This is a genomic window from Duganella qianjiadongensis (assembly GCF_009857915.1).
In the GTDB taxonomy this organism is placed as follows: Bacteria; Pseudomonadota; Gammaproteobacteria; order Burkholderiales; family Burkholderiaceae_D; genus Rugamonas; species Rugamonas qianjiadongensis.
The window spans coordinates 115,344-173,014 of sequence record NZ_WWCM01000011.1 but is presented as its reverse complement, the minus strand read 5'-3'; the positions used below and the strand labels follow the sequence as shown (position 1 = coordinate 173,014).

Here is a 57,671-nt window from a genome sequence, read left to right as displayed (position 1 = left end):
GCCATGCAGAAGATAGATCGATTGTAGTCAAATCAGGATACATGGGCGCGAATTTCCGTTATAATCGCGGGTCTGGTCTTCCGATCAGATTTTTTTGAAGCTCACGGTGGGCAGGGTTCAGACTCCGCGCACCGCATGTGAAAGGTAATATCATGACCGTAGAAAACATCAACAAAGCCGCTATCATTGCGGACAACGCCCGTGGTCAAAAAGACACCGGCTCGCCAGAAGTTCAAGTTGCACTGCTGACCGCACGCATCAACGAACTGAACGCCCACTTCAAAGCACACACCAAAGATCACCACTCGCGTCGTGGTCTGATTATGATGGTTAACCGTCGTAAATCGCTGCTGTCCTACCTGAAGGGCAAAGATGCTACCCGTTACCGCGATCTGATCGCTAAACTGGGTCTGCGTAAGTAATATTGCATCATCCGGCTTAACGAAATGCCTGCGCCAGTTTGCTGACGCGGGCATTTTGTCTTTCAAGCGGGGTAAAAAAATTGCTAGGTGGCACACGCTCTTGGCTAGGCAGCATGGAATTCCGATTTTGTAGTTGTAGTAAAAAGTAGTAATGGTGGCCGCGAGGCTGCCTGTGGTGAGGTGAACGACAGCCCCTGAAAATCTGTCGGCAAATAGAAAGGGATTACCCATGTTTAATAAAGTTACGAAAACCTTCCAGTACGGTCAACACACCGTCACGCTGGAAACCGGCGAGATCGCTCGTCAGGCCTCCGGCGCAGTGATGGTATCGGTTGAAGATACCGTGATTCTGGCCACCGTGGTAGCGCGTAAAGACGCCAAGCCAGGCCAGGATTTCTTCCCGCTGACCGTCGACTACGTTGAAAAGACCTATGCAGCCGGTAAGATACCGGGCGGTTTCTTCAAGCGTGAAGGTCGTCCATCGGAAAAGGAAACGCTGACCTCGCGTCTGATCGACCGTCCTATCCGTCCGCTGTTCCCGGAAGGCTACCTGAACGAAGTGCAAGTGATCATTCACGTGCTGTCGGTCAATCCTGAAATCGATCCGGACATCCCTTCGATGATCGGTGCTTCGGCTGCGCTGTGCGTGGCTGGCGTGCCTTTCAACGGCCCGATCGGCGCGGCCCGCGTGGGTTACGCCAACGGCCAGTACATCCTGAACCCGACCGTAGAACAGCTGAAAACCTCGCAGATGGATCTGGTGGTTGCCGGTACCGAAACCGCCGTGCTGATGGTGGAATCGGAAGCGCAGCAACTGTCGGAAGAAATCATGCTGGGCGCCGTGGTGTATGGCCACGAGCAGATGAAAGCGGTGATCGACGCGATCCATGAGCTGGTACGCGACGGCGGCAAGCCGGAAGTCGAGTGGGCCCCACCAGCCAAGAATGAAGCGCTGATCGCCCGCGTGGCGCACTTCGCTGGCGACAAACTGTCGGCTGCCTATCAGGTGAAAGACAAGCAGGAACGTACGGCAAAACTGAAAACCGCATCGGCTGAAATCATGGCTGACCTGTCGGCTGAAGCTGCTGCCGCTGGTACCAGCGTGGACGCTGCCGAAGTTGGCAACATCCTGTTCGAAATGGAAGCCAAGATCGTGCGTTCGCAGATTCTGGACGGCGAGCCACGTATCGACGGTCGCGACACCCGCACCGTACGTCCGATCTCGATCCGTACCTCGGTACTGCCACGTACCCACGGTTCGGCCCTGTTCACCCGTGGTGAAACCCAGGCGCTGGTGGTTGCCACGCTGGGCACCGCACGTGACAGCCAGAAGATCGATGCACTGATGGGCGAGTTCACCGACCCGTTCATGCTGCACTACAACATGCCACCGTTCGCCACCGGCGAAACGGGCCGTGTTGGTACGCCTAAGCGCCGCGAAATCGGCCACGGCCGTCTGGCCAAGCGTGCCCTGATCGCTGCTCTGCCATCGCAGGAAGAGTTCAGCTACGCTGTGCGTCTGGTATCGGAAATCACCGAATCGAACGGTTCCTCGTCGATGGCTTCCGTCTGCGGCGGCTGCCTGGCCCTGATGGACGCTGGCGTGCCGATGAAAGAACACGTGGCCGGTATCGCCATGGGTCTGATCAAGGAAGGCGGCAAGTTCGCTGTGCTGTCCGACATTCTGGGTGACGAAGACCACCTGGGCGACATGGACTTCAAAGTGGCCGGTACCCGCAACGGTATCACGGCACTGCAGATGGACATCAAGATCATGGGCATCACCAAGGAAATCATGCAAGTGGCACTGGCGCAAGCCAAAGAAGGCCGCGAGCACATCCTGGGCGAAATGCAGAAAGCCATGCCTAACGTGAAGACCGAACTGTCGGACTTCGCGCCACGTCTGATCACCATCAAGATCAACCCGGAGAAGATCCGTGACGTGATCGGTAAAGGCGGCGCCGTGATTCGCGCTCTGACCGAAGAAACCGGTACCCAGATCGACATCAGCGACGAAGGCGTGGTCACCATCGCTTCCGTCGATGCTGCTGCCGGTCAGGAAGCCAAGCGCCGTATCGAAGAACTGACTGCTTCGGTCGAAGTAGGCAAGAGCTACGACGGCGTGGTTCTGAAGCTGCTGGACTTCGGCGCCATCGTTCAGGTTATGCCGGGCAAAGACGGTCTGCTGCACATCTCGCAGATCGCCAACGAGCGTGTGAACGCCGTGGCTGACTACCTGAAAGAAGGTCAGGCAGTACGCGTCAAGGTTCTGGAAACCGACGACCGTGGCCGTCTGAAACTGTCGATGAAAGCGGCTGCTGAAGAAGCCGCTGCCGCTGCACAGTAATCCTTCCGGCTCAGGCCGTAAGCAAAACCGCCGGTGCGCAAGCCCGGCGGTTTTTTTATTGCCGTTTGCATGGTGCGGAACTTTGTCGCATCAGCCCACTCCAATCTGCAAGGAGGGACCATGAGGCATAACTATGACGAGGATGTGGTGGCATGGGCGCGGGAACAGGCGCAGCTACTACGCAGCGGCAAGTGGCTACAGCTCGATGCCGAGCATCTGGCAGAGGAGATCGACGATGTGGGCAAGAGCGAACGGCGGGCGCTGGCGCACAGGCTTGCTGTGCTGGTCGAGCATCTGTATAAATGGCAGAAGCAGTCCGAGCGACAGGACAAAAGCTGGCTGACCACCATACGGGTGCAGCGCTTGCAGGTGCTTGCGCTGCTCGATAAAGCACCCAGCCTCAAGTATCTGGCCGGTCAGCCGGATTTCTGGCTGGGCGTCTGGCACGATGCTGTGCTGCTGCTGGCACGGGAGACGGAGTTGGACGATATTCCTGCCCAGTGTCCATGGACACGCGAACAGGTGCTGGCGCCGGACTGGCTGCCCTGATGGAGCAAGGGTTGGGCCACGCGTATCGGTGGCCCAGCGCGACTAGCGGATTACTTGCCGTCGTAGGTGACGCGATAGATGCGGCCACCATAGTCGTCGGAGATCAGCATGGAGCCGTCAGCCAGCGTGGCCACGTCAACCGGACGGCCTACTACTTCCTCGCCGCGCAGGAAACCATCAACGAAGGCGGTGTCGGTGACGACCTTGCTGTTGTAGAGCGTGATCAGGCGTACGCTGTAGCCGCTCTTGGTCGTGCGGTTCCATGAGCCGTGTTCGGCGATATAAGCCTGATTGCGGTAGGCGGCAGGGAACTGGCTGCCCGTGTAGAAAGTCATGCCCAGCGGCGCCACGTGCGGCCCCAGCTTGGCGACAGGCGGTTCGAATTCCTCGCAGCTGCGGCCATGGGAAAAGTCCGGGTCGGGCACCACGCCGCCGTGGCAGTAGGGGAAGCCGAAGTGCAGGCCCGGTTTGGCTGCGATGTTCAGTTCGCACGAAGGGGTGTTGTCGCCCATTTCATCGCGGCCGTTATCGGTGAACCACAGCGCGTGCGTGGTGGGGTGGAAAGCAAAGCCTACCGTGTTGCGCACGCCGCGTGCATATTCTTCCAGGCCGCTGCCGTCGGCATTCATGCGGTAGATCTTGGCGTGCTGGGTGTCTTCCGTTTCGCACACATTGCAAGGTGCGCCCACAGGGATGTAGAGCTTGCCGTCAGGCCCGGCTTTGATGACTTTCTCGCCGTGCCATTTATCGTTGGGCAGCTTCACTTTGAGAACGCTGTAGGCAGGCTTGCTGGCGTAGTGCTGGTCGATCTGGTCGAAGCGGATCACGCGGCTGATTTCACCCACGTACAGCGCGCCATTGAGCAGGGTGACGCCGATCGGGTTTTCCAGTCCTTCCGCTACCGTGACCACGTCGGCCTGCTGCTTGTCGGCGCGCGGCACCAGTGCGTACACTTTGCCTGCCTTGCGCGATCCCACGTAGACGATGCCGCTATCGGACACCACCATGCTGCGCGCTGCCGCCACCTGATCGGCATAGACACTGATATGGAAGCCCTTGGGCAGCTTGAAGCCGTTCAGGTCAGGGATGTTCTGCTGGGCCCTGGCCGCTGCAAGGGCGGCTGCCGTGGCCGGTGTGCTTGCCGCAGCAGCCATTGTGGTCACCGCTGCGCTGGCGGCCTTGCTGGCCGTTGCAGGCTGGTTCGCATTGTTCGCAATGTAGCCCGCCAGCTGGTCGATCTGCGCAGCGCTCAGGGTGTTGCCCCACGACGGCATGTCCTTTTCTGGCACGCCGCGCGTGATGACCTTGACCAGATTGGCTTTGGTCGGCGCACCGTGCAGCCATTTGTGCGCACCCAGCGTGGGGCCGATGGCGCCCTGCATGGCGCTGCCATGGCAGGCGGCGCAATGGGTCTGGTACAGTTGCTCGGCGCTGCTGACGGTATCGGCGGCGTGGGCTGGTGCGAGGGCAGCAAACAGGGCAGGCAGCAAGGCGCTCAGGCTGCCCCATGCTGCGCTACGCAGTGCGGGAGATTTCATGGCGGGATTCCTTCAAGGTGAAGGCGTTATTGTGCCATGGGTGCTCAAAATCCGCCTGTGCGCCGGGGAATACTGGCATTACAATGTTGAAAATTCCTCAACCTGAATGGCCCATGAAAAAAATCCTGATTGCTGCTTTGCTCGCCCTAGGTTCTCACGCTGCCCACGCGGACGATGACTGGAACCAGCCGCGCGAACCGTTCCGCATTTATGGCAATAGCTATTACGTCGGCGTCGCTGGTCTGAGCTCCGTGCTGGTGACTTCGCCGCAAGGCCATATCCTGCTTGATGGTGCTTTGCCGGAATCGCCCAAGCTGATTGCGGCCAGTATCCGCAAGCTGGGCTTCCGTCTGCACGATGTGAAGTTCATACTCAGCTCGCACGACCATGTGGACCATGCTGGCGGCATTGCGCAACTGCAGCGCATGACCGGTGCCACAGTGGTGGCGAGTGCATCCACAGCGGCGTCGCTGCAGCGTGGCCGCATGGATAAGGATGATCCCCAGTTCATCGGCAATACGCCGTATGCACCCGTCAAGCGTGTGCGCACAGTGGCCGATGGCGAAGTGGTGCGCCTTGGCCCGCTGGCGCTGACCGCCATGTCCACGCCCGGCCATACGGCGGGCGGTACGAGCTGGCGCTGGCAGTCCTGCGAGAAGGATAGCTGCCGCAATCTGGTCTACGCCGACAGCATCTATCCGGTGCGCGGCGAAGGCTACCGCTTTAGCGATCATCCTGAAGTGGTGGCGCAGTTCGAGCATAGCTATGCCGCACTGAATAGCGCCCCTTGCGACATACTGGTCACGGCCCATCCGTCGTTCTCGGAGCAGTGGCTGCAACTGTCGTCCGGTCAGCCGGTGGCCGCAGCGGCGGCAGGACAGCCTACCGCATGTCAGAAACTGGTGACGGCCATGCAGCCCGAATTGAAGCAGCGTCTGGCCGAGGAAGCAGCCAGATGATCGTAGATTTCGCCGTGCCTTTTGGCGCAGCGCTGCTGCAGGGCGACCAGTTTGTCGGCGCGGCTAGCAACCGCGTGCTGTATCTGCATGGCGCCGGTAACAGCAGCCGTCATGGTCATCGCCTGTTGCGCGGTGCCTTGCAACAGCGTGGCATAGGCAGCACCTGCTTTGACTGCATAGGCCACGGCGATACGGGCGGTGCGCTAGCCCAGTCTTCGGTGGCTAGCCGCACGCGACAGGCGCAGGCCGTGACTGACGCACGTGCCTTGCCGCAGCCGCTGGCCGTGGTGGGGGCCAGCATGGGCGCCTACAACGCTATCCGCATGATGCAAAGCCATGCGGTCGATGCGCTGGTGCTGATCGTACCGGGTGTGTACACGCCTGCCGCTTACGAGGTGCCGTTTGGTCCGGACTTTTCTGCCGTGATCCGTCAGCCGCGTAGCTGGGCCGATAGCGACGCATGGGACATACTGGGAAAGTTCGAGGGACGCTTGCTGGTGATCGCCGCCGAACACGATGCCACCATTCCGCTGGAGATACCGCAACGGCTGGTGGCTGCCGCAACGCGGGCAAAGTCGGCCCGGTTGCACGTAGTGGAAGGCGCGCAGCATAACTACCTGTGGGCGCTGCTGGCCGAGCAGCCGGCAAAGCTGGAAGCGGCCATCGATATGGTGTGCGAGGTGCTGAGGTAGGAGCGATGGCGGAAGGCAGTAAGAGTCGAACTTACAGGAGAGCGGCTGACGCCCCCCACCGGGTTTGAAGCCCGGCCCCATCACCGGATAAGTATGCCTTCCGTGCTGGCGTTGCTGCTGCGTGTGCGGCGCTTAAGTGCTGTAGGCCCACACCGCGTTCGGGCGCAGCATGTGCACATTGCCTACGCGACGAGTATAGCCGACCCTGTCGAAGAACTCCAAGATCTGGATGGCGCGTTTGCGACCAAGTCCCGTCGCATCGCGGAACGAGGCGGCCTGCACTTCCGGCAGGGTGGCAATTAATCCGGCCAGTTCGGCCAGTGGCTGCGGGTGGTAGAACAGGTCCGGCACCAGCTGGCTGATGTCGCCGCTCTTGGCCAGTTTGCGCAGCAGGCGCCGCACTTCCGCCTCGGCGATGGCATGATCGCGCGCCAGATCGCGCACCCATGGCGGGTCGTAGCGGCCTGTCAGCAGCGCTGTCAGCAAAGGCGCTGCGATGGCCTGTTCCTCGGCACTCAGTTCCACACTATGGTCGGGCAGGTGCAGGCTGCGGCCGCGCTGGCAGATTTGACCTGACGCCAGCAGCGTGTCGATCAGGCGGCTCCACAGACGGTCTTCCATTTCGGGCGAGACGATGCGTTTCAGACGCCACAGTTCGGGGCCGCCATCGTCGGGCGCTTTTTCGTGGAAGGCCGCCAGCGCTGCCAGTATCTGCTGCTGCAGATGGTCTGCTTCCGCGCCCGTGAGCAGCAGTTCATCGCCGCCCTGTAGCGGCAGACGCAGCGTGTCGGCAGGGACGGACAGCTCCGCAGCCGGTAGCTGGGACAACCGTGCCAGCGTCGATACGCGTAATCCGAGAGGGCAGCGGGCCAGTAGCGCGCTGCTGTCGCCGGTATCGATAAATTCCGCCATGGCCTGCAACCACGCCAGTCTTGCGCCGCTGCGGCGCTTGCGCGCAGGGCCGAAAGGATCGAGCACCATGCCGCCGCCTATGGTGGCCGTGGCCTGTGCATTGCGGATCACGAAGCGGTCGCCCGCGACAGCGTGAACAGGGGCGTCGAGCACCAGTTGCACGCGCGCTGTCTGGCCCGGTGCCAGTACTTCGCCATCGAGCAGCACCACATTGGCCGTGTGGTGGGCCGCGCCCAGATGCACGTGTACGGGCGACCATGGCTTGAGTGGCTGGGCGCAGTCCGCTGTCAGGGTGAGGGTTGCGTCGAATCGTTCCGAGCATTCGGATAGCGCAGGTGCTACCACCCAGCTGCCTCGGGCGATATCTTCCTTGCTCACGCCACTGAGGCAGAGCGCCAGCCGTTGTCCGCTATGGCCGGTTTCGGCGCTGCGGCTCTGCGCGTGGATGCTGCGCACGCGTCCCTGCAAACCGCTGGGCGCCAGTTGCAGCACGTCGCCTATCCGCACGCGGCCTGCTAGTGCGGTGCCGGTGACCACGGTGCCCTGTCCCTGCAGCGTGAATACGCGGTCTACGCCAAGGCGGAACAGGCGGCGCTCGTCGCCGGCCGGCAGGGTTCTGGCTATTTGCGCCAGATGCTGGCGCAGCGCCTGCACGCCCGCATCACCGGCAACACTGGCATTGGTGCGGAAAATGGCGGCATCGGCAAAATCGGTACCCACCAGCAGGCCGCGTATCTCCTGCTCGACCTGTCTCAGACGGGCGTCATCGGCGCGGTCGGCTTTGGTCAGCGCCACGGCGCCACGGCGTACGCCGAGCAGGCGCAGGATGGACAGGTGTTCCAGCGTCTGCGGCATGATGCCGTCATCGGCGGCTATCACCAGCAGGGCAGCGTCGATGCCGGTAACGCCGGCAGCCATGGTGCGGATGAATTTTTCGTGGCCTGGCACGTCGATCACGCCGAGGATGCTGCCATCTTCCAGCGGCGTGTAGGCGTAGCCCAGTTCTATCGAAATGCCGCGTGCTTTTTCTTCTTTGAGGCGGTCGGTGTCCACGCCCGTGAGGGCGCGGGTGAGCGTGGTCTTGCCATGGTCGATATGACCCGCAGTGCCTATGATCATGCGCGCAGCAGTGCCAGTTGATCGATGAAGCGCTGGCGCTGGTGCTCGTCGAGGCAGCGCAGGTCTAGCCACAGCGCATCCTGTGCCACGCGGCCTATGACCGGCACAGGCAATGAACGCAGGCGCTGTTCCAGTAAGCCCAGCGGATTGCTGGTGCGCTGGCCGCTAAGCTTGTCTCCGGCCTTGTCTACGCTGGCGCGGATTAGCAGCCCGTAGCTGGGCAACTGGTCCACCGGCAGTGCGCCGCTGCCGATCTGGCTCATCATCGCTTCGCTTTGCACCTGATATTGCGTGCCCAGCGCAGCCTGCATGACAGGGGCGATTTCCTGCGCCAGCGCCTGCATGGCGCTGGCAGGGCGGGTGAGCAGGCGCAGCGTAGTCAGGCGGTGCGCCAGCAGATCCGGCGCGCGATACAGGGCCAGTACAGGTTCCAGCGCGGCCAGCGTCAGTTTGCCCACGCGCAGGGCGCGCTTGAGGGGATTCTTCTTGATCTGCGCAATCAGGTCGGCGCGGCCCACGATGATGCCGCATTGCGGACCACCGAGCAGCTTGTCGCCGCTGAAGGTGACCAGATCAGCACCGCCGGCGATGGTTTCGCGCACCGTGGTTTCATGCGGCAGGCCATACTGTTCCAGATCGACCAGTGTGCCGCTGCCCAGATCGACGGCCAGCGGCACGCCCGATTTCTTCGCCAGCGGCGCCAGTTCCAGCAGTTCCACGCTTTTGGTAAAGCCCGTAATCGCGTAATTACTGCAATGGACCTTCATCATCAGCGCCGTTTGCGGGCCGGCGGCTTCGGCATAATCCTTGAGGTGGGTACGGTTGGTGCTGCCCACTTCGCGCAGCACGGCGCCGGCGCGGGTCATGATGTCGGGGATGCGGAAAGCCCCGCCGATTTCCACCAGCTCGCCGCGCGAGACGATCACTTCTTTGCCCTGCGCGACGGTGTTGAGCATCAGCAGCAATGCAGCGGCATTGTTGTTGACGATGGTGGCTGCTTCGGCGCCCGTTAATTCCAGTAGCAGTTCTTCGATCAGGTTATCGCGGTCGCCCCGTTTGCCTGTGTCGATATCCCATTCCAGATTCATGGGCCAGCGCAGCGCTTCCGTCACCGCCTGCACGGCGGCATCGGGCAGCAGAGCACGCCCCAGATTGGTGTGCAGCACAGTGCCCGTCAGATTGAACACGGGGCGTAGCGGCGAACGGTTGTTGGCACGCAGGCGCTCGCCCAGCTGGGCCAGCACGGCAGGGATATCGGGGGCGGCCGGCATGGTGCCGCCATCGCGGCGGCTGGCCAGCATCAGGCTGCGCAGCTCGGCCAGCAGCAATCGTGCCGTTTCCAGCGTTTGTACGCGGCCATATTCGTTGATCAGCTCTGCGCAGGCGGGATCGGACAGCAGCAGGTGGACGGCAGGCAGGCGGATGGCGCCTGCCGCCAGATTACCGGTTTCGGTGCCGTGGTTTGCAGTGCCGTTATTCATTCGGCGCTAAACCATAACAGCGGGTTGCCGCTGGCGCGAGCGTAACCGGCTTCGCCGACCAGTACATCGATGGCGAGGCTGGCCAGATCGTCGGCCAGCGGGTCGACGTTGTAGTCGTGCTCCTGATTGAAAATCTTGCGGTAGGTGTGGCACTCGTCGCAGGTTTCGGCGCGTGCCACCTTGCTCGGATCGTTGGCCTTACCGGTGGCGACGGGCGCGTCGTCCGGCGTGGGCGCATCGGCCGCTTCCAGACTCTGATAGGCCACCTTGGCCGTGCCTTCGCAGCACGAGCACTTGACGCGCACCATATGCCATTCGCTCGAGCAGCAGCTGCAATGCAGGTAGCGGTAGCCTTGCGACTGGCCGCCGATGCGGATCACGCTGGCCACAGGGTGGGCGCCGCACACGGGGCAAAGAGTATTGGTGACGAGGGGCTGGACGCGGCGCGAATCGAGTTGCGCAGCACGCATGGTCCACATCAATTGCAGGGCGGCGGCCACAAATGGCGCATGCAGCGGGTGCACGCCATCGGTCAGCTCGGCCAGCACGGCGTCGGCGCAGCCTTCCAGCTGGCCGTTATCGAGCGTGCGCAATTCGCCCAGTACGGCGGCCATCTGCGGCTGGCCTGCGGCCAGCGGTTCCAGATGGTCGAGCAGCGCATCGAACACGAGGCGCCACGAGGCCGGGCGTTCGCCGTTGACGGGCAGCGGCGGCATGTGGTGTTCGATCGACAGGTCGATGGCAGCCGCAGGCGGCAGGGCAAACACCTCGGCAGGCAGGGATTCCGCCACGGCGGCCTGTGCATCGACCAGCGCTGCCATCAGCAGCAGATAGCCGCGCAGCGTTTCACCGACGGGAATTCCTTTGATTTCGTTATTGGCCAGTTGGCGCAGACGCGCAGCGCGGGCAGTGAACAGGGCTTTAGTCTGCGGCAGCAGCAGACGTGGAATGGCGGTGTGATCGAGTGCCTCGATCTCGCCGGGGGCAAGCAGGCGTTGTACCAAAAATCTCTCCCAGATTGCCGGCGGCGACTGCGCCGCCGGCTCCGGACTATTCTAATCCCAAACTGCGGGATTAGACAGCCTGACTATTTACGCGATTTACGCGCCTCTTCTTCAAACCAGCGCGGGTGATGCTTGCGCGCCCACCCGTAGGTGACCGTGCCGCGCACCATGGCACGGATGGAACCCCGTACCCAGATACCCGCGTAGATGTGAACAATGATGGCGCAGATGATAATGAAGCCGAAGGTAGCATGCAGCAAAGCGCCCAGCCGGACCAGATCGATAGGGAAGTAGGCCGAGAAGTAGGCGCGCCAGATCAGCAGGCCCGAAATCAATAGCCCCGTCATGCAAATGATCAGCACGAAGAACAGCATCTTCTGCCCGCCGTTGTAGCGGCCGGACTTGGGCAGTTTTTCTTCGTGGTTGTTGATCACGTCGCCGATCTGGGCCAGCCACTCCTTGTCGCCCGGCTCGAACTGGTTGTGATGCCAGAAGCGCTTTACCAGCGTGGCGAAGGAACCGAACATCACCAGCCCGATAAACGGGTGCAGGATGCGGGTCCACTGGCCGCCACCGAACAGCATGGACAGCCAGGCCGTGGCCGGATGGAACAGGGCCAGACCGGACAGGGCCAGCAGGATGAAGCAGCCGGCTGTCAGCCAGTGGTGATTGCGTTCATCCGGCGAATAGCGGTCGATCAGCGGATTGCCGTCTTTGTCGCGGTGCAGATTTTCCATTATTCGCCCTCCCGGATACGGTTGGCTTCATGCAGTGCTTCGGTTTCTTCGTCCTTGCTGATTTCGTTAGGACCCACGCGGGTGAAGTGGAACCAGCCCGCCAGCGCCGTGGCCGCAATACCGGCCAGTGCCAGCGGTTTGGTCAGACCCTTCCACAGGCCCACCATCGGGCTGATGGACGGATTGGCCTTCAGGCCGTGGTACAGGCCCGGCTGGTCCGCATGGTGCAGCACATACATCACGTGGGTGCCGCCTACGCCGGCCGGATCATACAGTCCTGCGTTGGCATAGCCGCGCGACTTCAGGTCCTCGATGCGCTCCGCTGCATGGTCTTTCATGTCCTCCTTGGAGCCGAATACGATGGCGCCAGTAGGGCAGGTCTTGACGCAGGCAGGTTCCTGACCGACTGCCACCCGGTCCGAGCACAGCGTGCACTTGTAGGCGCGGTCGTCCTTCTTCGAAATGCGCGGCACGTCGAACGGGCAGCCCGCCACGCAGTAGCCGCAGCCTATGCAGTTCTCCTGATGGAAATCCACAATGCCATTGGTGTACTGCACGATCGCGCCCGGCGACGGGCAGGCCTTCAGACAGCCCGGGTCCTCGCAGTGCATGCAGCCGTCCTTGCGGATCAGCCATTCGAGGTTGCCGTCGTTTTTCTCGTGTTCGGTGAAACGCATCACCGTCCACGATTGGGGCGACAGGTCGGTCGGGTTGTCGTACACGCCGGTGGTTTCACCGACTTCGTCACGCAGATCGTTCCACTCCATGCAGGCGGTCTGGCAGGCCTTGCAGCCTATGCACTTGCTCACATCGATCAGTTTTGCCACCTGACCGATAACGGGCGTGCGAGCCACCGGTTCCTGCACGGTGGTAGCGGATTTGCGCTTGATATCAAGGGATTGTAAAGGCATGGTTATTCTCCTTGGGTCATCATGCTTTTTCCACTTTCACCAGGAAGGACTTGAATTCCGGTGTCTGCGAATTGCCGTCACCAACGGTTGGTGTCAGCGTGTTGATTAAATACCCAGGTTTGGTAACCCCCTTGAAACCGAAGTGGATAGGCAGACCCACCTGATGGGTCTTTTTCCCGTCTATCATCAGCGCCTTGATCCGCTTGGTCACCACTGCCTTGGCAATGATGTGGCCACGCTTGGAGCTGACCTTGACGCGGTCGCCGTGCTTCACGCCGATCTCGTTGCCCAGTTCCTCGCCGATTTCCACAAACTGCTCCGGCTGGATGATGGCATTGAGCTTGGCATGCTTGGTCCAGTAGTGGAAGTGCTCGGTCAGACGGTAGCTGGTCGCCACATGCGGGAACTCGGCCGCCTTGCCCAGCTTGGCGCGGTCGTTAGCGAACATACGCGCAGCCGGATTGCTGGTGACGCGCGGATTGTTCGGGTGCAGCGGGTTGTGGCCCACCGGCGTTTCGAACGGCTCGTAATGCTCGGGGAACGGCCCCTCGGCCATCGCCTCACGCGAGAAGAAGCGTGCCACACCTTCTGCCAGCATGATGAACGGGCCCATGCCGTTTTCCGGCGGCTCGTCGGCCTTGTAGTCGGGGATGTCCGCACCGGCCCAGTTGGTGCCGTTCCACGCAATCAGCTTGCGGGTCGGGTCCCAGGGCTTGCCCTTGGTGTCGCAGGAAGCACGGTTGTACAGCACGCGGCGATTGGCCGGCCATGCCCAGGCCCAGTTCAGGGTCTGGCCTATGCCGGTCGGGTCGCTGTTGTCGCGCCGTCCCATCTGGTTGCCTGCGGCGGTCCAGCTACCGGCGAAGATCCAGCAACCGCAGGCGGTACTGCCATCGTCACGCAGTTGCGCGAAGCCGGCCAGCTGCTCGTTTTTCTTCAGGATGACTTTGGTCGGGTCCTTGGGATCGGTCAGCTCCTTGAGTGCCTTGCCGTTGTATTCCATCGCCAGTTCTTCCGGCTGCGGGCTATACGGCTGGGCATAAGGCCAGGTCAGGTTGAGGATAGGATCAGGGAATTTGCCGCCATCTTTCTTGTACATCGCTTTGATGCGCAGGAACAGGCCGGACATGATTTCCAGATCGCTGCGGGTCTGGCCCGGACCATCGGCGCCTTGCCAGTGCCATTGCAGCACGCGCGAGGAACTCACCAGCGAACCGCGTTCTTCGGCGAACAGGGTAGTGGGCAGGCGGAACACTTCGGTCATGATCTTGCTTGGGTCGACCTGATGGAACTCGCCGAACGGACGCCAGAATTCGGCCGTTTCCACGGCCAGCGGGTCCATCACCACCAGGTACTTGAGCTTGGACAGCGCTTCGGTGATTTTCTGCTTGTCCGGTGCCGAAGCCAGAATATTGAAGCCCTGGCAGATATAGCCGTTCATCTTCCCCTGATGCATAAGCTCGAACACCTGCATCATGTCGTAAGGCTTATCCAGCTTGGGCAGATAGTCGAAGGCGTAGTTGTTCTCCTCCGTGGCCGCATCGCCCCACCAGCACTTCATGAAGCTGACGAGGAATTTCTTGGCGTTGCTGTAGTAGCTGAGCTGATTCGGACGCAGTGGCTTGAGTGCGCGCTTGGTCACGTACGCATCCCATTCCTGTTCGGCTTCGCCGGGCAGGGTGAGATAACCGGGCAGCATATTGGTCAGCAGACCAAGGTCGGTCAGACCCTGGATATTCGAGTGACCGCGCAGTGCATTCATGCCGCCGCCTGCGATACCCATATTCCCCAGCAGTAGCTGCACCATCGCACCGGTACGCAGGGTTTCCGCGCCCGTCGAGTGCTGGGTCCAGCCCAGTGCGTACAGAATGGTGGCGGCGCGACCGGGAACGGCCGTCGAGGCCAGCATTTCCGCGACCTTGTTGAATTTCTCCGGCGGGACGCCGCAGACCTTCTCCACCATGGCCGGGGTGTAGCGCGAATAGTGCGCCTTCATCAGCTGGTACACGCAGCGCGGGTGTTCGAGCGTAGGATCGATTTTGGCATAGCCGTCTTCGCCCAGTTCGTAGTTCCAGCTGCTCTTGTCGGTGTACTTGCCGAGTTTTTCGTCGTAGCCCGAATACAGCCCATCCTTGAACGAGAAGTCCTCGCGCACGATGAACGGCAGGTCGGTGTAGTTGCGCACGTACTCGTGCTGGATCTTATCGTTGGTCAGCAGGTAGTTGATGATACCGCCGAGGAAAACGATGTCCGCACCGGTACGGGTAGGGACGTAATAGTCCGCCACCGAAGCGGTTCGGGTAAAGCGCGGATCGACCACGATCAGCTTGGCGCCGCGATGCGCTTTGGCTTCCGTGACCCATTTAAAGCCGCAAGGGTGTGCTTCTGCTGCGTTACCGCCCATGACCAGGATGACATCAGCATTTTTGATGTCAACCCAGTGATTCGTCATCGCACCACGTCCAAATGTCGAGGCAAGACCTGCCACCGTTGGACCGTGTCAAACACGTGCTTGATTGTCGAATGCCAGCATGCCGAGACTGCGCATGGTTTTATGGGTTAGATAGCCTACTTCATTGGTTGCAGCGGAGGCGCACAGCATACCGGTGGTGGTCCAGCGGTTGACGGTTTTGCCTTCGGGAGTTTTCTCGATAAAGTTGGCGTCGCGGTCAGCTTTCATCAGCTTGGCGATGCGGGTCAGCGCGTCATCCCAGCTGATCTTGCTCCACTCGGTGGCGCCCGGCGCACGGTATTCCGGTGCCAGCAGACGGTTTTCGGAGTGGATGAAATCGACCAGACTGGCGCCTTTCGGGCACAGCGTGCCGCGATTGACAGGGTGGTCGGCATCGCCTTCGATGTGGATGATGGTGGACTTGGCGTTTTTCGCGCCGTCGCCCAGACCGTACATCAGGATGCCGCAACCGACGGAGCAGTAAGGGCAGGTGTTGCGGGTTTCGGTACTGCGTGCCAGCTTGTATTGCCGGACTTCGGCCATGGCCGTGCCCGGGGTAAAGCCGAGTAACGCGATACTAGAACCCGCGATGGCAGCGCCAGTTACCCGTAGGAACTGGCGACGATTCATCTGGTTCATGGGGATAAGCCTTTCATAGGTCGAAAAGACCTACCAAGTTTATCACTACAGAAACAGAAGTTTTGAAACCGATTGCAATAAATGTTGCTTTTGATGCACTGCAGCACGAGCAATCTTATTAAAAGAATTAGAAATTTAATCCTGTGCCATCAGCCGGGCCGTTGATAGCAGCGGCGCAGGCGCGAAAAGTCGTAGAAGTGGCTTGTGCTCGTAAGTTTCGCGTAAGTACAGGCCGCTTTGAAATCTACCGGCTGTTCGTTGTACAGCATGCGCACGGCCACTTGACCTTGATCGTTTTGATAACTGTCCCACTGAATGTTGGCCGCCATGGGCGCCACCCGTTCGCCGCGCCACGGGCTCGATTTGTAACTATAAGGCGTTGCTGCCGCTAGCTGTTCGGACATGCTGCGCAGGCCAAGCAGGGCGGCCAGCGGGATCACGGTTTCGGCGTGGGCGAAGCGCAGTTTGGCCACATGGCGCAGGTCGCCCGCAGCCACCGCTTCCACTTCGGCGAAGAAATCATCGAGCAGGGGCTGGGCCATGGCGTAGTTGACGGCGCCGTTCTCCAGCAGGCCCGGGCCTTTGCTATAGAAGCTGACGCCATCTTCGTGTTCGGCAAACACCGCTGCCTGCGCCTGCGGCATGAAGCGATGGAAGCTGGCGCCAAGTTCGGCTTGCATATCGGCTGCCGCAGCGTAGAGCTCATATAGCGCCAGTGCGGCATCGACTGGCGTGCGGATGACGGTATCGCCGTCGCCTTCGAGGCGGCTGGTGAACTGGCCGTCCTTGCTGGTGAATTGCTGCGTGCCCGTATTGGCTGCCTGACGCTGGCCAGTGGCGAGGGCACGGATAAAGCCGGGCTTGAACAGGCGCGCCAGTACCTTGCTGGCCGCTTGCGCCAGCCGGGGCCGGGCTTCCAGCGCGGCGAGACGCTGGGATAGCGCATCGCTGCGCAGCCATGCCTGATAGGCGAGGCTGGCCTGATAAGCGGCATGCAGTGGATCGCTGCTATCGGCTACCAGATCCGTTTTGGGACCGAGCTTGTGGAAATAAAGCAGGAAGCGGTCAGTGCCGGCGGCGCTGTCGCTGCCGCGTGGCGCCAGCGGGGCCGGACGCAGCAGCTGCGCCTGCAGCGATGGCTGCATGGCGAACAGCGCCTGCGCAAAGTATTCGGCGCTATCGACAGCGCGGTCCTTGCCCGAACTCAGTAGCAATATCTGGCGTGGCGCCGCAGCCGTGCCGGCTTCTGCTGGCTGGAACAGGGGCGCCATGCGCTGATACAGCCGCTGGGCCAGTTGCTGATGCTCGCGTATGCCCTGCATGGTTTCGTTGCCATAGCCGGGTTTGCGGATGCCTGCCACGCCATAGCCTAGCAGGGCGTTGGCTTCCATCATCCGCAATAGCGCCGGTTCCAGCTGCGCGCCCAGCGGCGTGAGGGCGTGCTCCTGCCGGGCCAGTTGCACCAGATTGTAGAGCGCCAGATCGGCCTTCATGCTGGTCAGTCCGCGCGAACCATGGCGTGCCAGCAGCTGGGTGTGTATCGGCCGGTAGCCTTGCGGTACTGCCTCGCTGCTGGCGCTGGCTGGCGGAGGCTGATACGGCGTCTTGGTCTGGTAATGCTGGCCGTAAGCGGGGAGCAGCAGGAACAGCGCGGCAACTGCCGCAAGGCGTGGCAGCGGCATGTTTAGAAGTCCACCCGCAGGTTGACGCTGACCGTGCGCGGCGAGCCCACGTTCAGGTAGTTCTCCTGATAGTAGGTCCAGTACTTGCGGTTGGCGATGTTGGAGATATTGGCGCGCACGCTCACCATCTTGCCGAAATAGCGTTGACGGTAGTTGAAACCGGCATCGAACAGCGTGGTGCCGGACAGCGTATGGACGTTCGCTGCATCGAGCGGCAGCTCGCCCAGATATTGCGAACCGGCGTGCAGGGCAAGGCCCGGCAGCACGTCGCGCCACGTTGCCTGTATCGACGCCTGACGGCGCGGCGCACCGACAGCGCGCTTGCCGCTATAGCCGGGCGCAGCGTTTTCCAGCGTGGCGTCGAGCAGCATCACGCCACCTTCGATGGACAGGTTCTTACTGGCCTGTATCACGCTGTTTACTTCCAGCCCCTGATACCTAGTTTCGCCATCGGCTACGAAGACATTGGCAGCATTGGTGTACTGGGCGCCACGTTTAATCTGGAACAGCGCCGCGCTGGCGTTCCAGAAGCTGCGCTCGGTCTTGATACCGGCTTCGGCCTGCTTGCTCTTGATCGGGGCGAAGGTCTGGTTGGCGTTGGCAGCGGAGGCCGGAGCGCTGGCCGACATTTCCATGGCTTCCACATAGCTGCCGTAAATGGTGGTGTCGGCGGCTGGTTTGAACATCAGCGCCACAGTAGGCGTGGTACGGATGGCTGGATAATTGGCGATCAGCGCGTTCTTGGCATTGTAGGCATTGTCGAGGAAGCGATTGAAGCGCGCACCCGCCAGCACCGACCAGTGATCATCGAGTTTGACGGTGTCGCTGGCGAAAGCGGCTTCCTGCCGCGTAGCTTCGTCGCGGTAGGTGCCGCCGCTCCAGTTAATCCCGTACACATTGATAATGGTAGGCGCATACAGATTGCCCGTGCCCAGATAGGTTTTCGGGGTGACGGCAGAGGAGGTCGAAACCAGATTCTGCGACGAGAAGCCGGCGACAATGTCGTGCCCTACGCCCCATTTCTGCAGCTTGCCTTCCCAGCTAGCCTGTATCTGGTCGAAGTGGTAGCCGTGCAGCTCGGAGGTGACGCGGTCCTTGTAGTCGCCCTTGTCGCTGGTGATGTAGTACTGGTCTTTCTTGTAGACGCGGGTCGAGTCCGAGGTACGGTAGGACAGGTTCATCATCCAGTCCGGCGCCACGCGCGCATCCATGCCCAGCGTGTACATGACGAATTCCACATCGCTGCCGGCGCCCACGCTATTGAGTTTGCTATTGCCTGCAATCGGCTGCGGCACGGCGTAGGAAGTCGACAGCACCACGTCGGTGCCGCCCACGCTCTTGCGGCGCTGGTAGAGCGATTCGTAGGTGAGTGCCACGTCGTCGCTGATACGCCATTCCAGATTCAGGCCTGCAGCATTGCGGTGGATGGTACCGCTTTCCTCCTGTACGCCGCCGTCTTCATGCAGCAGGTTGAGGCGGTAGCCGAAGCCGCCTTCTTCGCCCATGCGGCCACCGATATCGAAGTGCTCCTTGAGTGCGCCGCCTTCCTGATAGCCGAGTGCCGCGCTGAAGCTCTTGTCGGTAGTGGGGCGCTTGGTGACGTAGTTGACGATGCCGCCCGGCGAACCGAAGCCGTACATAAAGCCGCTCAGGCCTTTCAGCACTTCCACGCTCTCGAACATTTCCAGCGGCATTTCGGTGCCGCGGTTGACGGCAGCCAGACCATTGATCTTGTAGCCGTTCAGGTCATCGAGACGCAGGCCGCGCATCTGTATGGTGGCCGGATGAGTGCTGATGGGCGGGCTGATGGCCGTGACGGACGCATCGTATTTGAGCACTTCCGAGATACTCGTAGCCAGCCGGTCTTCGATCTCGTCGCTGCTGACCGCCTTGGTGGAGAAGGGCGTATCGAGTTCCGATTTGCGGCCCAGCGCACCACCGCTGACGCTATCGCCCAGCTTTTTCTTTTCTACTGTGGCTTTGACAAATACTTTGGACAGCGCGCCTTCGCTGCCATCTTCGCTCGCATTCACAGGAGCATGCAGGGCGCACAGGCCGGCGGCGGCCAGCGCCAGATGCAAACGGGTTTTCGCGTAGGGGGTAGCAGGGAACATAAAAGAACTATCGTGCGTTATTGGAAACGCAGGAGCTTAACGACCGTGTGTTACGGGCGTGTGACGACTAGTGGTGAGCCATGCGGCGAACTGACAACAGACGGCGCAGAGTTTTGTTAAGTTTTGTAAGGTTTTCTTACCTTGCATTGCAGAGTTGCGCGGCTTTTTGCGGTTTCTGGCTTGTCTATGCCAGTGAGCGTTACGAATTGTAAGGCTGGCATTGCGTAGAAATTAAAATATCCAATAAATTCATATACTTATATTTTGTTGCGTGAGGCTGGCGTGATGGTTTTGTCACAGAAATGGCGGTGCTAGTATGGCTTCATCGTTGTAAAGATGGCCATAGATAAGGAAGTTACATGACTGTTAGTCCGTTATTTCGTAAGGCTTTGCTCGTCGCTGGTTTGCTGGCACAGACGGCGCATGCTGGCACGCTGATTATCGAAAGCTGGCGCGTGGATGACAAAGCGCTGTGGGAAAAAGTGCTGCTGCCCGCCTTCGAGAAAAACCATCCGGGCATAGAAGTGAAGTTCGCGCCGACCGCGCCCACCGAATACGATTCCAGCCTCGCTGCGCGGCTGGCTGGTGGCACTGCCGGTGATCTGATCGCCTGCCGTCCCTTCGATGTGTCGCTGGCGCTGTACAAAAAGGGTCAGCTGGATAAGCTCGACGGCAAAGCCGGCATGCAGAATTTTCCTGCTACGGCCATGGTGGCGTGGCAGACCGATGATGGTAAAGACACTTTCTGCATGCCTATCGCCTCCGTGATCCACGGCTTCCTGTACAACAAAAAACTCTTCAAGAAATTCAATCTGCAGGCGCCGCGCACGGTCGATGAGTTTTTCGCCGTACTCGATACCTTGAAAAAAGGTGGAGTGGCCCCGCTGGCGCTGGGCACTGCCGACCAGTGGGAGTCTAGCCAGATGGTTTATACCAATATCGGCCCTAATTTCTGGCGCGGCGAGGAAGGGCGCAAGGCGCTGATCGCCGGTAAAGCCAGGCTGACCGACGCGCCGTTTGTGGAAGCACTGCAGTTCGAACAGCGCATGGGCAGCTATCTGCCGCGCGGCGCCAGCGCGCAGACTTATGGCGATAGCCAGAACCAGTTCTCGCTCGGACGCGCTGCCATCTATCCTGCGGGCTCGTGGGATATCTCGTATTTCGGCCAGATCGCAGGGCTGGAACTGGGGGCTTTTCCGCCACCCGTGCGCAAGCTCGGTGATCCCTGCTTTATTTCCGATCATATGGATATCGGCATAGGCATCAACCGCAAGTCGCGCAACAAGGAGGATGCCTACAAATTCCTCGCCTGGGTAGGCTCACAGGAGTTCGCCGACCTGTACACCAATCGTGTCACCGGCTTCTTCTCGCTGTCCAACCACCTGATCGCGGTGCGCGATCCGGTCGCCAAGCAGGTGGCCGAATGGCGCAACAGCTGCGCATCGACCATACGCTTCAATGCACAGGTGCTGAACCGTGGCCAGCCCAGCATGGAGAGCGAACTGTGGAACGTCAACGCACAGGTTTTGAACGGCAAGCTGGCGCCGAAAGACGCGGCGGCCAAGCTGCAGAGCGGTTTTGCCAAGTGGTACAAACCACAGCAAAAGTAGCATCACATACATCTCCCCCGATGATGGTGTGATTCCTGGACCGGCGCCGGGCGCGGTGCCGGTCGCTTTTTTCACCCGTACAGACACGAATACTGGAGTCTTTCTTGAAACATGCTGTTCACACAGTCAGGCCATGGCAGCTGGTGCTGTTTCTGGCGCCGGCCCTGCTGATCTACACGCTGTTCAGCGCCATGCCGCTGGCGCAGACGCTGGCACAGGGCTTCTTCAGTGCCGACGAGAATGGCAAAGCCGTGTATGCCGGGCTGGAAAATTTTCGCACCATCCTGCTCGACCCCGACTGGTCGGCCGGCTTCTGGAACGCCATGGTGAATAATGCCCGCTTCTTCGCCATCCATATGCTGCTGCAGAATCCCATCGGGCTGGCGCTGGCCACCCTGTTCAGTCTCAAAGGCCTGCGCGGTGCCCGTACCTACCGCACGCTGATCTTTTTGCCCACGCTGCTGTCGGTGGTCATCATCGGCTTTATCTGGCAGCTGATCCTGTCGCCGCTGTGGGGCGTGGGCGAAAAGCTGCTGGGCTATGCCGGTCTGGCCGAGCTGTTTGCACCGTGGCTGGGGCAGGAGGAAACGGCGCTGACCACGCTGTCCATCGTCTCGGTGTGGCAGTACATCGGCATGCCGATGATGCTGATCTACGCGGCGCTGCTGGCCGTGCCCGACGAGATTATCGAGGCGGCCCATGTGGAAGGGGCCAGCGCCATGCGCATCTTCTGGCAGATCAAGCTGCCGCTGATCTATCCCACGCTGGGTCTGGTCACCATTCTGACCTTTGTCGCCAACTTCAACGCTTTTGACCTGATCTACTCCGTCAAAGGTGCGCTGGCCGGGCCTAACTACTCGACCGACATACTGGGCACGCTGTTCTACCGCACCTTCTTCGGCTATCAGGCGCAGGTGGGGAATGCCTATCTGGGCTCGGCGGTGGCCACCCTGATGTTCCTCGTGATACTGGCCGGTGTGGGCGTGTACTTCGTGGCCGTACAGCGCCGCCTGACCCGCTTTGCTCTGTGAAGCTTGCGCCATGACTGTGATTGCTATGAAACCTGAATACCCCGTAACGCCCGCCACGCCGGCGCAGACCGGCAGTACGCGCATCGACATCGGCCGCCTGATGGTGCACGCCGCACTGCTGGCTTATACCGCACTGGCGCTGTTCCCGATAGCCCTGATCCTGATTAACTCGGTGAAAACGCGGGCGGCCATATTCGATGATCCGCTGGCGCTGCCTACGATGGAATCGCTGACCTTCAGCGGCTTCGTCAAGGTGATAGCCAGCACCAACTTCCTGCACTACTTCGGCAACAGCCTGATCGTGACGCTGCTGGCGCTGTTCTGCATCGTGTTGTTCGGCGCCATGGCGTCGTGGGCGCTGTCGGAATACCGCTTCATGGGTAACCGTCTGCTCACGCTGTTCCTGGCGCTGGGCATCATGATTCCTATCCGCCTGGGCACGGTGTCGATACTGGAACTGATGGTGAAGCTCGATCTGGTCAACACGCTGACGGCGCTGGTGCTGGTGTACACGGCGCAGGGTTTGCCGCTGGCCGTGATGATTCTGTCCGAATTCATGCGCCAGGTTCCGGCGGAACTGAAGGATGCGGCGCGCTGCGATGGCGTGGGCGAAGTGAAGATCTTCTTTCAGGTGATCTTGCCGCTGATCCGTCCAGCCATAGCCACGGTGGCCGTGTTCACCATGATCCCCGCATGGAATGACCTGTGGTTCCCGCTGATACTGGCGCCGTCCGAATCTACCCGCACCGTCACGCTGGGGGTGCAGCAGTTCATCGGCCAGTACGTCACGGACTGGAACTCGGTACTGGCGGCACTGTCGCTGGCCGTGATCCCCATGCTGATTCTGTATGCGCTGTTTTCGCGTCAACTGATCCGCGGCCTGACGGCTGGCGCGGTCAAATAATCAAAGAGGAAATAAATGGCTAGTGTCAGCCTCCAAGCTTTGCGCAAGTCCTATGACGGCAAGACCGATATCCTGGCCGGCATCGATCTGGACATCGCCCACGGCGAATTCGTCGTGCTGGTAGGCCCTTCCGGCTGCGGCAAATCGACCTTGTTGCGCATGCTGTGCGGTCTGGAAGATATCAGCGGCGGCAATATGCTGATCGGCGATCAGGTGGTCAACCATCTGCCGCCGGCAGAGCGCGGCATCGCCATGGTGTTTCAGAGCTATGCCCTGTATCCGCACATGACGGTGTACCAGAACATGGCCTTCGGCCTGAAAGTGGCGGGGAAGGATAAGGCGCAGATACGCGAGCGCATCGAGCACGCTGCTGCCACGCTGAAGATAGGCCATCTGCTGGAACGGTTGCCACGCGAACTGTCGGGCGGCCAGCGGCAGCGGGTGGCGATAGGCCGCGCCATCGTGCGCGAACCGCGCCTGTTCCTGTTCGACGAGCCGCTATCGAATCTGGATGCGGCACTGCGTGTGCAGACCCGGCTGGAAATCGCCAAGCTGCACCGCCAGCTCGATGCCACCATCGTCTACGTCACCCACGATCAGGTGGAAGCCATGACGCTGGGCGACAAGATCGTGGTGATGCACGAAGGGCATATCCAGCAGTCTGGTTCGCCACTAGACCTGTACCAGCAGCCGCGCAACCTGTTTGTGGCCGGTTTTATTGGTTCGCCGAAAATGAATTTTATGGCGGGCTCGGTGGTGACTGCCCACGTAGGCGGCGTGCTGGTGCAGCTGGCCAGCGGCGAACTGGTGCGCGCCGCTGTCGATGGCAGTGCACTGGCTGCCGGTGCGGCGGTCACGCTGGGGCTGCGGGCCGAACATATCAGCGAATCGGACAGCGGTTCGGAACAATTCAAAGGCGAGGTCAGTGTGGTCGAACACCTGGGCGAAGCCAATTACATCTACGTCAGTCGTGAAGGTGGAGAAGACGTGGTGATACGTGGGGACGGAGAAAGACACGTCGCGATCGGACAGAGCATCGTCTTTTCAGCAGACAGCACGGCCTTCCACGTGTTTGATGAGCGGGGGCAGGCGCTACGCCGTCTGCGGCCCGGAAATATGGTGTCGGCAGCGCGCAGCATGATGCGCAGTGCCTGATATCGACGCGGTTCACTGTTTTCAACAAGGAGAATTGAATGACTAAGCCGGTACTCAAGAAAAAAATATTACCTCACCTGATCGCACTGGCACTGGGTAGTGCTGTGGCACCGCAGGTGTTTGCTACGGCGGATACCGAAGCAGTGGCCGCAGCCGAGGTAGCACCAAGCAGCGATGCGGCAGCGCAGTCGGAAGAGCAGAAAGTGGAAGTGCGCGGTATCCGCGAGCGCCTCAAGCGCAATCTGGCCGAAAAACGTGATGCCGGCAATGTGGTCGACACCGTGACGGCAGAAGATGTGGGTAAATTCCCCGACAAGAACGTGGCAGACTCGCTGCAGCGCGTGCCCGGCATTTCGGTGGACCGCACCTGGGGCGAAGGGCGCGACATCTTCGTGCGCGGCACCGACAAGAATCTGAACCTTACCCAGCTCAATGGCCAGGCCGTGGCTTCCGGCTACTGGTGGAAGAACGACTCGCAAAGCCGCGGCTTTAACTACGATATTCTGGCCTCGGAACTGGTGGGCAGCATCGATGTCTACAAGAGCCCTTCGGCCGATCTGGACGAAGGCAGCATCGGCGGTCTGGTGGTGGTGAAAACCCGCAAGCCTTTCCAGCTCAAGCCACTGGTGGCGCAGGTATCGGCCGAGGCCACGTACAGCAAGCTGCCGAAGAAAACCGATCCCCAGCTTTCCGGTCTGCTGAGCTGGACCAATGACCAGAAAACCTTTGGTGCGCTGGTAGCACTGAGCAGCCAGCAGCGCACCATGCGCCGCGACGGTCTGGAAAACTTCACCGACACCACCAAGTACAACATCATCGACCAGAATGGCGTGGTGACGCCGGGTGCCTATGCTTCGTGGGGTGGCGGTTCGGCCATCTTCCGTCAGGACCGCAAGCGCACTACCGGCGATATCACCTTGCAGGCGCGGCCCAATGCCAGCACTGATCTGACGCTGAACTACATGAACTCGGATATGAGCATGGACAACAGCAACCAGAACTATCTGTGGGAAGCCGGTGGTCTGGCCGACAAGAAGAACAATCTGATGGTCACCAATCCGAAATTCATCACGACGTCCGACGGCACCAAGGCACTGGTGGGCGGCACCGTTGGGCCGGTGGGCGGCGTGTCATTCGAGCCTATCTTCCGCCAGTCCTACGTGAAGTCGCAGGTGCTCGATCTGGACGGCACCTACGATGGCGACAACTGGAAGCTGCATGGACAGGCCGGCACCACCAAAGGTTCGGGCGGCAGCGACCATGACCGCAACTTCTGGTTCGTGGGGAATACCCGCACCACCTTCAATATCGCGCCTGATACCTACGAGGTCAAATACCTTGACATCAATCCGCTCGATCCGAGCAAGCTGGTGCTGCAGAATTCGCGCGACTGGGTGCGTCGCATGGAAACCAAGGAGAATTATGCGCAGGGCGATCTGACGCTGGAACTCAATGGCGACTTCCTCAAGTCGCTGAAGTTCGGCGCAAAATTCCGCGACACCACGGTGCAGAACCGCCGCATCATCGGTACCGATGGTCCGGGCAATCCGGGCTGGCAGTCGTTCACGCTGGCTGATCTGTCCACCGGCGCTTCGCCGCTGCTGAGCCAGAAGGCGGCCAACCCCGGCTCGCTGACCCAGTATGCGTGGGTGGATGACGGTCTGGCCTATTCCAAAGGCTTCGCCATGTACGATAAGGGCATGGTGTACGCCGAAGCCAAGAACGAGTACTACCGCATCAAGGAAAAGATCTACGCTACCTACGCCCGCGCTGATTTTGCCACCGGCCAGTGGCGCGGCGACTTCGGCGCGCGTATCGTCAAGACCGACCAGACCTCGGCGGCCTATCAGGATCTCAATGGTAACGGCAGCTACACGCTGGGCAGCGTGGGCCGCAGCTATACCGATGTGCTGCCCAACCTGAATGCCGTGTACTCGGTGAACAAGGACCTGCTGGTGCGCGGTGCCGTAGCGCGTGTGATGGCACGTAACACCTACTCGGATCTGAGCGCCAGTACCGAAGTCAGTGGCACCACCAATGCTGCCACGGCCGGCAATCCGCTGCTCAAGCCGTATCACGCCAATCATGCCGAGATCGGCGCCGAGTGGTATTACGCCGATGCGTCGCTGCTGTCGGCCACGCTGTTCGCCAAGAAGCTCGATACCTTCATCTACACCAAGTCGGCGCAGGAAAACGTGGCGGGCGTAACGCGCACGGTTACCCGTCCATACAACGCCAACAACGGTGAAACCGTCAACGGTCTGGAACTGCAATGGCAGCAAGCTTTCAGCAGCGGTTTCGGCGCCATCGTCAACTACACCTACACCGATGCCAAGACCGGTGCCAACGCCGGCGGCCAGAAGCTCAATGTGGTGGGCAACTCGCGCAATCAGGCCAACGTCACGGGCTTCTATGAAAAAGATGGCTACAGCCTGCGCCTGTCGTATAACTACCGTTCCAAAGCCTACGGTGCGCTCGATGAAGGCGGCCAGGATGTCACCAGTGCATACGGCCAGTGGGATGCTTCAGCCAGCTGGGATATCACGCCGAAAGTCAGCCTGTATCTGACGGCAGTAAATATCGGTAACGCGGTGATCCGTACCAACACGACCGATGGCCTGCCGGTGGGCGTGTATGAAAACGGTGCACGCTACAGTCTGGGTATCAAAGCCAAGTTCTAAGGCGCCGCGCGACGCGGACGATACGGCAGTGTTGTATCCATGCGTCTGCCGAAGGATTTGAGGTGTTACGGACGCTGCGCGGAGGTTCCGCCAGCGTCCGGCTCCGTTATAATCCAGACACTGTTTTATTCGGGATAACGAGTGACTGCGTCAAGAAAACATGTAGCCGTGCCGAGGCTTTGCCGGTTACGTTCTGGCGCCATTGCCAGCTTGCTGCTTGCACTCCTTACCTTTGGTAGCGTTACTGCTGCCACCCAGAGTTCCAGCGCCATGACGGCAGCGCCGGCTGGTAATGGAACGGCACCGGCCACCTTGCAGGTGCTGCACTGGTGGACTTCCAGCAGCGAGCGCAAGGCCGCCAATGCGCTGGCGGCGCGCATGGCCGAAGAAGGGCTGGAGTGGAAAGATGCGGCGATACCCGGCGGGGCAGGGCTGGGCGCCGGCAAGGTGCTCAAGAGCCGCGTACTGGCGGGCGATGCGCCGGAGGTGACGCAGATTATCGGTGTCTCCATCGCCGAATGGGCCGAGCTGGGGCTGCTGCTGGAAATCGATAATGCCGCGGCGGCGGCCAACTGGAATGGCGTGCTGTTCCCCACCATACAGAATCTGATCCGCCACCGCAAACACGTGGTGGCGGCGCCGCTCGGCATTCATCGCATCAATACCCTGTTCTACAATCGCGCCCTGCTGGCGCAGCATAAGCTGGCGCCGCCGCAAAGCTGGGCCGAATTCCAGAACGTCGCCTTGCGTCTGAAGGCAGCCGGTGTGGCGCCGCTGGCGCAGAGCAGCGAAGCGTGGCAGGTGGCGGCTCTGTTCGAGACTCTGCTGCTGGCGGAAAGCGGCCCCGAGTTCTATCGCGATCTGTTCGTGCGGCGCGATCCCGCTGCGGCAGCAGACCGGCGCACGGCGGAAGCGCTGGAACGCCTGCGCACCATCAAGGGCTGGATCAGCAACCAGCTCGATGAAAAGCCATGGCCTGATGTGGTGCGCCAGTTCGCCCGCAAGGAAGCGGCCATGATGATCATGGGCGACTGGGCCAAGCCGGAACTGGTGGAGCGCGGCATGGTGCTCGATGAGGATTTTGCCTGCGCGACGGCGCCGGGCACCTCGCGCTACCATCTGTACAGCGTCGACAGCTTCTCCATGTTCGCGGGAGACTATCGTCACATGCCGGCGCAGGAGCGCATGGCGCGCCTGCTGGTGACGCCTGCCGTGCAGAGCGAATATAACCAGCTGAAAGGTGCCGTTTCCGTGCGGCGCGATGCCGACGTTAGCCGCATGGACAGCTGCGCGCGCGCCTCGTGGACCAGCTTTGCCCAGGGCGCTGCTGCGCAGGCCCCCAGTCTGGTCCATCGCATGGCCACCGACGAGGCCAGCCGCGACGCCATCATCGCCGAGATACACCGCTATTTTCTGGACGATAAAGCCACGCCAGCTGACGCCCAGCGCCGGCTCGGTGCGCTGTTCCGCCTGTTTAACCTGAGAAGCCAAGGAGCCTTCGGTGCGCAAAATCCTGATCGTAGACGATGACCAGAAGACCCGGGTTCTGCTCAAGGCCTATCTGGAAAAGAACCAGTATGAAGTGATCCTGTCGCATAACGGCGAGAGCTTTCTGGCCGAACTGCAGCAGCATGTGGACCAGCTCTCGCTGGTGATACTGGATGTGATGCTGCCCGATACCGACGGCTTCGCGCTGTGCAAGCAGGTGCGCCAGCGTTCGAACGTGCCCATCATCATGCTCACCGCCAGCTCGGACGAAACCGACCGCATCGTCGGGCTGGAGCTGGGCGCGGACGACTATATCGCCAAGCCCTACAGCCCGCGCGAACTGCTGGCCCGCATCAAGGCCATCCTGCGGCGCACGGCGCAGGAGCCGCCTGCCGTACGCTACTACCGCTTCGTCGGCTTTACGCTGGACCTGATGGAGCGCAAGGTGACTGCGCAGGACGGCCAGCTGGTGGTGCTGACGGGACTGGACTTCCAGCTGCTCAAATACTTTGTCGAGCATCCGGGCGTGGTGCTGGACCGCAGCGTGCTGTGCGAAGAGACGCGCGGGCGCGATGCCGGCCCGCTGGACCGTTCGCTCGATGTGCAGATCAGCCGTCTGCGCCTGCGGCTGAATGACGATGGCAAGCAGCCGGCCCTGATCAAGACCGTGCGCGGTGCCGGTTATGTCTTCTCGGCCGATGTGGCGGTGGCCCATGCCTAGTGCGTGGCGCAGGCTGTGGCCTGCCTCGCTGCTGGGGCGTCTGAGTCTGGTGATGGTGGCAGGGCTGCTGGTGACGCAGCTGGTGGCCAGCTATATCTGGGCCAGCCAGTTGCGTGCCAAGGCGCAGGTGGAAGTGCAGTCTGCCTCGCAGTACGTCGCGCATGGTGCGTCCGGCGCCATCCGTTTTTTCCGCAGCCTGCCGGCCAACTATCGCCAGTTGCTGATGCAGCAGCTGCGCGAGATGGGCGGCACGCGCTTCTTCGTCAATTTCAACCACGCCTATGTGCCGGTGCACAGCATCGATGCCACTCCGCTGGCCGAGAGTGCCCTGCGCAGCGTGGCGGCCACGCTGAAAAGCGATCTGCCCCATTCGCCGCCTTCGCATCTGGCGTTTGCCTGGCCGGACCAGCTGGTGGTGTCGGAGGACGGGGCGCGCCTGAACGACCTGCCGGATGCATGGGTGCAGCACATCCTGCTGCTCAAGCCCGATCCCGCACCGATACTGGTGATCCAGACGGAGATCGAGCCGGGTAACTGGCTGTACATGGCGGCGCTGATGCCTAACCCGTATTTTTTGAGCAGCAACGATCCGCTGGCCTGGGACAGGCTGGCGCTGCAAGGGCTGTCGCTGGCGGCCGTGCTGCTACTGTGTTTGCTGGTGGTGCGCTCGATTACCCGCCCGCTGGCGGCGCTGTCGGATGCGGCGGCGGCTTTCGGCCAGGGGCAGGAGGACAAACCGCTGCCCCTGCCGGAAACGGGCAGCCGCGAATTCATTAACACCGCGCGGGCTTTCAGCGCCATGCGCGAGCGTATCCAGCGTTATATCGAGGATCGCGAGCGGCTGTTTATTTCGATTTCCCATGATCTGCGCACGCCGATCACTCGCCTGAAGCTGCGTTCCGAACTGCTCGATGACGAAGCCCTGCGCAACGAGTTCGAGGAAGATCTCGACGAGCTGGACATGATGGTCAAAGGGGCGCTGCAATGTGTGAAGGATAGCGACATCCACGAGAACCCTACGGAAGTGAAGCTAGACGCCATGCTGGGCCGGCTGGTGCGTAGCGCAAGGCTGGCCGGCCATGAAGTAGCCTATCAGGATAGCGGCATCAGCGTGCGCGCCAAGCCGCTGGCGCTCAAGCGGGCCATCGGCAACCTGCTTGATAATGCGCTGTATTACGGCAAGCGGGCCGAGATCGGCGTCACCCGCGAGGACGCCATGGTGGCTATCGCCGTGCGCGACCACGGCCCCGGCGTGCCGGAAGATGCGCTGGCCAGCCTGTTCGATCCCTATGTGCGGCTGGCGCACGGGCGCGAGCAGAATGACGGCGGTCTGGGACTGGGGCTGGGCATCGCCCGCAGTGTAATCGAAGCGCATAGCGGCCAGCTGCATCTGTCCAACCATCCGCAGGGCGGCTTGCAGGCGGTGATCCGCCTGCCGGCCTGACCGGCGGGTAGCAAAGCCGGAATATCCGCCCAGGCCCGCTAACCGCCCTCCAGTCGCGCCTAAATGTCGTCCAGCCCCCGTTTTTTGCGTTTCGTCGCAATCCGCGCGACGCTTGCGAGGCCTATGGCTATAGTGCTCACATACCGCAACGTTTTCAAGGAGAGCAAAATGAACATCGCAAAAAACATGGAAGCCATCTTCCTCGCCGCCACCATGGTACTGGGTACCTTCGCCTACACCAGCAGCGCTGCCCAGAAAGCCGCTGCACTGGAGCCGGTCGCACAGGTCAGCCAGGCCAGCATGCAGGTAGTAGTCGTCAAAGGCCACCGCCTGAGCGCCAACGCCTGATTGCCTGAAGCCCGCCTGATCCGGCAGGGCTGCTAGAATTGTGCGACGCCGCCAGGGATACACCAATGAGGATATCGTTATGAATAAGTTTTTCCAGTTCGGCCTGCTGCTGGCCACCTGTAGCCTGCTGTGGAATTCGGCCTTTGCTGCCGACGAGCCGGTTGAGAAGCGCATGGTGGCGATCGATGCGCGCGTGGTGCGCGTCAAGCTCGATGGCGTGATCGACCTCAAGGTGCGGCAGGGTTCTGCGCCGGGGCTGGTGATCATCGGCGAAAAACGCTATCTCGATAAAACCATGTCTTCTACTACCGGCGATACGCTGCATCTGGAAACGGAAGGACGCGGCATCAAGTTAGGGCGCAATATGGTGCGCGCCGAGCTGACCCTGCCGATGCTGCGCGAAGTAGTATCCGAAGGCGTAGGCACCACCGATATCAGCGGCTTTAGCGGCGACGAACTGGAACTGACGCTCGACGGCGCAGGCAGCATGAAGGTCAATTGCGACTATAAGAATCTGAAGGCCGATCTGGGCGGCGTGGGCAGCATGAACCTGTGGGTGAGCGAGAACGAGAATGTTGATCTCGATCTGCGTGGTGCCGGCTACATTACGCTGGGCGGCCGCAGCAAGATGCTCAAGGCATCACTGGGCGGGCTGGGCGGACTGAATGCGCAGCAGCTGCAGGCGGAGAATGTGAATGTCGACCTCAGTGGTCTGGGCAATGCCACCGTGAATGCGCGTAACAACGCCACCCTGAGCCTGAGCGGGCTGGGTTCGGTCACGGTGTACGGCAAGCCGCTGAACCGCAACGTGAGTGTGGATGGTTTGGGCAAAGTCAGCTGGAAGTAATCGACAGGACCACCGGGGATATGAAAAAAATCATACTGGCTCTAGGCTTCGCGCTCAGCCTGCCGCAGCTGGCGCAAGCCGGCTTTGCAGAAGGCGCCACCGCCTATAACGCTAAAAACTATGCCGTGGCGCTGAAAGAAGTTACGCCGCTGGCCAAGGCCGGCAATGCCGATGCGCAGCATCTGCTGGGCCTGATGTATTACATGGGCCGCGGCGTCACACAGGATTACAAGCAGGCGCTCGAATGGCACCGCAAAGCCGCGCTGCAGGGCAAGGCCGATGCGCAATATGTAGTGGGCGCCATGTACTACACGGGGAATGCCGTGATACAGGACCACAAGCAGGCCGTGGCATGGTTCCGCAAGGCGGCCGAGCAGGGCCACGCGGAAGCGCTGCAGGCGCTGGGCCTGATGTACCGCTATCACACGGCCGGACTGCCGCAGGATAATGTGATCGCCTACATGCTGTGGAATCTGGCGGCATCCTATGGTTCGGCCAATGCCGCCGAACAGCGCTCCGCCGTGGTCAGGAACATGACGGCCGAGCAGCTGGAGGAAGGACAGGCGCTGTCGGCTGCATGGAAGCCGAATACGCCGCTGCCGCAGCGCTCCCGCACGGGCGGCAGCTAGTTCGGTAGCTTCAGGCGCTGTGGTCGCCCTCGTCCTTGCGCCCACTCAGCATGGCGGCAAGCAGATTCTCGCGGTGCTGCCAGCTGGTAAACAGCACACCGCCCAGATGCAGAGCGATCAGCCCTAGCAAAGTCCAGCCCAGCGCCTGATGCACGCGCACCGGCCAGGCATAACCCCACAGCAGATCGGTATTCAGTGCCCAGCCGCTAATGCCCAGCAAGGTTACGCACAGCAGCAGGGCCAGCACCATCCAGCCGCCCAGCGGATTGTGGCCGAGGTAGCGTGGTGCAGCGCCGCGCAGCACCAGCCGCAGGTAGTGCAGGGTGTCGCTGGCGTTGCGCACGAACTGGCTGAAGCGCGCGTAGTAGTTGCCCGCGTAGCCCCACAGGAAGCGGCAGGCCACCACAGCGGCGGCGCCATAGCCCCAGTACTGATGCTGCGGCCCTGTGTCGCTGCGGGTCAGCCATGCGGCAGCCACGCACAGCACGAGCGACCAGTGCAGCAGCCGTAGCGGCAGATCCCAGATCGCCAGTGGCTTATTCTTCGACACGGGCAAACGTGACAGGGTCGAAGAAGGCTTCTACCCGATTGCCTTTCGGGTCTTTGGCATACACCTCATAGCAGGAGTTGGTGGCCTCCATACGGCGTATCACCCAGCCTTCGGCCACCAGTTTCTTCTGCAGTTCTTCGTGCGATTTCCATTCCGATTTGGGTGCTTTGGTGCACACCACATTGCCGTGGGCGCTGGCCGCGCCGGCATACACGGCCAGCAGCAGCGGCAGTAGCAAGCGGGAGTAAGAGCGTTGCATGATGATTCCTTTCAAAATTGGGCGCCTCAGGTCTGAGCCCAGCGCCGCAGCAGATTATGATAGATGCCCGTCAGCCTGACCAGTTCATGATGGTCGGCTGGCAGCTCGTGTGCCAGATTCTGCACGGTGCGGTCCAGATCGAACAGCAGGCTGCGTTCGCCCTCATCGGCCACCATGCTTTCGATCCAGAAGAACGAGGCCAGGCGGGCGCCCGCCGTTACCGCCGTCACGCGGTGCAGGCTGGATGACGGGTAGAGCACCATGTCGCCCGCGGCCAGTTTAACCGACTGTACACCGAACTCGCTTTCAACTTCCAGCACGCCGCCCTCGTATTCGTCCGGCTCGGACAGGAATAGCGTGGCCGACAGGTCGCTGCGTACGCTGCCCTGATTGCCGGGCAACTGCATCACGGCGCTATCGACATGGGTGCCGTAGGTGCCGCCGTTCTGGTAGCAGTTGAACTTGGGCGGGAATATCTTGCGTGGTAGGGCCGCCGAGACGAACAGCGGCTGGCTGGCCAGGGCGCGCAGGATATGCTGACCCAGACTGAGGGCCGGTTCGGCATTGTCGGGCAGTTGTAAATTCTGCTTGACGTGGCGCGCCAGCGTGCCGCCGGTGAGGGCGCCATCCTGCCAGCCTGCCTGCGCCAGCCAGCCGCGGAACTGCCGTACTTCGTCTTTGCTGAGGACATTTTCAATCGTGATTAACATGATGGTCTCGCTGATGGAACAGGGCCGTAGCCCGGATATCTTCGATACTGGCGCAGCCTGCGAGGGCCATGCAGATTTCCAGTTCTTCGCGCAGCAGCTTGAGCATGTGCGCCACGCCCAGTGCGCCGGCCACGGCCAGCGCGTAGAGCTGCAGGCGGCCGATGGCGACGGCGTCGGCGCCCAGTGCCAGCGCTTTGAATACGTCGGAGCCGGAACGTATGCCGCCGTCGAACACGATAGGCATATCGGTGCCCAGTGCGGCACGGATGGCGGGCAGCACATCCAGCGTGGCGGGTGCGCCATCGAGGCTGCGGCCGCCGTGATTGGACACGATGATGCCGGCCACGCCGGCAGCGCGCAGCGCCAGCGCATCGTCGGCATGCATCACGCCCTTGGCCCAAACGGGCAAGCGGGTCTGGCCGACCAGCCAGCGCAGCTCGTCCCAGCTGGGGGCGGCGGCCATCAGGCCTTGCAGGATGCGGCTGGCCCCGGCTGCCACGGCGGGTTCCTGTGCCGCTGTGTAGCCGGCCAGATTGACCGGCACACATTGTGGCGGCAACTGGAACTGCGCCGCCAGCGTACGCAGGCTGGCCACCTGTATCGGTGCATCGAGCGTCAGTACGATGGCGCCGTAGCCTGCCGCTTCGGCGCGGCGCAGCAGGTCCAGCGTGTCGGCCCGCTGCGGTTGCAGATACATCTGGAACCAGCGTTGCGGCCCGGCGCTCTGGGCCAGCTGCTCCAGCGTGCAGGACGATTGCGTGCTGGCGATCACAGGGCAGTCCATGGCGGCGGCGGCACGCACGGTTTCGCGCTCGCCGCCCGGGTGCACCAGATTATGGAAGGCCACCGGCCCCAGCATCAGCGGGTGAGCCATGTTCATGCCGGCCAGCGTGACGCCAGTATTACCGGCGCTGACATCGCGCAGCAGGCGCGGCGTGATAGCCCAGCGTGCATAGGCGGCGCGGTTGGCAACGACGCTGCGGTCATGGCCGCTGCCACCTTCGATATAGGCCAGCGTGGGAGCGGCAATAAAGCGCGGCGCCTGCGTTTCGTAGTCGAGCGCGCAGCGGATTTCCGGCGGGATGTGATTCAGTGCAGGCAGTGGCGTGGGGGCGGGCATGGCTGATACGGAGCGCAGTAGGGCGGGCTGGGGAGACATTCATCTTACGTCGGTTTGGACGGAAAAGCTGCTGGCCCCGGCCTGCCAGTCATAAAAAAATGCCGGATGGGGTATCCGGCATGGGCAAAGCAGTGCAGTGACTTGACCTCGATTACAGTTCGTAGTTGACGGTCAGGCGCACGGCGCGGGCGTCACCCTTGTACAGGAAGGCGCCGGAGCGGTACACGGCCGTGTAGTAATCCTTGTTGCCCACATTGAGTACGTTCAGGCGCAGGTCGAAGCGGCGGCTGAAGCGGTAGGCGCCAAAGATGTCGTACACGGTGAAGGCCGGTACCGGCTGGGCGCACACGCCGTTGGTGTAGCCGGCTGCCGTATCAGGCTGGCCGCCGCAGCGGTCGCTCTCGTGGCGGGCCACGGCGCCATAGCTGAAGGCGTCGGTATGCTGGAATTTCAGCTGGGCCGAGAAGGATTTCTTGGCGAAGTTGGACAGCGGCTTGCCGATGTTGCTGGCTGTGGCCGAACCCAGTACTTCCGACTGCATGATGCTGCCGCCGATCTGGCCCGACAGGCGCTCGGTAAAGTTGCCGGCCACGCCCAGTTCCAGACCGCGCACCCGGTTCTTGCCCGTGTTGAAGGTGCCGACGGTATCGTAGTTGGCGCCTTCCATCACATCCTTCTTGGTAGTCTGGAACAGGGCGGCCGTGACCAGCAGCTTGTGATCGAACAGGTCCCACTTGGTACCCAGTTCGTAGTTGATCGAGGTTTCCGGCTTGGCGCCAGCGATCTTACCGTCGTACAGCACTGCGCCGCCGTAGCCGCTGCTGGTGCCCGAATCGGCTTCGCCGCCGTTGATATCCTGCGCACTCGCCACGCTGCCGTAGATGATGGCATCCTTGGCGATCTTGTAGCTCAGGCCGAAGTGGCCGTTGACCAGCGTGTCGCTGTAGGCGTAGTCGCCGGTGATCACACCGGTCGTGTTGTTGCGGCGGACCAGATCGAGGTCGAAGTAGTCGGCGCGGATGCCGGCGAAGGCGCTCAGCTTCTCGGTCAGGTCGACCGTGTCCATCGCCGTCAGCGCCACGGTCTTGACCTTCCAGTCCTGATTCCAGCCCAGACGGGTGGCGCTGCGGCCGGCCAGCGTGCTCAGATTGGCGTAGTTCTGGCCATAGGCGTCGCTCAGGCAGTAGCTGTTGAGCGGACCTACCGCCGGGGCGCCATTGGCGGCGTTGCGGCAGTTGTAGGCGCCAGTGTTGGTGATCTGGTAGGTGCCGGACAGGACTTTGTGGTCGGTGTATTCGGCGCCGAAGATGAATTCGTGCTTGAGGCCAGCCAGTTCCTTGTCCCAGCGCAGATTGCTCTGGTGGGCGAAATAATCGACTTCCTGCCAGCCCGTATGGCCCGCATCGAGCGAGGCCACGGTGAACGGTACGGCGTTGATGCCGTTGTAGCGGGTGCCGATATTGGCGCCTGTGGTGACGTAGGCATTGCTGGATTTGCCGTAGCGGGTCAGGCTGGTCAGCTTCAGATCCGGGGCGATCTTCCAGTTGATGCGGGCGGTCAGGGTGTCGACATCCGATTTGAGGAAATCGCTGGTCTGGGCATAGACCGGCACATTGGTGGCCGGTACGCGGTTGGGCACTGTGCCGACCAGATAGCCGCCCAGATCGGGCATGTTGTCCTTGGTGCGCAGACCGTAGTAGTCGGTGGTCAGGCTGAATTTGTCGGAGGCTTCCCACAGGCCGGACAGGGCCAGACCACTGCGGCTGCGGCTCGATGGCGCGCGGCCCGGCACATCTTCTTCGCCCCACAGGATGTTGGCGCGCACGGCGAAATTCTCGCCATAGCCGCGGTTCACGTCCGAAGTGATACGGCGTTGCGAATCGCTGCCCACGCCCGCCGAGAAGCGGGTGAAGTCGTGATCGAGCGTGGCCTGCTTGGTGATGGCGTTGACCGCGCCGCCAGCCGTGCCGCGACCGGCGAAGCTGGAATTCGGGCCTTTGGAGATTTCGATCTGTTCCACCGCGAAGCTTTCGCGCGTGCTCATGCCGGGATCGCGCAGGCCGTCGACGAATACGTCGCTGCGGGCTTCCTGGCCGCGGATGATGTAGCGGTCGCCGAAAGCATTGCCGTTTTCGCCGGTGCCGAGAGTGATGCCGGGCTGGGCGGCCAGAATCTGTTTCAGATCGGTCAGGCCGGAATCATCGATGGCTGCCTTGGTCACCACGGAAATGGTCTGCGGGGTTTCTGCCAGCGGGCGGGTGTGGCGGCTGTCGCCCGAAGTCTTGGCCTTGTAGGGCGTGCCCGCTTCGGCGTTAGGATTCGGGTCGAGGCGTTTGCCCAGTACCAGCACTTCGCGCATGTCGACGGTTTTGTCGGTATCGGCGGGCTGTGCCACGGCAGCCAGCGGCAACAGCATGGCGGTGGAGAGGCCCATGGCCAGACTGGTTTTCTGCATGGTGCGCAGGGCGTTATCTTGTTCCATGCGGATACTTTGTGGATGTTGGGCGTGCGGCTTGTTCAATTTGGACGTCTCTAAAAAAAGGTGGGACGGAAAGTAGGTTGGCGGAAAGTATAAGCAGATAATTTTCAAATGTAAATAGGAATTGATCTCATTAACATCTTTACTCTCATTTGCGCCTATTTTCTCATTTAACGCCCGGCTGGCTTGGCTGCTGCTCAGGGCAGGCTTGCGCGCACTGGCGTACAATTGCCGTTTGACCAAGCTTGATAGGAGAGGGTGCCATGCGCGCGATACAGATAATTCAGCCCGGTGCTGCCGAGATGTTGCAGCTATGCGAGCGGCCTATGCCGGTGGCCGGTGCGGGCGAAGTACTGATCAAGGTGCATGCCGCAGGCATCAACCGTCCCGACGTGCTGCAGCGCAAAGGGCTGTACAACCCGCCTGCCGGCGCTTCCGATTTACCGGGGCTGGAAGTGGCAGGGGAGATCGTTGACGGCGATCTGGACTACACCACTTTCGATATCGGCGATGCCGTGTGCGCGCTGGTGCAGGGCGGCGGCTATGCCGAATACGTGGTGGCGCCTATCGAACAGGTGCTGCCTGTGCCCAAGGGCTGGAGCATGCTGGAAGCGGCCACCATCCCCGAAAACTATTTCACCGTGTGGAGCAATGTCTGGGATCGCGCGCGGCTGGCGCAAGGCGAAACCCTGCTGGTGCAGGGCGGCAGTTCCGGCATAGGGGTGACAGCTATCCAGCTGGCCAGTGCGCTGGGGCACCGCGTGTTTGCTACGGCCGGCAGCGACGACAAGGTGGCGGCCTGCGTGAAACTCGGTGCCGAACGGGGCATCAACTACCGCAGCGAAGATTTCGGCGCCGTGGTCAAGAGCTTGACCGCTGGCCGCGGCGTGGACGTGATCCTCGATATGGTAGGCGGCGACTATCTGCCGCGCGAAATCGACTGTCTGGCCGACGATGGCCGTATCGGCCTGATCGCCACACTGGGTGGTTCCAAGGCGACGGTTGATCTGGGGCAGGTGCTGCGCCGCCGCCTGACCATCAGCGGTTCGACCCTGCGCCCCCGTTCGCCAGCCTTCAAAGGAGCGATTGCGCGCCAGTTGCTGGAGAAAGTCTGGCCTTTGTTAGTTACACGTAAGTTGCAACCGGTAATCTACGAAGTTTTCCCGCTGGAACAGGCAGTCGCGGCGCACGCTTTGATGGAAAGCAGCCAGCACGTGGGCAAGATCATGCTGCAGGTCATCTAGGGGATGTCAGTGTGGCAATCGCGGCACGCTGCCAGCCCGCGGTTTGACCGGTATTCCGGCAACGCGTTAAAATAACGGGTTATTGAATTTTAGGCTACTATGCGACGCAAACTTGTCATCGGCAACTGGAAGATGAACGGCAACCGTGCCGCCAACGCCACACTGCTGTCCGGAATTCTGGCCGGTCTGAACGATTTTGGTGCTGACTGCGCAGTGTGCGTACCGGCGCCCTATCTGGCTCAATGTGCAACCCAGCTGGAGGGCAGTGCGCTAGCGTGGGGAGCGCAAGACCTCTCCGTGCATGCCAGTGGTGCTTACACGGGAGAAGTGGCAGCGGCCATGCTGGTGGACTTCGGCTGCCGTTATGTGCTGTGCGGTCACTCGGAACGTCGCGCTTATCATCATGAAAGCAATGAACTGGTAGCGCAGAAAACCCGCGCTGCACTGGCGGCCGGTCTGACGCCGGTGGTGTGCGTAGGCGAAACGCTGGAACAGCGCGAAGCCGGGGCAACGGCCGCCGTGATTGGCGCCCAGTTGCAAGCCGTGCTCGATGTGCTGGAAAACAGCGAGTTGATCAAGATTGTGGTGGCTTACGAGCCAGTCTGGGCCATCGGCACGGGCAAAACTGCCACGCCGCAGATTGCGCAGGAAGCGCACGCGCTGCTGCGTGCACAACTGGCCGCCAAGGATGCGGTAGCGGCAGCCAGCATGCAGATACTGTATGGCGGCAGCATGAAGCCGGAAAATGCCAAGGAACTGATGGCGCAGCCCGATATCGACGGCGGCCTGATCGGCGGTGCGGCATTGAAGGCGGCGGATTTCCTCGGAATTATCCAGGCCGTTTAAAAAGCAGGGCCGGTGCCTGAAAAGCCCGGGCAGGAATAAGCAGTAGGGCAGTAATAAGCAGTAATACGCAGTAAAAACACTTTTATTTTTGAATGGAATAGCATGAGCACTTTGTTCAATCTGGTTATCGTAGTTCAGGTACTGTCGGCCATCGCCATTATTGGTCTGGTGCTGCTGCAGCATGGTAAGGGTGCTGACATGGGCGCCGCCTTCGGTTCGGGCGCGTCGGGCAGCCTGTTCGGCGCCACCGGCTCCTCGAACTTCATGTCCAAATCGACCGGCATCGCGGCCGCGATCTTCTTCAGCGCCACCCTCGCGCTGTCGTATATCTCGACCCAGCGTGGCGATACCGTCAGCGGCGGCGTGATGGATAAAGCCGCTCCGGCAGCACCGGCGCCTGCGCCAGTGACCGGCACGGCTGCCATCCCGACCGCTCCAGCCGCTGCACCTGCAGCAGCACCAGCAGCACCGGCTGCTACCGGCCCGGCTGCTTCGATCCCGAAGTAAGCCTGACGTAAGATATAAGTTGTGACATTGCCAGCCTGATAAGCTGGCTGCTGAATATTTTGGCAGTTGCGGGTTTCTCTGCTCGAAAAAAACAATTCAATAGGTATCTCAGCAAATATTTATCGTTTTTCGTCTTGTTTTAACGCAATTCGCATTAACAAGATTGTGAAAAAGCGTTAGAATAATGGCCTAACGCCGACGTGGTGAAATTGGTAGACACGCTATCTTGAGGGGGTAGTGGCGCAAGCTGTACGAGTTCGAGTCTCGTCGTCGGCACCAGAAATTCAAGGCCAGCAAAAGGAGCACCGAAGTGACCCTGCGCTGGCTTTTTTACGAGGATGTGTCGTTCGATCCTGGTCTAAGTTGTTTTACGATTGGGGCGAACGTTAAGCGCACCGCAAAACATCGCAGTGTGCCCTTTTAACTGACCGTTCAACATAAGCTCATCAATCGTGAACCTCGAAAATTATCTCCCCGTCCTGTTGTTCATCCTCGTCGGTCTCGGCGTAGGCATACTCCCGCAAGTTCTCGGTCACATCCTGGGCCCTAAGCGTCCCGATGCGGCTAAACTCTCCCCTTACGAGTGCGGTTTCGAAGCGTTCGAAGATGCGCGCATGAAGTTCGACGTGCGCTACTACCTGATCGCAATCCTGTTTATTTTGTTCGACCTGGAAACGGCATTCTTCTTCCCGTGGGGCGTATCCATGCGCGAACTGGGCTGGAGCGGCTTCGTCACGATGATGGTGTTCATTGCTGAATTCGTTGTCGGTTTTTGGTATATCTGGAAGAAAGGTGCCCTTGATTGGGAATAAGCCATGGCTATTGAAGGCGTATTAAACGAAGGTTTCATCACCACCTCGGCCGACAAGCTGATCAACTGGGCGCGTACGGGTTCCATGTTCCCGATGACGTTCGGTCTGGCCTGCTGTGCGGTAGAAATGATGCACGTGGGCGCGGCCCGTTACGATATGGACCGCTTCGGCGTGGTGTTCCGTCCTTCGCCACGTCAGTCCGACGTGATGATCGTGGCCGGCACGCTGTGCAACAAGATGGCTCCCGCACTGCGCAAGGTCTACGACCAGATGCCGGAACCGCGCTGGGTGATCTCGATGGGCTCCTGCGCTAACGGCGGCGGCTACTATCACTACTCCTACTCCGTGGTGCGCGGTTGCGACCGCATCGTGCCGGTAGACGTCTATGTGCCGGGCTGCCCGCCAACGGCTGAGGCTCTGCTGTACGGCATCATGCAGTTGCAGAACAAGATCAAGCGTACCAATACGATCGCACGCTAACGGGGTCGTTTCAGAATATGACTACACATTTAGAACAACTGCAAAACGCCCTCGGCACTGCCCTGGGCGATCGCGTTACTACTACCGTTGCACTCGGTGAAATCACGCTGGTGGTGGCTGCGGCCGACTACTACGGCGTGATGCAGACCCTGCGCGACAATCCGGCGCTGGCTTTCGACACCATGATCGACCTGTGCGGCGTGGACTACTCGACTTATGGCGATGGCGCCTGGGATGGCCTGCGTTTCGCAGCCGTGACCCATCTGCTGTCCGTCCAGCACAACTGGCGCGTGCGCGTGCGCGTGTTCGCAGCGGACGACGATATGCCCGTGCTGGCCTCCATCGTGCCGCTGTGGCGTGCTGCCAACTGGTACGAGCGCGAAGCGTTCGACGTCATGGGCATCCTGTTCGAAGGCCACAACGACCTGCGCCGCATCCTGACCGACTACGGCTTCATCGGCCACCCGTTCCGCAAAGACTTCCCGGTATCGGGCTACGTCGAAATGCGCTACGACCCGGAACAGAAGCGCGTGATCTACCAGCCGGTCACCATCGAGCCACGTGAAAACGTGCCACGCGTGATCCGCGAAGAAAATTACGGGAAGTGACACATGGCAGAGATTAAAAATTACACCCTGAACTTTGGCCCGCAGCACCCGGCAGCGCACGGCGTGCTGCGTCTGGTGCTGGAACTGGACGGCGAAGTGATCCAGCGCGCCGATCCGCACATCGGTCTGCTGCACCGTGGTACCGAGAAGCTGGCCGAGCAGAAGACCTTCCTGCAGTCCGTGCCTTACATGGACCGTCTGGACTACGTGTCGATGATGTGCAACGAGCACGCCTACGTGATGGCCATCGAAAAACTGCTGGGCGTGGAAGTACCGCTGCGCGCCCAGTACATCCGCGTGATGTTCGATGAAATCACCCGTATCCTGAATCACCTGATGTGGCTGGGCGCGCACGCGCTGGACGTCGGTGCCATGGGTCCGTTCCTGTACTGCTTCCGCGACCGTGAAGACCTGTTCGACTGCTACGAAGCCGTGTCCGGCGCCCGTATGCACGCAGCCTACTACCGTCCGGGCGGTGTCTACCGCGACCTGCCCGATGCGATGCCGCAGCACCGTCCGTCCATCATCCGTTCGGCCAAGGCCATCAGCAAACTGAACGAAAACCGTCAGGGTTCGCTGCTGGACTTCATCGAAGACTTCACCCGCCGTTTCCCGACCTATGTCGACGAATACGAAACCCTGCTGACCGACAACCGTATCTGGAAACAGCGTACCGTCGGCATCGGCGTGGTCTCGCCGGAAGATGCGAAAGCCATGGGCTTCACCGGCGCCATGCTGCGCGGTTCGGGCGTGGCCTGGGACTTGCGCAAGCACCAGCCTTACGAAGTCTACGATCTGATGGACTTCGATATTCCGGTCGGCACCAACGGCGATTGCTACGACCGCTATCTGGTCCGCGTGGAAGAACTGCGCCAGTCCAACCGCATCATCAAACAGTGCGTGGAATGGCTGCGCAACAATCCGGGTCCTGTCATGACCGACAACCGCAAGGTTGCGCCTCCGGGCCGCGTCGACATGAAGACCAATATGGAATCGCTGATTCACCACTTCAAACTGTTCACCGAAGGCTTCCACGTGCCGCCGGGCGAGGTGTACAGCGCAGTGGAACATCCGAAGGGCGAATTCGGCATCTATCTGGTTTCCGATGGCGCCAACAAGCCGTACCGTATGAAGCTGCGCGCACCTGACTACGCGCACTTGCAGTCGCTCGATGAAATGGCGCGTGGCCACATGATCGCCGACGCCGTGACCATCATTGGTACGCAAGATATCGTGTTCGGCAGTATTGACCGCTAAGTCCGAGAGGCAGAAAAGTATGTTGTTATCTGAGCAGTGTTATAAAAAAATCGACCGCGAGCTGGCCAAATATCCAGACGATCAGCGTCAATCGGCCGTGATGGCTGCGCTGGCCCACGCGCAAGTGGAACTGGGCTGGGTCTCGCCGGAAGTCATGCAGGAACTGGCTGACTACATCCGCATGCCGGCCATCGCCGTGCAGGAAGTGGCCACTTTCTACAATATGTACAACCTCAAGCCGGTCGGCAAGCACAAGATCACCGTGTGCACCAACCTGCCTTGCGCTCTGTCGGGCGGGGTGCGCGCTGGCGAACACCTGAAGGACAAGCTGGGCATCGACTACCGTGGCACCACCGAAGACGGCGAATTCACGCTGATCGAAGGCGAGTGCATGGGCGCCTGCGGCGACGCACCGGTGCTGCTGGTGAATAACCACCGCATGTGCAGCAAAATGAGCAATGAAAAAATCGACGCACTGGTGGAGGAGCTGAAGAAATGACCTCCCTGCATAACCGTCACATCGATCCTGTGATTCTGGCCGGCCTGGACGGCAAGAACTGGCATCTGGAAGACTACGTCAAGCGCGGTGGTTACAGCGCGCTGCGCCGCATTCTGGAAGAGAAAATCACCCCCGAGCAGATCATCGCCGACCTGAAAGCGTCGTCGCTGCGCGGCCGTGGTGGTGCAGGCTTCCCGACCGGCCTGAAGTGGAGCTTCATGCCACGCCAGTTCCCCGGCCAGAAATACCTCGTCTGCAACTCGGACGAAGGCGAACCGGGCACCTTCAAAGACCGCGACATTCTGCGCTACAACCCCCATGCACTGATCGAAGGCATGGCCATCGGCGCTTACGCCATGGGCATCACGGTGGGCTACAACTACATCCACGGTGAAATTTTCGAGGTGTACAGCCTGTTCGAAGATGCACTGGAAGAGGCCCGTGCGGCCGGCTTCCTGGGCGACAAGATCATGGGCAGCGATTTCAGCTTCCAGCTGCACGCCCACCATGGTTATGGCGCTTACATCTGCGGCGAAGAAACCGCGCTGCTGGAATCGCTGGAAGGCAAAAAAGGCCAGCCGCGCTTCAAGCCGCCTTTCCCTGCCTCGTTCGGCCTGTATGGCAAGCCGACGACGATTAACAACACCGAGACCTTTGCCGCTGTTCCGTTCATCCTGAATATGGGGCCGGAAAAATATCTGGGCATGGGGCGTCCGAACAACGGCGGTTCCAAGATCTTCTCGATCTCGGGCGACGTTGAGCTGCCGGGCAACTACGAAGTACCACTGGGTACGCCGTTTGCCAAACTGCTGGAACTGGCAGGCGGTATGCGCGGCGGTAAAAAGATCAAGGCCGTGATCCCCGGCGGTTCGTCCGCTCCGGTGATCCGCGGCGAAGTGATGATGAACACCGACCTCGATTACGATTCGATCTCCAAAGCGGGTTCGATGCTGGGATCGGGCGCCGTCATCGTCATGGACGAAACGCGTTGCATGGTCAAGGCGATGGAACGTCTGGCTTATTTCTACTTCGAAGAATCGTGCGGTCAGTGCACCCCATGCCGTGAAGGTACGGGCTGGATGTACCGCATGATCCACCGGATCGAAAACGGTCAGGGTCGTCCTTCGGATCTGGATGTGCTGAACTCGATCTGCGACAACATTCAGGGCCGCACTATCTGCGCGCTGGGTGATGCGGCAGCAATGCCTATGCGCGCGTTCATCAAGCAATTCCGCGAAGAATTTGAATATCACGTCGAGCACAAGCGCTGCTTAGTGCCCGCTTACATTTAAGCTGCGTCAGGTAACGATCACCATGGTTGAAATCGAAATAGACGGCAAAAAAGTCGAAGTCCCTGCTGGTAGCATGGTGATGGACGCCGCCAACAAACTGGGAACCTACATTCCGCACTTCTGCTATCACAAGAAATTGTCGATCGCTGCGAACTGCCGTATGTGCCTCGTCGAAGTAGAGAAGGCGCCTAAGCCTCTGCCAGCCTGCGCCACGCCTGTGGCTGCCGGCATGGTAGTGCGCTCGTCTTCCGACAAGGCCGTACAGGCTCAGAAGTCGGTGATGGAGTTCCTGCTGATTAACCACCCGCTGGACTGCCCGATCTGCGATCAGGGCGGCGAATGCCAGCTGCAGGATCTGGCCGTCGGTTACGGCAAGACCACTTCGCGCTACGAAGAAGATAAGCGCGTGGTAGCGCCGAAAGATGGCGGCCCGCTGGTCTCCATGCAGGAAATGTCGCGCTGCATCCAGTGCACCCGTTGCGTACGTTTCGGTCAGGAAGTGGCCGGCGTGATGGAACTGGGCATGATAGGCCGCGGCGAACATTCCGAAATTACCGCTTTCGTCGGTCAGACCGTGACCTCGGAAATGTCGGGCAATATGATCGACCTGTGCCCGGTGGGTGCACTGACCTCCAAGCCATTCCGTTACAGCGCCCGTTCGTGGGAACTGTCGCGTCGCAAATCCGTGTCGCCACACGATGGCCTGGGCGCCAATCTGATCGTTCAGGTTAAAGCCGGCAAGGTCAAGCGCGTGCTGCCGCTGGAAAACGATGCCGTCAACGAATGCTGGATTTCCGATAAAGACCGCTTCTCCTACGAAGGTCTGGACAGCGCCGACCGTCTGACCCAGCCTATGCTCAAGCAGGGCAACGAGTGGAAAGAAGTCGACTGGCAGACCGCGCTGGAATACGTGGCGCACGGCCTGAAAAACATCCGTCACGAGCATGGCGCCCAGTCGCTGGCCTCGCTGGCGACGCCGCACTCGACGCTGGAAGAACTGCATCTGCTGCAGAAGCTGACCCGCGCCATGGGTTCGGACAGCGTGGACACCCGTCTGCGTAATGCCGACGTGTCGCTGCAGGGCGTAGCCCCATGGCTGGGTATGACTATCGCCGAATTCGGTCAGCTGAACCGCGCTTTCGTGATCGGTTCCTTCCTGCGTAAAGATCATCCGCAACTGGCCACGCGTCTGCGTCTGGCAGTGAAGGGCGGCGCCAAGCTGTCCATCCTGCACGCCACCGACGACGACCTGCTGATGAACGTCGCTAACAAGATGATCGCTGCGCCGTCGGACTGGCTGGCGGCCCTGTCGCAAGTGGTGGTGGCTGTCGCTGCCGCCAAAGGCGTGGCCGCTCCGGCCGGCTTCGAAGGCGTACAGGCTGATGCTGCTGCCACGGCGATCGCCACTTCGCTGCTGTCGGGCGATGCTGCGCTGAACCGCGGGGTCTTCCTCGGTAATGCTGCGGCCCAGCACCCACAGGCAGGCGCGCTGCACGCCGCTGCCCAGTGGATCGCCGAGCAGACGGGCGCCAAGTTCGGCTACCTGACCGAAGCTGCCAACACCGTGGGTGCTTACGTGGCTAACGCCAACGGCGCCTCCGCACCCGCTTTCAGCGAACAGAAAAAAGCTTACCTGCTGCTCAACGCCGAACCAGCGTTCGACGCGCACAACCCGCAAGCGGCTGCCAGCGCACTGCAGGCCGCCGACATGGTGGTGGTGATGTCGCCGTACAAGCACGGCATGGAATACGCCGACGTGCTGCTGCCGGTTTCGCCATTCAGCGAAACCTCGGGCACCTTCGTCAACTGCGAAGGCCGCGCACAGAGCTTCAACGGCACCGTCAAGCCGCTGCTGGAAACCCGCCCTGCATGGAAAGTGCTGCGCGTGCTCGGTAACATCCTCGGCCTGTCGGGCTTCGAGTATGAAACTTCGGAAGCCATCCGCGACGAAGTGCTGGGTGCCGGCGTGACCGACCTGTCGGCCAAGCTGAACAACCGCAGCGCCGCTGCACCGGTGGCCGCGCAAATCGGCAACGGCGGCACCGAGCGTATCGCCGATGTACCGATCTACTTTGCCGACGCCATCGTGCGCCGCTCCGAGCCGCTGCAACAGACCGCCGACGCGGCTGCGCCGAAAGCGCATCTGTCGGCAGCGCTGGCCCAGCAACTGGGTGTGGCTGCAGGCGATCTGGTGAAAGTGACCCAGGGTGCCGGTAGCGCCACGCTGGTCGCTGCTATCGACGCAGCACTGCCAGCACGCACCGTGCGTGTGGCCGCTGCGCACGCATCGACCGCTGCACTGGGTAGCATGTTCGGTTCTATCACTGTTGAAAAAGCAGGAGAGGGTAAATAATGGCTCTGCCTGAATTCGTAACGACTATTAATGCCATGGGCGCCAGCAGTGTGCTGGCTCCGGCATGGCCGCTGATCTGGGCCATGATACGTATCGTGGTTGTACTGCTGCCGCTGATGGGTCTGGTGGCCTACCTGACGCTGTGGGAACGTAAGTTCATCGGCTGGATCCAGATCCGTGTGGGTCCTAACCGTGTCGGTCCGGCCGGTCTGCTGCAGCCTATCGCCGACGCGCTGAAACTGCTGTTCAAAGAGATCATCACCCCGGCCAAAGCTAATCCCGGCCTGTTCGTGATCGGTCCTATCATGACCATCATGCCGGCACTGGCCGCATGGTCGGTGGTGCCGTTCGGTCCTGAAGCCGTACTGGCTAACGTGAACGCCGGTCTGCTGCTGCTGATGGCAATCACCTCGATGGAAGTGTACGGCATCATCATCGCCGGCTGGGCTTCGAACTCGAAGTACTCCTTCCTCGGCGCGATGCGTGCTTCGGCGCAGATGATTTCCTACGAAATCCCGATGGGCTTCGTACTGGTAGTAATTCTGATGGTGTCCGGTTCGCTGAACTTCGGCGAAATCGTCGCCAGCCAGCAGCGCGGCATGATGGCGGCCCACGGCCTGAATCTGCTGTCGTGGAACTGGCTGCCGCTGCTGCCGCTGTTCGTGGTCTACCTGACTTCCGGTCTGGCCGAATGTAACCGTCACCCGTTCGACGTGGTGGAAGGCGAGTCGGAGATCGTGGCAGGTCACATGGTGGAATACTCGGGTATGGCCTACGCCATGTTCATGCTGGCCGAATACGCCAACATGATCCTGATCGCCACGCTGGCTTCGATCATGTTCCTCGGTGGCTGGTCGGCACCACTGGCTGGGCTGGAATTCTGGGGCGGTTTCGGTGGCTTCTTCTGGCTGTTCGCTAAGGTCTTCTTCCTGGTGTCGGTGTTCATCTGGGTGCGCGGTACCTTCCCACGCTACCGTTACGACCAGATCATGCGTCTGGGCTGGAAAGTGTTCATCCCTCTGACGCTGGTGTATCTGGTACTGGTGGCAGGCGTGATGCAGACCTCCTGGAATATCTGGAAGTAAGGATTAGAGAATATGGAACGTTTAAAAGATTTCATCGGCAGCTTCATGCTGACCGAACTGATCAAAGGGATGGCGCTGACGGGCAAATATATGTTCTCGCGCAAAATCACCGTGCAGTATCCGGAAGAGAAGACGCCGATGTCGCCACGTTTCCGTGGCCTGCATGCGCTGCGTCGTTATCCTAACGGTGAAGAGCGCTGCATCGCCTGCAAACTGTGCGAAGCAGTGTGCCCGGCGATGGCCATCAGCATCGAGTCGGAACAGCGTGCCGACGGTTCGCGCCGTACCACCCGTTACGACATCGATCTGACCAAGTGCATCTTCTGCGGCTTCTGCGAAGAATCCTGCCCGGTCGATTCCATCGTTGAAACGCATGTACTGGAATACCACGGCGAAAAACGCGGCGATCTGTACTACACGAAAGAGATGCTGCTGGCAGTGGGTGATCGCTACGAAGCTGAGATCGCCGAAGCGCGCGCAGCCGACGCTCCTTACCGCTGATCGGTGCCGGCTGTGTGCCGGCATCTCAGTGTGTTGATCAATTATGTACGTCTCTTGGGTTAGTTATGGAATTTAAAACTGCTTTGTTCTACGCCTTCTCAGCCATCATGATTCTGGCTGCGACGCGCGTTATCACGGCCCGCAACCCGGTGCACGCAGCACTGTTCCTGGTGCTGGCGTTCTTCTCGGCAGCCGGCATCTGGATGCTGCTGGAAGCGGAGTTCCTCGCCATCGTGCTGGTACTCGTCTACGTGGGCGCCGTGATGGTGCTGTTCCTGTTCGTGGTGATGATGCTCGATCTGGATACCGACAAGATGCGCCAGGGCTTCTGGAGCTATCTGCCGCTGGCATCGGCCATCGGCGCGCTGATCGTGCTGGAAATGGCGGCCGTGCTGTGGCGCTCGTTCTACGCGATGGAACAGCAACCGGTCAACGCCGGCAATATCGGCGGCACCAAGGAACTGGGCCTGCTGATCTACACCAAATACATCTACGGCTTCGAAGTCGCTGCGGCAGTGCTGCTGGTGGCCATCATCGCAGCTGTGGCGCTGACCCTGCGCAAGCGCAAGGACATCAAATATCTCGACCCGTCGGAAGCGGTACGCGTCAAGCGTAACGACCGTCTGCGCATCGTCAAAGTCGATGCTGTCAGCACGCGCGGCGCGGCCGAAGCAGAAGTTAAGGAGGCACCATGACTTTATCGCTGGCTCACTACCTCGTTCTAGGCGCGATACTGTTCGCGATCTCGATCGTCGGTATTTTCCTCAATCGCAAAAATATCATCGTCCTGCTGATGGCCATCGAACTGATGCTGCTGGCAGTGAACATGAACTTTATCGCGTTCTCCCATTATCTGGGTGACGCAGCCGGGCAGATCTTTGTGTTCTTCATTCTGACCGTCGCCGCTGCCGAATCGGCAATCGGCCTCGCGATTCTGGTGGTGATGTTCCGTAATCTGGACACCATCAATGTAGAAGACCTGGATAGCTTGAAGGGTTAATCCTTCGTGGCTAAGTTCAATTTCGAATAATAACGATTAAGGTTCATCATGGCGGTTACTCTTAACCCTAATCTCCTGCTAGCCGTACCGCTGGCGCCGCTGGCCGGCTCCGCGATTGCTGGTTTGTTAGGAACACAATTTTTCGGCAACGTAGTGGGGCGCAAGGTCTCGCATACGGCGACCATCCTGGGCGTGCTGGTAGCATTCATCCTGTCGGCGCTGACGTTGAACGACGTCATCGGCGGCGCCAGCTACAACGGCACCGTGTATAACTGGATGACCGTGGCTGGCCTGAAGCTGGTGGTCGGCTTCCAGATCGACGCGCTGTCGGCGATGATGATGTGCGTGGTGACCTTCGTGTCGCTGATGGTGCACATCTACACCATCGGCTACATGGCAGAAGATGAAGGCTACAACCGCTTCTTCGCCTACATCTCGCTGTTCACCTTCTCGATGCTGATGCTGGTGATGTCCAATAACTTCCTGCAGCTGTTCTTCGGCTGGGAAGCGGTGGGTCTGGTGTCGTATCTGCTGATCGGCTTCTGGTACACCCGTCCGACCGCCATCGTGGCCAACATGAAAGCCTTCCTGGTCAACCGTGTGGGCGACTTCGGCTTCATCCTCGGTATCGGTCTGCTGCTGGCTTACGCCGGTTCGATGGACTATCAGGAAGTATTCGCCAAGAAGGATCAGCTGGTGGCGCTGACCCTGCCGGGTACCGACTGGGCGCTGCTGACCGTGGCCTGTATCTGCCTGTTCATCGGCGCGATGGGTAAATCGGCCCAGTTCCCGCTGCACGTCTGGCTGCCAGACTCGATGGAAGGCCCGACCCCGATTTCGGCACTGATCCACGCGGCTACCATGGTGACCGCCGGTATCTTCATGGTGACCCGTATGTCGCCGCTGTTCGAACTGTCGGATACGGCGCTGTCCTTCATCCTCGTGATCGGTTCGATTACGGCGCTGTTCATGGGCTTCCTCGGCATCATCCAGAACGACATCAAGCGCGTGGTCGCTTACTCGACTCTGTCGCAGCTCGGCTACATGACCGTGGCTCTGGGCGCATCGGCCTACTCGGTGGCCGTGTTCCACCTGATGACCCACGCCTTCTTCAAAGCGCTGCTGTTCCTTGGCGCCGGTTCGGTGATCATCGGTATGCACCACGATCAGGACATCCGCAACATGGGTGGTCTGCGTAAATACATGCCTATCACCTGGATCACTTCGCTGCTGGGTTCGCTGGCTCTGATCGGTACCCCGTTCTTCTCCGGCTTCTACTCGAAAGATTCGATTATCGAAGCAGTAGGGGAGAGTCACCTGTGGGGCGCCGGCTTCGCCAACTTCGCCGTGCTGGCTGGCGTGTTCGTGACCGCCTTCTACTCGTTCCGTATGTACTTCCTGGTGTTCCACGGTGAAGAGCGCTTCGGCAAAGCTCACCATGACGACCATCATCACGCGCCAGCCGCTGCTGCACACGACGATGGCCACGGCCACGACGATCATGGTCACGATGACCACGACGACCACGCCCACCACGGTCTGGCTCCGGGCCAGAAACCGCATGAATCGCCATTCGTTGTGTGGTTCCCGCTGGCGATGCTGGCCATCCCATCGGTCATCATCGGCTATCTGGCGATCGGTCCTATGCTGTACGGCGACTTCTTCAAAGGCGTGATCAGCTTCGGCGCTAACCACCCTGTGATGGAAGAACTGAAGCACGAGTTCCACGGCCCGGTGGTCATGGCCATGCACGCACTGACCTCGCTGCCACTGTGGCTGGCGATCTCCGGTGTGGCTACCTCGTACTACTGCTACATGATCAACCCGCGCGTACCAGCCTGGTTCTATAACAAGTTCAAATTCCTGCACACCCTGCTGGAAAACAAGTACTACATGGACAAGTTCAACGAGACCGTGTTCGCCGGCGGCGCGCGCCTGCTGGGCAACGGCCTGTGGACTGTGGGCGACCGCACCCTGATCGACGGCCTGCTGGTCAACGGCAGCGCCAAAGTGGTGGGCTGGTTCTCGACGCTGACCCGTTTGGCGCAGACTGGTTATATCTACCACTACGCGTTTGTCATGATCCTCGGCATTCTGGGGTTCCTGATCTACTTCCTGCCGTTTTGGCACGCTTAATTAGCTGATACGCAAAGAGATAAAGATAACCATGATGCAGTCAACTATATCTACCTTACCTCCGTACCTGAGCCTCGCGATCTGGCTCCCGATTATCTTCGGCCTGATCGTGCTGGCTATCGGCCGCGATACCAACGCCGCGCTGGTGCGCGTTGGTTCGCTGATCGGCGCACTGGTGAGCTTCGCCGCCACCATCCCGCTGATTACCAACTTCGACAACGCCGCGCACGGCATGCAGTTCGTCGAGCGCTCGCCGTGGATCGAACGCTTCAACATCTTCTACTCGCTCGGTATCGACGGCCTGTCGCTGTGGTTCGTGCCGCTGACCGCCTTCATCACCGTGATCGTGGTGATCTCGGCATGGCAGGTGATCCAGAAGCGCGTAGCCCAGTACATGGGCGCCTTCCTGATCCTGTCGGGTCTGATGATCGGCGTGTTCTGCGCCATGGACGGCCTGCTGTTCTACTTCTTCTTCGAAGCGACCCTGATCCCGATGTACATCATCATCGGTATCTGGGGTGGTGAAAACCGCGTGTACGCCTCGTTCAAGTTCTTCCTGTACACCTTCTTCGGTTCGCTGCTGACGCTGGTCGCCATCATCTACCTGTACAAAGTGTCGGGCGGTAGCTTCGACATCCTGATGTGGCACAAGATTGCCCTGACGATGAAAGAGCAGATCTTCATCTTCATCGCCTTCTTCATGGCCTTCGCCGTGAAAGTACCAATGTTCCCAGTGCACACCTGGCTGCCGGACGTGCACGTGGAAGCGCCAACTGGCGGTTCCGCCGTGCTGGCCGCGATCATGCTGAAACTCGGTGCTTACGGCTTCCTGCGTTTCTCGCTGCCGATCACCCCTGACGCATCGAAGTATCTGGCCGGTTTCGTCATCACCCTGTCGCTGATCGCCGTGATCTACATCGGTCTGGTGGCGCTGGTACAGAAAGACATGAAAAAGCTGGTCGCCTACTCGTCGATCGCGCACATGGGCTTTGTGACGCTGGGCTTCTTCATCTTCAATAACATGGCAGTGCAGGGCGCTATCGTGCAGATGATTTCGCACGGCTTCATCTCGGGCGCCATGTTCCTGTGTATCGGTGTGCTGTACGATCAGGCCCACTCGCGCCAGATCGCCGACTACGGTGGTGTGGTTAACAAGATGCCGAAGTTTGCCGCCCTGTTCATCTTCTTCTCGATGGCTAACTGCGGTCTGCCAGCGACTTCCGGCTTTGTCGGCGAGTTCATGGTGATCCTCGGCGCTACCCAGTACAACTTCGTTATCGGTCTGCTGGCCGCTACCGCCCTGATCTTCGGCGCCGCTTACTCGCTGTGGATGGCCAAGCGCGTGATCTTCGGTAAAGTGGCGAATCACCACGTAGCAGAACTGGTTGATGTGAACGGTCGTGAATTCTTCATGCTGGGCATCCTGGCTGTCGCCGTGCTGGCGATGGGCCTGTACCCAGCCCCATTCACTGACACCATGCAAACCTCGGTTGCAGACCTGCTGGCGCACGTCGCCAAGAGCAAGCTGCCGTTCTGATAGCGGAAACAAAATAATGACTACTCCAATTCCACAAGCTGTTATCGACATGGTGCCGGTGTACCCAGAAATGGTGGTACTGATCGGTGCCTCGGCGATCCTGTTGATCGACATGTTCCTCAAAGAGGGACAGCGCTCGCTGACCTATCTGCTGTCGCTGGCGACGCTGCTCGTTGCCGGCGTGTTGAGCTACAACGACTACATGACGGGCCACACGGTCTACACCTTCAACGGTATGTTCGTGTCCGATCCTATGGCCAATCTGCTCAAGGTATTCACCTACCTGACGGCCGGCCTGACGCTGGTGTATTCGCGCCAGTACGCCGATGACCGCGGTATGCTGAGCGGTAATCTGGGCGGCGAGTTCTACGTGCTGGCCCTGTTCACCGTGCTGGGCCAGATGGTGATGATCTCCGGTTCCAACTTCCTGTCCGTGTATCTGGGCGTGGAACTGATGTCGCTGTCGCTGTACGCACTGGTGGCGCTGCGCCGCGATAATCACAAGGCGACCGAAGCGGCAATGAAGTACTTCGTACTGGGTGCGCTGGCTTCCGGCTTCCTGCTGTACGGTATCTCGATGCTGTACGGCGCTACCGGCACGCTGGATATCCGTGGCGTATCGGCCATGGTCGCTGGCGGTACCGTGAACAAGACTGTGCTGATCTTCGGCGTGGTATTCCTCGTTGCCGGTCTGGCCTTCAAACTGGGCGCCGTGCCATTCCATATGTGGGTACCGGACGTGTACGAAGGTTCGCCTACCGCAGTGACCCTGCTGCTGGGCGGCGCACCGAAAATCGCTACCTTCGCGATCTGCATCCGCCTGCTGGTGGAAGGTCTGATGCCGCTGGCATTCGACTGGCAGCAGATGCTGATGATTCTGGCCGTGCTGTCGCTGGCGATCGGTAACATCACGGCGATCGCCCAGACCAATCTGAAGCGTATGCTGGCTTACTCGACCATCGCGCAGATGGGCTTCGTTCTGCTGGGCCTGCTGGCTGGCGTGGCCGGCACCACCGACCGCACCGGCGCCTCGGCGGCCTACAGCGCAGCGATGTACTACGTGATCACCTACGTGCTGACCACCATCGGCAGCTTCGGCATGCTGATGCTGCTGTCGCGCGCCGGTTTCGAAGCCGAGACGCTGGCCGACCTGAAAGGTCTGAGCAAGCGTAATGGCTGGTTCGCAGTCGTCATGTCGGCGCTGATGTTCTCGCTGGCCGGTGTGCCGCCGCTGATGGGCTTTGCTGCCAAGTTTGCCGTGCTGACCGCCGTGCTGAGCACCGGCCAGATCTGGCTGACCGTGCTGGCCGTGATGTTCTCGCTGATCGCTGCGTTCTACTACCTGCGCGTCGTGAAAGTGATGTGGTTCGACGAGCCGGCTGATGAAGCACCGATCGTGGTCAAGGCCGACATGAGCGTTGCGCTGAGCCTGAACGCCATCGCTATCGTGCTGCTGGGTGTACTGCCAGGCCCGCTGCTGGCAGCCTGCCTGAAAGCCATGACCATCACCCTGAACACCTGATGGACATTTCCGTAGCAAGCTGGTTGGTCATCGTAGTCGCCATTGCGGCGGCCAACCTGCCATTCTTCAACGAGCGCGTGTTCGCGCTCGTGCCCAGCCGCTGGGAGAGCAAGCCGCTGTTGGTGCGGCTGATCGAAATGGTCGTGCTCTTCTTTGCGGTCGGTGTCATCGGCTTCGCTCTCGAAGCCCATCTCGGCAACCGCTTCCCGCAAACGTGGGAGTTCTACGCCATTTCCGCCTGCCTGTTCATCGTGCTGGCTTTCCCCGGATTTATCCTGCGTTACCTGCGCAAGCGCCACGACTGATACACTATCGTTCTTCAACGACGTGGAGCAGGCATGGACAAACATCTGGTAGAAACCCGTATCGACGGTGAACTGGTCTACGACGGCCATTTCCTCAAGATCCAGCGCGATACCATAGCACTGCCGGACGGCCAGCATACCCAGCGCGAATATGTGCTGCATCCGGGCGCGGTGGTGATACTGCCGCTGCTCGATGACGGCACCGTGCTGATGGAGCGCCAGTTTCGCTATCCGCTGCATCGCGTGTTCATCGAATTCCCGGCCGGTAAAATCGATCATAACGAAGACCCGCTAGCCGGCGCCCAGCGCGAGCTGGAAGAAGAAACCGGCTACACCGCCAGCGAGTGGCAATATGTCACGCGCATCCATAACGCCATCGCCTATTCGGACGAACATCTGGACCTGTATCTGGCACGTGGCCTGAAAGCGGGCCAGCAGAAGCTGGATGACGGCGAATTCCTCGAAACGTATACGGCCACCATCGACGAATTGCTGCAAGGCGTGCGCGATGGCTCGATTACCGATGTAAAAACGGTGATCGGCATATTCTGGCTCGACAAGCTGCGTTCGGGCGACTGGAAGCTGTAATGAATGCGCTGGCGCGGGTGCCGCTGATTGCCGCTTGCACGGCGCTTGCCGTGCTGCCGTGCGCGCCGCTGCATGCCGCGGCAGCTGGTACTGGCGCGGCGTCCCGTACGCCATTTCAGGTACGCTGCGAGGATAGCATCGCCAAGACGGTGTCCGTGCTGTCGTCGCGCTCGAATGGCTATACCATCAACAACCAGCTGCCGTTCAATCAGCTGACCGCGCGTAGCGGCAGTGCCGCCAATGGCATGGCAACATTGGGACTGACGGTGACCAATGGCCAGTACGGCGCCAAGCTGGGCGGCACCATACTGCAGGACCCCGCTAGCGGCTACGAATGCATCGCGCCGCGGGTGGACTTGACGCTCAACTATTCGCCCGTGCTGATCTACGTCAGCAACGAGTTCGCCCCCGGTTCCTGTGGCTATCAGGTCATCCTCGAACACGAGCAGCGCCATCTGCAGGCGTATATGGAGAATCTGGCGCGGGTGGAAAAAGTGGTGCGTGATGCGCTCAACAAGCGCTTCGATGCCAAGCCACTGTATGCTCCGTCGGGTACCGCGATGTCCGCGCTTGAACATGAAATCAACACGGTGTGGTTCCCTTTCATCCGCGACGAATTCGACAAGGGCCGCGACAAGCAGGCGCAGATCGATACGGCGGAAGAATACGCCCGCATGGGCAAGGTGTGTAATGGCGAAATCGCCGCCACCATTCTGAAACGCCTACATAAACAGTAATAGACCACCAGCACGATGACCGATAATTCTCCGACCCGGCGCTACGTCGCCTTGCTGCCCGCTGCCGGCGTGGGCGCACGCATGGCAGCCGCTTGCCCCAAACAATATCTGACCGTGGCAGGACAGCCCATGCTGCGCCATGCTGTTGCGGCTTTTTGCGCCAGCCCGCTGATCAGCCACACCTATGTGGTGGTTAGTGCAGACGATGGTTATATCGACGAGGTGCTGCCTGCCGGTATGGCTGGCGTGACAGTGCTGCGCTGTGGCGGCGCCACCCGTATGGACAGCGTGCTCAACGGCTTGCGCGCACTGCAGGGCCAGATTGCCGACGGCGATATGGTGCTGGTGCATGATGCCGCGCGGCCGGGACTGACGCCCGCGCTGATCGCCCGCCTGATCGAAGGCGTGGGCGATGATCCGGCTGGCGGCTTGCTGGCCCTGCCCGTGGTCGATACCGTCAAGCGCAGCGCACCGTCCGCGCAGGGCGTGTGTGCGGCAGCCACCATCTCGCGCGAAGGCATGTGGCTGGCGCAGACGCCGCAGATGTTCGGCTTCCACCTGCTGCTGCGCGCGCTGGGTCGCGCCACCGATCCCAACGCCATCACCGATGACGCCAGCGCGGTTGAACTGCTAGGCCTGACGCCGCGCCTGATCGAAGGCCATCCACGCAATCTCAAAGTCACGCTGCCTGCCGATATCCGCATCGCGGAAATGTATCTGGCAGCGGGCGAATAACCGAGGACAGATTATGCTCAAACTTCCATTCCGCATCGGCCAGGGCTACGATTGCCATAAACTGGTCGAGGGCCGCAAACTGATTATCGGCGG

Annotated in this window: 52 protein-coding genes and 2 tRNA genes (1 of these 54 only partly in view); 39 read left to right on the top strand and 15 right to left on the bottom strand. The window is 60.6% G+C overall.

Going from position 1 to position 57,671, the window contains the following annotated elements:
* Positions 1-152: 152 nt before the first annotated feature.
* From rpsO to GTP27_RS16370, 3 genes are all read left to right on the top strand, one after another.
* Positions 153-422 carry a 30S ribosomal protein S15 gene (gene rpsO, locus GTP27_RS16380; RefSeq protein WP_155434961.1) on the top strand — a complete coding sequence of 90 codons (270 nt, stop codon included), beginning with the start codon at positions 153-155 and terminating at the stop codon, positions 420-422.
* A gap of 229 nt (positions 423-651) precedes the next feature.
* Positions 652-2,769 carry a polyribonucleotide nucleotidyltransferase gene (gene pnp / locus GTP27_RS16375; RefSeq protein ID WP_161040233.1) on the top strand — a complete coding sequence of 706 codons (2,118 nt, stop codon included), beginning with the start codon at positions 652-654 and terminating at the stop codon, positions 2,767-2,769.
* A gap of 120 nt (positions 2,770-2,889) precedes the next feature.
* Entirely contained in the window at positions 2,890-3,318 is a 429-nt protein-coding gene (locus tag GTP27_RS16370) for a DUF29 domain-containing protein (RefSeq protein WP_161040232.1), read from the top strand.
* A 50-nt stretch (positions 3,319-3,368) separates the two neighbouring features.
* Here GTP27_RS16370 and GTP27_RS16365 read toward each other — a convergent pair whose 3' ends face one another.
* Positions 3,369-4,796: a PQQ-dependent sugar dehydrogenase gene (locus tag GTP27_RS16365; protein ID WP_371865941.1), complete on the bottom strand. Its 1,428-nt coding sequence runs from the start codon at positions 4,794-4,796 to the stop codon at positions 3,369-3,371.
* A 173-nt stretch (positions 4,797-4,969) separates the two neighbouring features.
* Here GTP27_RS16365 and bla point away from each other — a divergent pair, with 173 nt between their 5' ends.
* Positions 4,970-5,815, top strand: coding sequence for a subclass B3 metallo-beta-lactamase (gene bla / locus GTP27_RS16360; RefSeq protein ID WP_161040230.1), 846 nt, complete (start codon positions 4,970-4,972; stop codon positions 5,813-5,815).
* Positions 5,812-6,507 carry an alpha/beta fold hydrolase gene (locus GTP27_RS16355; protein ID WP_161040229.1) on the top strand — a complete coding sequence of 232 codons (696 nt, stop codon included), beginning with the start codon at positions 5,812-5,814 and terminating at the stop codon, positions 6,505-6,507. The genes bla and GTP27_RS16355 overlap by 4 nt, the downstream gene beginning before the upstream one ends.
* A 6-nt stretch (positions 6,508-6,513) precedes the next feature.
* On the opposite strand, the gene GTP27_RS16350 is transcribed toward GTP27_RS16355, so the two are convergent.
* The 9 genes from GTP27_RS16350 to GTP27_RS16310 form a co-directional block, all read right to left on the bottom strand.
* Positions 6,514-6,609 (bottom strand) — tRNA-Sec (locus GTP27_RS16350).
* A gap of 30 nt (positions 6,610-6,639) precedes the next feature.
* Positions 6,640-8,538, bottom strand: coding sequence for a selenocysteine-specific translation elongation factor (gene selB, locus GTP27_RS16345; RefSeq protein WP_161040228.1), 1,899 nt, complete (start codon positions 8,536-8,538; stop codon positions 6,640-6,642).
* Entirely contained in the window at positions 8,535-10,019 is a 1,485-nt protein-coding gene (gene selA, locus GTP27_RS16340) for an L-seryl-tRNA(Sec) selenium transferase (RefSeq protein ID WP_161040227.1), read from the bottom strand. Before selA ends, selB begins: the two co-directional genes overlap by 4 nt.
* Positions 10,016-11,023, bottom strand: a complete 1,008-nt coding sequence (gene fdhE / locus GTP27_RS16335; protein WP_161040226.1) for a formate dehydrogenase accessory protein FdhE — start codon at positions 11,021-11,023, stop codon at positions 10,016-10,018. Before fdhE ends, selA begins: the two co-directional genes overlap by 4 nt.
* A gap of 83 nt (positions 11,024-11,106) precedes the next feature.
* A complete protein-coding gene (locus tag GTP27_RS16330; RefSeq protein WP_161040225.1) occupies positions 11,107-11,760 on the bottom strand; it encodes a formate dehydrogenase subunit gamma in 654 nt (217 codons plus the stop codon).
* On the bottom strand, positions 11,760-12,671 hold the full coding sequence (gene fdxH / locus GTP27_RS16325) for a formate dehydrogenase subunit beta (RefSeq protein WP_161040224.1): 912 nt from the start codon (positions 12,669-12,671) through the stop codon (positions 11,760-11,762). Before fdxH ends, GTP27_RS16330 begins: the two co-directional genes overlap by 1 nt.
* Before the next feature lie 19 nt (positions 12,672-12,690).
* On the bottom strand, positions 12,691-15,762 hold the full coding sequence (gene fdnG / locus GTP27_RS16320) for a formate dehydrogenase-N subunit alpha (RefSeq protein WP_161040223.1): 3,072 nt from the start codon (positions 15,760-15,762) through the stop codon (positions 12,691-12,693).
* 149 nt (positions 15,763-15,911) lie between these two features.
* A complete protein-coding gene (locus tag GTP27_RS16315) occupies positions 15,912-17,444 on the bottom strand; it encodes a histidine-type phosphatase (RefSeq protein WP_161040222.1) in 1,533 nt (510 codons plus the stop codon).
* A 2-nt stretch (positions 17,445-17,446) separates the two neighbouring features.
* Positions 17,447-19,558, bottom strand: a complete 2,112-nt coding sequence (locus tag GTP27_RS16310) for a TonB-dependent siderophore receptor (protein WP_161040221.1) — start codon at positions 19,556-19,558, stop codon at positions 17,447-17,449.
* Between the two features lie 359 nt (positions 19,559-19,917).
* Here GTP27_RS16310 and GTP27_RS16305 point away from each other — a divergent pair, with 359 nt between their 5' ends.
* The 11 genes from GTP27_RS16305 (at position 19,918) to GTP27_RS16255 (ending at position 32,416) form a co-directional block, all read left to right on the top strand.
* Entirely contained in the window at positions 19,918-21,168 is a 1,251-nt protein-coding gene (locus GTP27_RS16305) for an ABC transporter substrate-binding protein (protein WP_229634027.1), read from the top strand.
* A gap of 104 nt (positions 21,169-21,272) precedes the next feature.
* Positions 21,273-22,199 (top strand): carbohydrate ABC transporter permease, encoded by a 927-nt coding sequence (locus GTP27_RS16300; RefSeq protein WP_161040220.1) that lies wholly within the window; start codon positions 21,273-21,275, stop codon positions 22,197-22,199.
* A 100-nt stretch (positions 22,200-22,299) separates the two neighbouring features.
* The gene (locus GTP27_RS16295; RefSeq protein ID WP_229634063.1) at positions 22,300-23,103 is read left to right on the top strand and encodes a carbohydrate ABC transporter permease; all 804 of its coding nucleotides are present in this window, start codon (positions 22,300-22,302) and stop codon (positions 23,101-23,103) included.
* 15 nt (positions 23,104-23,118) lie between these two features.
* Positions 23,119-24,258: an ABC transporter ATP-binding protein gene (locus GTP27_RS16290; protein WP_161040218.1), complete on the top strand. Its 1,140-nt coding sequence runs from the start codon at positions 23,119-23,121 to the stop codon at positions 24,256-24,258.
* Between the two features lie 38 nt (positions 24,259-24,296).
* The gene (locus GTP27_RS16285; protein ID WP_161040217.1) at positions 24,297-26,939 is read left to right on the top strand and encodes a TonB-dependent receptor; all 2,643 of its coding nucleotides are present in this window, start codon (positions 24,297-24,299) and stop codon (positions 26,937-26,939) included.
* Positions 26,940-27,149: 210 nt separating this feature from the next.
* Positions 27,150-28,469: an ABC transporter substrate-binding protein gene (locus tag GTP27_RS16280; RefSeq protein WP_229634025.1), complete on the top strand. Its 1,320-nt coding sequence runs from the start codon at positions 27,150-27,152 to the stop codon at positions 28,467-28,469.
* Positions 28,441-29,148, top strand: coding sequence for a response regulator (locus GTP27_RS16275; protein WP_161040216.1), 708 nt, complete (start codon positions 28,441-28,443; stop codon positions 29,146-29,148). Before GTP27_RS16280 ends, GTP27_RS16275 begins: the two co-directional genes overlap by 29 nt.
* A complete protein-coding gene (locus GTP27_RS16270) occupies positions 29,141-30,592 on the top strand; it encodes an ATP-binding protein (RefSeq protein ID WP_202416852.1) in 1,452 nt (483 codons plus the stop codon). The genes GTP27_RS16275 and GTP27_RS16270 overlap by 8 nt, the downstream gene beginning before the upstream one ends.
* A 168-nt stretch (positions 30,593-30,760) precedes the next feature.
* Positions 30,761-30,940, top strand: a complete 180-nt coding sequence (locus GTP27_RS16265; RefSeq protein ID WP_161040214.1) for a hypothetical protein — start codon at positions 30,761-30,763, stop codon at positions 30,938-30,940.
* 79 nt (positions 30,941-31,019) lie between these two features.
* A complete protein-coding gene (locus tag GTP27_RS16260) occupies positions 31,020-31,787 on the top strand; it encodes a GIN domain-containing protein (RefSeq protein WP_161040213.1) in 768 nt (255 codons plus the stop codon).
* A gap of 20 nt (positions 31,788-31,807) precedes the next feature.
* The gene (locus GTP27_RS16255) at positions 31,808-32,416 is read left to right on the top strand and encodes a tetratricopeptide repeat protein (protein ID WP_161040212.1); all 609 of its coding nucleotides are present in this window, start codon (positions 31,808-31,810) and stop codon (positions 32,414-32,416) included.
* A gap of 10 nt (positions 32,417-32,426) precedes the next feature.
* On the opposite strand, the gene GTP27_RS16250 is transcribed toward GTP27_RS16255, so the two are convergent.
* The 5 genes from GTP27_RS16250 to GTP27_RS16230 all read right to left on the bottom strand — a co-directional run bounded on the left by GTP27_RS16250 (position 32,427) and on the right by GTP27_RS16230 (position 37,510).
* Positions 32,427-32,966, bottom strand: coding sequence for a cytochrome b/b6 domain-containing protein (locus GTP27_RS16250; RefSeq protein ID WP_371865939.1), 540 nt, complete (start codon positions 32,964-32,966; stop codon positions 32,427-32,429).
* Entirely contained in the window at positions 32,953-33,225 is a 273-nt protein-coding gene (locus tag GTP27_RS16245; protein ID WP_161040211.1) for a PepSY domain-containing protein, read from the bottom strand. Before GTP27_RS16245 ends, GTP27_RS16250 begins: the two co-directional genes overlap by 14 nt.
* Positions 33,226-33,251: 26 nt before the next feature.
* Positions 33,252-33,935 carry a Fe2+-dependent dioxygenase gene (locus GTP27_RS16240; RefSeq protein WP_161040210.1) on the bottom strand — a complete coding sequence of 228 codons (684 nt, stop codon included), beginning with the start codon at positions 33,933-33,935 and terminating at the stop codon, positions 33,252-33,254.
* A complete protein-coding gene (locus GTP27_RS16235; protein ID WP_229634023.1) occupies positions 33,919-35,094 on the bottom strand; it encodes an alpha-hydroxy acid oxidase in 1,176 nt (391 codons plus the stop codon). The genes GTP27_RS16240 and GTP27_RS16235 overlap by 17 nt, the downstream gene beginning before the upstream one ends.
* 112 nt (positions 35,095-35,206) lie before the next feature.
* Positions 35,207-37,510: a TonB-dependent receptor gene (locus tag GTP27_RS16230; protein ID WP_161040248.1), complete on the bottom strand. Its 2,304-nt coding sequence runs from the start codon at positions 37,508-37,510 to the stop codon at positions 35,207-35,209.
* Positions 37,511-37,797: 287 nt separating this feature from the next.
* On the opposite strand from GTP27_RS16230, the gene GTP27_RS16225 reads away from it, so the two are divergent.
* The 23 genes from GTP27_RS16225 to ispF form a co-directional block, all read left to right on the top strand.
* Positions 37,798-38,778 (top strand): NAD(P)H-quinone oxidoreductase, encoded by a 981-nt coding sequence (locus GTP27_RS16225; RefSeq protein ID WP_161040209.1) that lies wholly within the window; start codon positions 37,798-37,800, stop codon positions 38,776-38,778.
* 99 nt (positions 38,779-38,877) lie between these two features.
* Positions 38,878-39,624 carry a triose-phosphate isomerase gene (gene tpiA / locus GTP27_RS16220; protein ID WP_161040208.1) on the top strand — a complete coding sequence of 249 codons (747 nt, stop codon included), beginning with the start codon at positions 38,878-38,880 and terminating at the stop codon, positions 39,622-39,624.
* A gap of 102 nt (positions 39,625-39,726) precedes the next feature.
* Positions 39,727-40,131 carry a preprotein translocase subunit SecG gene (gene secG / locus GTP27_RS16215; protein ID WP_161040207.1) on the top strand — a complete coding sequence of 135 codons (405 nt, stop codon included), beginning with the start codon at positions 39,727-39,729 and terminating at the stop codon, positions 40,129-40,131.
* A 194-nt stretch (positions 40,132-40,325) separates the two neighbouring features.
* A tRNA-Leu gene (locus GTP27_RS16210) sits at positions 40,326-40,410 on the top strand.
* Between the two features lie 173 nt (positions 40,411-40,583).
* Entirely contained in the window at positions 40,584-40,943 is a 360-nt protein-coding gene (locus GTP27_RS16205; RefSeq protein ID WP_161040206.1) for an NADH-quinone oxidoreductase subunit A, read from the top strand.
* Between the two features lie 3 nt (positions 40,944-40,946).
* Complete coding sequence (locus tag GTP27_RS16200) at positions 40,947-41,423, top strand: NuoB/complex I 20 kDa subunit family protein (RefSeq protein ID WP_008450353.1); 477 nt, start codon at positions 40,947-40,949, stop codon at positions 41,421-41,423.
* A 17-nt stretch (positions 41,424-41,440) separates the two neighbouring features.
* On the top strand, positions 41,441-42,031 hold the full coding sequence (locus GTP27_RS16195) for an NADH-quinone oxidoreductase subunit C (protein ID WP_161040205.1): 591 nt from the start codon (positions 41,441-41,443) through the stop codon (positions 42,029-42,031).
* Positions 42,032-42,034: 3 nt separating this feature from the next.
* On the top strand, positions 42,035-43,288 hold the full coding sequence (locus GTP27_RS16190) for an NADH-quinone oxidoreductase subunit D (protein WP_155434983.1): 1,254 nt from the start codon (positions 42,035-42,037) through the stop codon (positions 43,286-43,288).
* A 19-nt stretch (positions 43,289-43,307) separates the two neighbouring features.
* Positions 43,308-43,787, top strand: a complete 480-nt coding sequence (gene nuoE, locus GTP27_RS16185; RefSeq protein WP_155434984.1) for an NADH-quinone oxidoreductase subunit NuoE — start codon at positions 43,308-43,310, stop codon at positions 43,785-43,787.
* A complete protein-coding gene (gene nuoF / locus GTP27_RS16180; protein ID WP_155434985.1) occupies positions 43,784-45,079 on the top strand; it encodes an NADH-quinone oxidoreductase subunit NuoF in 1,296 nt (431 codons plus the stop codon). Before nuoE ends, nuoF begins: the two co-directional genes overlap by 4 nt.
* Positions 45,080-45,101: 22 nt before the next feature.
* Positions 45,102-47,432: an NADH-quinone oxidoreductase subunit NuoG gene (gene nuoG / locus GTP27_RS16175; RefSeq protein ID WP_161040204.1), complete on the top strand. Its 2,331-nt coding sequence runs from the start codon at positions 45,102-45,104 to the stop codon at positions 47,430-47,432.
* A complete protein-coding gene (gene nuoH / locus GTP27_RS16170) occupies positions 47,432-48,517 on the top strand; it encodes an NADH-quinone oxidoreductase subunit NuoH (RefSeq protein WP_161040203.1) in 1,086 nt (361 codons plus the stop codon). The genes nuoG and nuoH overlap by 1 nt, the downstream gene beginning before the upstream one ends.
* Positions 48,518-48,529: 12 nt before the next feature.
* On the top strand, positions 48,530-49,018 hold the full coding sequence (nuoI, locus tag GTP27_RS16165; RefSeq protein WP_161040202.1) for an NADH-quinone oxidoreductase subunit NuoI: 489 nt from the start codon (positions 48,530-48,532) through the stop codon (positions 49,016-49,018).
* A gap of 65 nt (positions 49,019-49,083) precedes the next feature.
* Complete coding sequence (locus tag GTP27_RS16160; RefSeq protein ID WP_161034875.1) at positions 49,084-49,713, top strand: NADH-quinone oxidoreductase subunit J; 630 nt, start codon at positions 49,084-49,086, stop codon at positions 49,711-49,713.
* Complete coding sequence (nuoK, locus tag GTP27_RS16155; RefSeq protein ID WP_008450334.1) at positions 49,710-50,018, top strand: NADH-quinone oxidoreductase subunit NuoK; 309 nt, start codon at positions 49,710-49,712, stop codon at positions 50,016-50,018. Before GTP27_RS16160 ends, nuoK begins: the two co-directional genes overlap by 4 nt.
* 48 nt (positions 50,019-50,066) lie before the next feature.
* Positions 50,067-52,154, top strand: coding sequence for an NADH-quinone oxidoreductase subunit L (nuoL, locus tag GTP27_RS16150; protein WP_161040201.1), 2,088 nt, complete (start codon positions 50,067-50,069; stop codon positions 52,152-52,154).
* Between the two features lie 31 nt (positions 52,155-52,185).
* Complete coding sequence (locus tag GTP27_RS16145) at positions 52,186-53,691, top strand: NADH-quinone oxidoreductase subunit M (RefSeq protein ID WP_161040200.1); 1,506 nt, start codon at positions 52,186-52,188, stop codon at positions 53,689-53,691.
* Between the two features lie 16 nt (positions 53,692-53,707).
* Entirely contained in the window at positions 53,708-55,213 is a 1,506-nt protein-coding gene (gene nuoN / locus GTP27_RS16140) for an NADH-quinone oxidoreductase subunit NuoN (protein WP_161040199.1), read from the top strand.
* The gene (locus GTP27_RS16135) at positions 55,213-55,518 is read left to right on the top strand and encodes a DUF2818 family protein (RefSeq protein ID WP_161040198.1); all 306 of its coding nucleotides are present in this window, start codon (positions 55,213-55,215) and stop codon (positions 55,516-55,518) included. Before nuoN ends, GTP27_RS16135 begins: the two co-directional genes overlap by 1 nt.
* A 33-nt stretch (positions 55,519-55,551) precedes the next feature.
* On the top strand, positions 55,552-56,106 hold the full coding sequence (locus GTP27_RS16130) for an NUDIX domain-containing protein (RefSeq protein ID WP_161040197.1): 555 nt from the start codon (positions 55,552-55,554) through the stop codon (positions 56,104-56,106).
* On the top strand, positions 56,106-56,843 hold the full coding sequence (locus GTP27_RS16125; protein ID WP_161040196.1) for a hypothetical protein: 738 nt from the start codon (positions 56,106-56,108) through the stop codon (positions 56,841-56,843). Before GTP27_RS16130 ends, GTP27_RS16125 begins: the two co-directional genes overlap by 1 nt.
* A 15-nt stretch (positions 56,844-56,858) precedes the next feature.
* Positions 56,859-57,578: a 2-C-methyl-D-erythritol 4-phosphate cytidylyltransferase gene (gene ispD, locus GTP27_RS16120; protein WP_161040195.1), complete on the top strand. Its 720-nt coding sequence runs from the start codon at positions 56,859-56,861 to the stop codon at positions 57,576-57,578.
* A gap of 13 nt (positions 57,579-57,591) precedes the next feature.
* Positions 57,592-57,671: the 5' portion of a 2-C-methyl-D-erythritol 2,4-cyclodiphosphate synthase gene (gene ispF / locus GTP27_RS16115; RefSeq protein ID WP_161040194.1), read on the top strand. 412 nt of this gene lie beyond the right edge of the window; only the first 80 of its 492 coding nucleotides appear in the window; its start codon is at positions 57,592-57,594; the stop codon falls past the right edge of the window.

What these genes read in the sequence shown, in the direction of transcription:
- selB (WP_161040228.1), bottom strand. Translation starts at nt 8,538, where the DNA reads ATGATCATAGGCACTGCGGGTCATATCGACCATGGCAAGACCACGCTC.
- GTP27_RS16240 (WP_161040210.1), bottom strand. Translation starts at nt 33,935, where the DNA reads ATGTTAATCACGATTGAAAATGTCCTCAGCAAAGACGAAGTACGGCAG.
- GTP27_RS16255 (WP_161040212.1), top strand. Translation starts at nt 31,808, where the DNA reads ATGAAAAAAATCATACTGGCTCTAGGCTTCGCGCTCAGCCTGCCGCAG.
- GTP27_RS16160 (WP_161034875.1), top strand. Translation starts at nt 49,084, where the DNA reads ATGGAATTTAAAACTGCTTTGTTCTACGCCTTCTCAGCCATCATGATT.
- GTP27_RS16225 (WP_161040209.1), top strand. Translation starts at nt 37,798, where the DNA reads ATGCGCGCGATACAGATAATTCAGCCCGGTGCTGCCGAGATGTTGCAG.
- GTP27_RS16230 (WP_161040248.1), bottom strand. Translation starts at nt 37,510, where the DNA reads ATGCAGAAAACCAGTCTGGCCATGGGCCTCTCCACCGCCATGCTGTTG.
- GTP27_RS16195 (WP_161040205.1), top strand. Translation starts at nt 41,441, where the DNA reads ATGACTACACATTTAGAACAACTGCAAAACGCCCTCGGCACTGCCCTG.
- GTP27_RS16200 (WP_008450353.1), top strand. Translation starts at nt 40,947, where the DNA reads ATGGCTATTGAAGGCGTATTAAACGAAGGTTTCATCACCACCTCGGCC.
- nuoL (WP_161040201.1), top strand. Translation starts at nt 50,067, where the DNA reads ATGGCGGTTACTCTTAACCCTAATCTCCTGCTAGCCGTACCGCTGGCG.
- GTP27_RS16265 (WP_161040214.1), top strand. Translation starts at nt 30,761, where the DNA reads ATGAACATCGCAAAAAACATGGAAGCCATCTTCCTCGCCGCCACCATG.
- GTP27_RS16130 (WP_161040197.1), top strand. Translation starts at nt 55,552, where the DNA reads ATGGACAAACATCTGGTAGAAACCCGTATCGACGGTGAACTGGTCTAC.
- nuoH (WP_161040203.1), top strand. Translation starts at nt 47,432, where the DNA reads ATGGCTCTGCCTGAATTCGTAACGACTATTAATGCCATGGGCGCCAGC.
- GTP27_RS16295 (WP_229634063.1), top strand. Translation starts at nt 22,300, where the DNA reads ATGGTGCACGCCGCACTGCTGGCTTATACCGCACTGGCGCTGTTCCCG.
- nuoI (WP_161040202.1), top strand. Translation starts at nt 48,530, where the DNA reads ATGGAACGTTTAAAAGATTTCATCGGCAGCTTCATGCTGACCGAACTG.
- GTP27_RS16305 (WP_229634027.1), top strand. Translation starts at nt 19,918, where the DNA reads ATGACTGTTAGTCCGTTATTTCGTAAGGCTTTGCTCGTCGCTGGTTTG.
- GTP27_RS16330 (WP_161040225.1), bottom strand. Translation starts at nt 11,760, where the DNA reads ATGGAAAATCTGCACCGCGACAAAGACGGCAATCCGCTGATCGACCGC.
- bla (WP_161040230.1), top strand. Translation starts at nt 4,970, where the DNA reads ATGAAAAAAATCCTGATTGCTGCTTTGCTCGCCCTAGGTTCTCACGCT.
- pnp (WP_161040233.1), top strand. Translation starts at nt 652, where the DNA reads ATGTTTAATAAAGTTACGAAAACCTTCCAGTACGGTCAACACACCGTC.
- GTP27_RS16235 (WP_229634023.1), bottom strand. Translation starts at nt 35,094, where the DNA reads ATGTCTCCCCAGCCCGCCCTACTGCGCTCCGTATCAGCCATGCCCGCC.
- rpsO (WP_155434961.1), top strand. Translation starts at nt 153, where the DNA reads ATGACCGTAGAAAACATCAACAAAGCCGCTATCATTGCGGACAACGCC.
- secG (WP_161040207.1), top strand. Translation starts at nt 39,727, where the DNA reads ATGAGCACTTTGTTCAATCTGGTTATCGTAGTTCAGGTACTGTCGGCC.
- GTP27_RS16245 (WP_161040211.1), bottom strand. Translation starts at nt 33,225, where the DNA reads ATGCAACGCTCTTACTCCCGCTTGCTACTGCCGCTGCTGCTGGCCGTG.
- GTP27_RS16190 (WP_155434983.1), top strand. Translation starts at nt 42,035, where the DNA reads ATGGCAGAGATTAAAAATTACACCCTGAACTTTGGCCCGCAGCACCCG.
- tpiA (WP_161040208.1), top strand. Translation starts at nt 38,878, where the DNA reads ATGCGACGCAAACTTGTCATCGGCAACTGGAAGATGAACGGCAACCGT.
- GTP27_RS16285 (WP_161040217.1), top strand. Translation starts at nt 24,297, where the DNA reads ATGACTAAGCCGGTACTCAAGAAAAAAATATTACCTCACCTGATCGCA.
- GTP27_RS16315 (WP_161040222.1), bottom strand. Translation starts at nt 17,444, where the DNA reads ATGCCGCTGCCACGCCTTGCGGCAGTTGCCGCGCTGTTCCTGCTGCTC.
- GTP27_RS16125 (WP_161040196.1), top strand. Translation starts at nt 56,106, where the DNA reads ATGAATGCGCTGGCGCGGGTGCCGCTGATTGCCGCTTGCACGGCGCTT.
- selA (WP_161040227.1), bottom strand. Translation starts at nt 10,019, where the DNA reads ATGAATAACGGCACTGCAAACCACGGCACCGAAACCGGTAATCTGGCG.
- GTP27_RS16310 (WP_161040221.1), bottom strand. Translation starts at nt 19,558, where the DNA reads ATGTTCCCTGCTACCCCCTACGCGAAAACCCGTTTGCATCTGGCGCTG.
- nuoF (WP_155434985.1), top strand. Translation starts at nt 43,784, where the DNA reads ATGACCTCCCTGCATAACCGTCACATCGATCCTGTGATTCTGGCCGGC.
- GTP27_RS16290 (WP_161040218.1), top strand. Translation starts at nt 23,119, where the DNA reads ATGGCTAGTGTCAGCCTCCAAGCTTTGCGCAAGTCCTATGACGGCAAG.
- GTP27_RS16370 (WP_161040232.1), top strand. Translation starts at nt 2,890, where the DNA reads ATGAGGCATAACTATGACGAGGATGTGGTGGCATGGGCGCGGGAACAG.
- GTP27_RS16145 (WP_161040200.1), top strand. Translation starts at nt 52,186, where the DNA reads ATGATGCAGTCAACTATATCTACCTTACCTCCGTACCTGAGCCTCGCG.
- GTP27_RS16355 (WP_161040229.1), top strand. Translation starts at nt 5,812, where the DNA reads ATGATCGTAGATTTCGCCGTGCCTTTTGGCGCAGCGCTGCTGCAGGGC.
- nuoG (WP_161040204.1), top strand. Translation starts at nt 45,102, where the DNA reads ATGGTTGAAATCGAAATAGACGGCAAAAAAGTCGAAGTCCCTGCTGGT.
- nuoN (WP_161040199.1), top strand. Translation starts at nt 53,708, where the DNA reads ATGACTACTCCAATTCCACAAGCTGTTATCGACATGGTGCCGGTGTAC.
- nuoK (WP_008450334.1), top strand. Translation starts at nt 49,710, where the DNA reads ATGACTTTATCGCTGGCTCACTACCTCGTTCTAGGCGCGATACTGTTC.
- GTP27_RS16260 (WP_161040213.1), top strand. Translation starts at nt 31,020, where the DNA reads ATGAATAAGTTTTTCCAGTTCGGCCTGCTGCTGGCCACCTGTAGCCTG.
- GTP27_RS16270 (WP_202416852.1), top strand. Translation starts at nt 29,141, where the DNA reads ATGCCTAGTGCGTGGCGCAGGCTGTGGCCTGCCTCGCTGCTGGGGCGT.
- ispD (WP_161040195.1), top strand. Translation starts at nt 56,859, where the DNA reads ATGACCGATAATTCTCCGACCCGGCGCTACGTCGCCTTGCTGCCCGCT.
- fdxH (WP_161040224.1), bottom strand. Translation starts at nt 12,671, where the DNA reads ATGCCTTTACAATCCCTTGATATCAAGCGCAAATCCGCTACCACCGTG.
- nuoE (WP_155434984.1), top strand. Translation starts at nt 43,308, where the DNA reads ATGTTGTTATCTGAGCAGTGTTATAAAAAAATCGACCGCGAGCTGGCC.
- GTP27_RS16135 (WP_161040198.1), top strand. Translation starts at nt 55,213, where the DNA reads ATGGACATTTCCGTAGCAAGCTGGTTGGTCATCGTAGTCGCCATTGCG.